Raw genomic sequence first — 57,671 nt, 5'->3', positions numbered from 1 at the left:
AACGGCAGGCGATCGCCAAGCGGGACGCGGAACGGGACATGCGCCGGGCGTTGAGCGGACGCGGATAAAAATGTTATAATGCTTGCTACGGGGATGACAGGCTTCGACGGAAGAGGCTGGTCCCGGATGGCAGGCCGAGAGGCGCCGACCTCGAAAAATCAGCGCAACCCTTCAAGTGCCAACCGCACTTACTCTGCTCTTCCTGTTGCGGCTTAACCCGCTACATAGAGCCTGACCCCTAGCGGGGTCACGTTCGCCCCTCCCTACCTCCGGCTGGGAGGGAAGCGGGCGTGAGAAAGCCGGAGTGCCGTTTGCGAATCCGCGGCGCAAGCGAAAGAGGGCTTTCGGGTCCGAGTGGATGGTCGATCGGTTTTCCTTGCCGGGCAGGCAGCCGGTCGACGAGAAAAAATGTCCGGCTAAGCCTGTAGAGGTCCGGTGCCGAGTCTTCTCGGACGCGGGTTCGATTCCCGCCATCTCCACTGATCGTTCGTCGGGAAACGGGAAACCGTTTCCCGTTTGGTTTTTGCCAATAGAGGAAGGACATCCCATGGCAATGCGTTATTGGTTTGGCTCCGTCCTGGTATTGCTTGGAGGCGGGCTGTTCCTCGACCGCCAGTTTCCAGAGTTGGCGTTGGGATCGTGGATCGCACGCTTGTGGCCGTTGGCCATCATTCTGCTGGGAGCGGTTATTCTCCTTACCCGGAGCTCCACTAGGATCGGTGGAATGATTATCGTTTTGGCCGGGGTCCTTCTGCAAATTCTCATGCTTGGTATCCTCGGAGGTGAAGCCTGGGGTTTGGCGGGGCCAATCCTTCTGATCCTGCTGGGCGCGCTGGTGCTGTTGCGCCCGAGGCTTCCCGGTGGCTCCGCTGGAAAAAGCCATGCGCCGTTCCAGCATTTTATAGTCTTCGGCGGTATGGATATCCGCCACCCGTCCGCGGAATTCGACGGCGGTTCGGCGACGGTCCTTTTCGGAGGAATCGATCTAGATTTACGCTCGGCTGTACTGGCGCCGGAAGGAGGGTATTTGGAATTGACAGCGGCGTTCGGCGGAATCGACGTCATCGTTCCGAAAGATTGGCGTTTGGACATCGACGGATTGCCCGTCTTCGGCGGTTGGTCAAACAACACAAATCCCGCTCCCGTTGCGGAAGGACCGGTCCTTACGGTCCGATGTCTGGCAATGTTCGGCGGCGTGGAAATAAAAAATTAATTGGCCCTGCTCAGGCTGTCTACTTTCGTTAATAATTACAAAAAAACGTTGCTTGCGTTTTTGGTTTTATTCGTCATCCCGGCGCCGGCCCTCGCGGAGCGGTGATGCTCGGAGCCGGGATCCAGTGATTTTTGACATTCAATGGCTGCCAGCTAGAATGACCCCGGCATGACAATTACCGGCGGATCAGCTACGCTTTCTCGGCCGGACTCATGTTTTGGCAAGCGGATTGCATCCCAGCAAGTAGATCCAGTAGTCCACATTAGGGCACCCGGCAGACGAGACCTTTAAGATATCGCCCCTCCGGAAAGGTCAATCGCACCGGATGGTCCGAAGGTTGTCCGCAACGGCCGATGATTTGCGCATCCCTCCCGGCGTCGATCGCCGCCGAAAAAACGATTTTCTGAAAAAGATCCTCACTGACAAGCCCGGAACATGAAAATGTCAATAAAATCCCGTTTTTCCTCAATATTCGCATAGCTAACCAATTGATATCCTTATAAGCCCTGGATGCTCTGCGAATATCTTTTTGATTTACTGCGAATTTGGGAGGATCCAAAATGACGAGATCGAAAAGGCGCTTTTCATCTCGGAGTTGTCTCAAAACCTCGAACGCATTGCCTTCCAGAATAGAGTCCTTCCCTGCCGGCATGCCGTTCAGCGCTAATTGGCCAGATGCGATGGACAGCATGGCCGGGGAGGAATCGACGTTAATTACACGCCCGGCCCCTCCGGAATACGCCGCCACGGCGAAAGCTCCGGTATAAGAAAAAACATTTAAAATTTCTCCTCCGCGGGCGAATTGCGAAACCAGGTCGCGGACGAGCATGCGATTATCCCTTTGATCCAGATAGAACCCCGTTTTGTGCCCTTGCCGCAAGTCTACTATGAATTTCCAATTCCCTTCCCGAATGTTTACCGTTTGCGGCGGTTCCGATCCCCACAAGACGCCGGTCGCGGGCGGAAGTCCTTCCTTGCTCCGAACGTCGGCATCGGACCTTTCAAAAATCCCTTGGGTTTTTTCGAACCGTGAAAGAATATTGGTAACCGCGGGTTTGTGTTTTTCAGCCGGCGCGGATAAGAACTGGACGGTGAAGTATCCCCCATACCGGTCGATGACCAGGCCGGGCAGTCCGTCGTTCTCCGCGTTGACCAGGCGGTATCCGTCTGTGTAAGCCTCCAGCGGCCGCCGGAAAGAATCCGCCTCCCGCAGTGCGGCTTCAAAGAAGCTTTCGTCAATGGCGTGATCCCGGTCCCATGTCCAAATCCGTGCTCTGATCTGGGATTCCGGGCTGTATCCGGCTTTGGCAAGCCATGATCCGCCTTGGCTGAGTACGTCGACCGTATCCCCCCTGCCCGGTCCGCCTACGATACGGTCTATCGCTCCGGAAAAAATCCACGGATGCCTCTGGCGTACGGATTTTTCCCGTCCGGCTTTCAAAACCAACCCCGCTTCCGTCAAGCCTGTCTCTCCTTCGAAGAGATCATTTTTTCCAAGGTTTCCTCGTCGAGCGTGGGGATATTCAACTTTTGAGCTTTTTGCAGTTTTGAGCCCGGCGCGTCTCCGACGACCACATAACCGGTTTTCTTTGTTACGCTTTCGGAAACCTTGCCGCCGTGAGATTCGATCCGGCGTTTGGCTTCTTCGCGGGAATACCTGCTGAGAGTTCCGGTGATGACAAACGTTTTACCGGCCAGTGTCTGCGGTGCTGCGGGCGCAGACTCCGGGCGAAACGACGGCCAAATTTCCTTTTTCCGAAATCGCTCCAATAGCCGGCGGTTCGGCTTGCGCGAGAACCAATCCAAAATTTCCTCGGCGAGGTTCGGCCCGACGCCGTCGATTTGCTGAAGCCGATCCGAGGAAGCGTTTCCCAGCGCGGAGACATCCCCGAACTCCCTCGCCAGGTCTCCGGCCAAAACTTCGCCCACGCCCGGAATGCCCAATCCGACGAGCAGGCGGTTCAGCGGGCGTTTTTTTGATGCCGCGATCGACGCCACCAAGTTATCCGCTTTTTTTTCCGCAAATCCTTCGAGCGAAAGCAGGTCCTCGGCGGTTAGATCGTACAATCCCGCCAAATCCTTCACCAAGCCGGATTGGACGAGTTGTTCGACGATTTTTATTCCCAGCCCTTCGATATCCATCGCGGTCCGCGAGGCAAAATGCTCCAGATGGCGGACCAATTGGTCGGGACAGGCGGAATTGATGCAATAATAGGCCACCTCCCCTTCCTCTTTGCGGACTTCTTCCTGGCAGGACGGGCACCGTTTGGGGGGCAAGTAAACCCGCTCCGATCCCGTGCGCGCATCGGGTATGGGGCCGATGACGTAAGGAATCACCTCCCCCGCCCGCTTGATCATCACCCGGTCCCCGATGCGGATGTCGCGCTCACGAATGAAATCGAAGTTGTGAAGGGTGGCCCGGCTGACGGTCACCCCGCCAACAGCGACCGGTTCGAGGACGGCATACGGGGTGAGGACGCCGGTCCGGCCGACGTTTACGCCGATATCCTGGAGCCGGGTGCTGACCTCACGGGCGGCGAACTTATAGGCGATGGCGCCCCGGGGATCCTTGCCGACATACCCTAGCCGGTCGGCCAACGCCAGATCGTCGAGTTTCACCACCAATCCGTCGGTTTCGAATTTAAAGGAATTCCTACGCTCCTCGAAGGATCCGCAAATGCGGATCGCTTCCTCAATGGTCGCCGCCCGCTCTGCCATGGCGGGTACGGGAAAGCCCAATTCCTTCAGCACAGCCAGGGTTTGGATTTGGGTCGCGGGCCGGTTCGCCCCCTCCCACACGAGAACGGAATAACACAACACGTCGATCGGCCGCCGCGCCGTCAGGCTGGAATCCAATTGGCGCAAAGCCCCGGCCGCCGCATTGCGTGGATTGACATACACCTTTTCCCCCTCGCGGGCCAATCTTTCGTTCAAGGCCTCGAATTCGGCGACCGGTATGAACGCTTCCCCCCGAACCACCAACCGCCGCGGCGGGATGCGGCGTACGTGCGGATCCGCGGGGATTCGCAGCGGCAAGGACCGGATGGTCCGCAGGTTCGGGGTGATGTCCTCCCCCTCCAGGCCGTCGCCCCGGGTCGCCCCCAACCGGAACACGCCCTCGTTGTAGTGAAGGATCACGGTCAGCCCGTCGATTTTCGGTTCGATCACAAAGCCGGCGCGGGCTACATCGGGTGACAGCTTCATGATCCGGTCGAACCAGCCGCGAAGATCATCGGGGTGGAACGCGTTTCCGAGACTCAATACCGGATGGGGATGGGCGGTGCGGTTGAATTTTTCCGAGACGGATCCGCCAACTCGTTGGGTCGGCGAATCGGGGGTTTTTAATTCAGGGTATCGCGCCTCGAGGGCGGTTAATTCGCGCATCATCGCGTCGTATTCGGCGTCGCTGATAACGGGAGAATCCATCACATGATACTGGTAGGAATGATATTGGATGCGCCGCTTCAACTCTTCCAGCCGCTGGGACGCGTTGGTGGGGTCCATGCCGGGTTATCCTGACGCCTCCTGATACACGGAAAACGGGGGGAATACGGTATAATTCTACTCCAGTCCTTGGACAAACCAGGATTCCTCAAGGGAGATAATCCGGAGTGAGGAAAACGGCAATCCACCCCCTTTTTTCGGAGTAACATAAGAAAACGGCTCTTCGAACTGCGTTTTTTCACCTTCCTCCGTAAAGGAGAGGCGTTGAAGCTATCCGTCCAGTCTTTGTCGAAAATCTTTGAACACAGCCACCGTGAATCCACCCTTGCGCTGGAGGATCTTACCTTTGACGTGAAGGCCGGGGAGTTCTTATGCCTGCTGGGTCCTTCCGGCTGCGGAAAAACGACGCTGTTGCACATCATCGCCGGGTTGGAACAGGCGGATTCCGGCAGTGTCCTGCTGGACGGCAAGCTCATCACCGGCCCCGGCCGCGACCGAGTGGTTATTTTTCAGGAGCCGGCGCTATTTCCCTGGCTTAACGTGATGGACAACGTCTCCTTCGGGTTGGATTGCGCGGGTATACCGAAAAAGGACCAACCGAAGAAGGCTTTGGAATATCTGCGCTTGGTGGGGCTGAACAGTTTCCGCAAAGCCTACACCCATGAACTCTCCGGAGGCATGAAGCAAAGGGTGGCGCTGGCCAGGGCGCTGGCCTTGGAGCCGGACGTCCTCCTGATGGATGAGCCGTTCGCGGCCCTCGACGCCCAGACCCGGGACATGTTGCATACGGAACTGCAGGAAATCTGGCAGAAAACGGGAACCACCATCCTTTTCGTCACCCACAACGTACGCGAAGCCTTCGTCCTTGGGGACCGCGTGTTGTTGCTTTCGGCGCGGCCTGGACGGTTGAAAAAGGTCTTTAAATGCGAGCTGCCCCGTCCGCGACATATCGAAGATTTCGCGCTGGTGGAGGCGGTGCGGGAGGTGCTTTCCGATCTGCGGGAAGAAGTCCTTGCGGCCAAGCAAAAGGAACAGGACCATGAAAACCTGGTTGGTTAGGATCCTGTTTTTCGGACTGCTGATCGTTGTCTGGGAAGCCGTGGTTCGGCTGGGCATTTGGCCCAAGTACATCATTCCGTCTTTCTACGATGTTCTCCGTTCCATCTGGACCGGCTTTGTGGACGGAACCTTTCCCAGGGCTATTCTCTACAGCCTATGGAGGCTGGCCGCGGGCTACGGGATTTCCCTTCTTGTTGGAATAACGCTTGGGATGTTGATCGGACGGATTCCGATCATCCAGCAGACCGTCGGGTCGGTCATCCTGGGATTGCAGGCGCTGCCCAGCGTGTGTTGGCTGCCCCTGGCTTTGTTATGGTTCGGCTTGTCGGAAAGGGCGATCATCTTCGTGGTCATCATGGGAGCCCTGCTGTCCATCTCCCTCTCGACCGCCGACGGGATTCGCAACACCCCCCCGCTGTTCCTTCAGGCGGCGAAAACCATGGGAGCCGCCGGCATCAGGCTGTATTCGCAGGTGATCCTGCCGGCGGCGTTCCCATCGATCATCTCGGGCATGAAATTGGGGTGGTCGTTTGCCTGGCGCTCCCTGATGGCGGGCGAACTGCTGTACTACGGCGGGAAGGCCAGCCTCGGCCATCTGCTTACGATGGGCCGCGAATTGAACGACATGGCGCAGGTGATCTCGGTCATGATCATCATCGTCGCCATCGGATTGTTGGTCGACTTTCTCGTGTTTGCGCCCTTCGAGCGGCGCATCCGCGAACGGTGGGGCCTGCGGTCGATCCGCTGATCCCCCGTCCGGACGGCTTCGTCAGCGGATCTCGGGTTCCAGGATCCCGTAGGCCCCGTCCCTTCTCCGGTATACCACGTTGATTCCCCCGCTGCGCACGTTCTGGAAGAGGAAAAATTCCTCGTGTCCCAGCATGTGCATTTGCTCGATCGCCTCCGTTTCGCTCATCGGCTCGAGCGCGAAGCGCTTCCGGCGGACGACGACTTGGTCTTTGTCCGGCTCGTCCTCGACGTGGTCGGCGATTCCGGTTTTCACAGGGCCACCCTCTCCGCGGACGCGCATCCGCCGGCCTTTGTATTTTTCCATCTGACGGTGGAGTTTGTCGAGGGCCGCATCCACGGACGCGTAAATGTCGTTGCTCCGCTCCTCGGCCCGCAACAGTAAGTCCCTTCCCCGGATGGTCAGCTGGGCGACGTGCTTGTCGTTCTCGCTGCGCACGCCCCGGTCGTATTTCAATTCCGCCCTGGCCTCGTCGATATTGTCCAGAAAGCGGCTCAGCTTATTAATCTTCTTCTCCACGTACTCCTGAAGGTGCGGGGTCATTTCCATTTCGGTGGTGTTGACAAGGATTTGGATGGTCATTGTCTTCCTCCAATTGAGAATGGTTTCAGGATTCCCTCCCTGCGGCGGGCAGGACGGCGCGTGCCAAAGTCAGCGCTGCCACTGCGGCGGCGCCTGCCTTGCGCAATGCCGCCGCGCAGCTATCCAGGGTCGCCCCCGTGGTGCAGACGTCGTCGACCAGGAGAATCCTCCGCCCCGCCACTTCGGCGGCGCGGAAGGCCTCGGCCACGTTCTCCCGGCGCTCTCCGAGCGACAATCCCACTTGGCTTTGTGTCTCGCGGACTCGGACAAGGTTTTTTTCGCCCAGCGGAATGACCGACCGTCGCGCGATCGCCCCGGCCAGCAAAAGCGACTGGTTGTATCCGCGCTGGATTTGACGGCGTTTCCCCAGCGGCACAGGAAGGATCAGATCGAATTCCCAGGACGGCGGAGACCAATGGGGGTAGGCGAGTTTGACCAACTCCGCAGCCAGGGAGCGGTCCGCATCATATTTCAAGGCATGCAGCGCTTTCCGCAGCGGTCCCGAGAAGGCTGCCGCCGACCGGACGAAGTCAAGCCGGGTTCGGTCGATGCAGCGGTGCGTCGGCGGGATCGGCTCAGGAAGGCCGCACCATGGGCAACGGCGCGAATCGATCCAGTCGATCCCGGCGGCGCAGGCGGCGCAAATTCGGGGGCCGAGCGATCGGCAATATACGCATTGGGGGGGGAAAAAAAGGTCAAGCAGGAAGGATTGTAGCGAGCGGTCGTTTTCCTCGAGCCTCGGGAACCTTCTCCGCATGATCCGGGCGCCCATTAGCCTCCACCGAAGAACATCTTCCCGACCGGCGACGTGAACAGGATCAATCCCGCAGGACCCAGGAGCACGATCAGGATCGACGGGAAGATCAGGAACACGAGCGGAATCATCATCTTCACGGGGGCTTGACGGGCCTTCTCTTCGGCGCGCTGCCTTCGGCGCATGCGCATTTGGTCGGCTTGGATCCGTAATACCCGCGACATGCTGACGCCCAACTGTTCGGATTGGATCACGGCCGCGACGAAGCTCGTCATTTCGGAGATGCCGATCCGTTCGGCCATGTCCCGCAAGGCGTCGCGGCGGAGTTTTCCCAGGCGGATTTCCTGAATCACCCGGCCTAATGCCATGCTCAACTCGTTCTCCCATTCCTCGGTCACCTTCGACATGGCGGAATCGAATCCCAGGCCGGCTTCGACGCAGATGGTCAGCAGGTCCAAGGCGTCCGGCATCGCCTTGCGGACATTCTCCTGGCGGCGCGCGATTCGGCTGTCCAGATACAGCCGCGGGAAGAAGTATCCGAACACCAAGCCGAAGATCACCAAGCCGATCGCGATGAACCACTGCGGCCGCCAGGTGCCGAACAGGAACAGGAAGGACAAGACCCCCCCAAACAGGACTGCGAAGACGATCTGCATCGACCAGTAGACCGGAGCTTCGACTCCCCACGGATTGCCGGCCAAATCGAGTTTTTTCTGGATGGTCTGGATGTTGGCGGCCGGCGTAAACCGGACGATGAGATCGCTGATCCCTTTGAGGATGGGCAGGATCACCCGCTCGTGAAACGGCTGCTGCAGCTCGATTTCTTCCAGGCTGATCGGCACTTCCCGTCCGGCGTATTCCGACAACCGGGCGTCCAGCGGGGTTTGGTCCTTGGGCATCTTGACCGCCGCATACACCAGCGCGGCGGCCCCGATGACAACAATCCCGATGAAAACGGCGATAAGCATGATGGCCTGTTAAATCTCGATCGACACGATTTTCCGGACGGCGACGAACCCTCCAACGATCAGAAGTCCGCCGCAGATCACCATCGGGATCCCGCAGGCGCGGGATTCCGGCGCAAAAAATTTTCCGATGTAGGATGGATTGTAGAGGTAGAGGAATCCTCCCAAACCGAACGGAAGGAACCCGATCAGATACCCCGTAATCGACTGCTGGGCTGTCAACACGCGGATTTCGCCTTTGATCCGGACCCGTTCGCGGATGGTGTGCGAGATCGTGTCTAGAATTTCCGCCAGGTTGCCGCCGACCTCGCGCTGGATGTTGATCGCCGTGATGATCAGCTTCAGGTCGGGGCTGTTCATCCGGCGCAGGAGGTTTTCCAGCGCCACGTCCAGGGTAAGGCCGATCTGGACTTCCTGGACGACGCGGCGGATCTCCACTGACATGGGGGACGGCATCTCCTTGGCGACGGATTCCAGCGCCTGGATCACGGAATAGCCGGCCCTGAGGCTGTTGACGCTGAGGTTCAGCATGTCCGCCATTTGGGCTTCGAATTGATGCAGCCGCCCGCTTTGTTTTTGCTTGATGTAGAAACCGGGAAGGAAGAATCCGATCACCGCGCCGACGGGGGCCAACAGGATGCTCTTAAAGAGGAGGAATGCGATCGCCCCCATCCCGATGGTGGCGATGACGATCAGGGCGATGTATTCCGTCGGCCTCAGTTTCAGATCCGCCCGGGCGATGTCCTTGGAGATGCCTTCAAACCAATCTGAATGTGAAAAGTTCTTTTCCAGGTAATCCGCCACCGGACTGCTTCGTTGTTTATCTTCTTTGGTGGGCTCATTTTCCTCAACCGGTACGGTGAATTCCGTATAGCGGCTCAGCCGTTCTTCCACCGAGGTGTCGCCGGAACCCAGGAAGGCAAACACCAGCAGGATGACGGCGACGGCGACAAAGATGATGGAAATCAACGCTGGGGACATGAGATGACTCCGGGGGAGATCAATAGCGCATGCGTTCCCCGATGCCGAAGACCGACGCGGGCAGGTGAATCCCTGAGGCTTCGATCCGGTCCATGAACTTCGGACGCAGCCCCGTCGGCCGCAGGCGCCCAACCACCCTGCCCGATTCAATCCCGGTCTGCTCGAAGACGAACAGGTCCGTCATGGTGATGACGTCGCCTTCCATTCCCTGCACCTCCGTGATGTAGGTCACGTGGCGGGAACCGTCGCGAAGGCGCTCCTGGTGCACGACCATGTTGATGGCCGAGGCGATTTGCTCGCGGATGGCGCGGGACGGCAGATCCATACCCGCCATCATGACCATCGTCTCCAAGCGCGAGAGCGTGTCGCGCGGGCTGTTAGAGTGCAGGGTGGTCATCGAGCCGTCGTGGCCGGTGTTCATCGCCTGGAGCATGTCAAGGGCCGCGTCGTCGCGGACCTCCCCGACGACGATCCGCTCGGGACGCATCCGCAACGCGTTGATCACCAGGTCGCGGATGGTCACTTCGCCGCGCCCTTCAATGTTCGGCGGGCGGGATTCCAGCGAGACGACGTGTTCCTGGCGCAGTTGAAGCTCGGCCGCGTTCTCAATGGTGATGATCCGCTCGTCGGAGGGGATGAACTGGGAAATGATGTTGAGCAATGTGGTCTTCCCCGAACCGGTGCCTCCGGAGATGACGATGTTCATCCGGGCGATAACGCAAGCCTTCAGGAACTCCACCGCTTCGGCGGTGATGGTTCCGAAGCTGATCAGGTTCTCGATGGTGATCGGGATCTTGGCGAATTTCCGGATGGTGAGGATCGGGCCGACCAGCGAAATGGGCGGAATGACCGCGTTGACGCGGGAACCGTCGGGCAGACGGGCGTCTACGTACGGGCTGGATTCGTCGATCCGGCGGCCGAGCGGGGAGACAATCCGGTCGATGATCCGCATCACGTGGTCGTCGCTCTCGAAGCTCACCGGGACCCGTTCGATTTTCCCTTTGCGCTCGACGAACACGTTCTTGGATCCGTTCACCATGATTTCGGTCACGGCCTCTTCGGCCAACAGCGGTTCCAGCGGGCCGAAACCGAGGATTTCCGCCACGATCGCCTCAAACAGCCGTTTTTTTTCCGCGCGGGAGAGGGCAATGCTCTCCTCCGCAAGGATGTTTTCGAATAGCTCCTCAATCGTCCGGCGCACTTCGGCCGTCCGGTTGACGTCCATGGAGGGATCCAATTCCCCCAGGAGTTTGTTCTGCACCCGGGTTTTCAGGTCGAAATACGCGTCGCGAGTGCCCGTTTGTGCGGCCGCCTGGGTGGTGGGACGGCGCGACCGCAATTCCGCCAAGCGCGAAGCGCTAAGGTCCTCTTGCTGCGGAGTCTGCGCTTGCCCTTGTTCGATTCTGCGAAGCAGCGACACGGTGCCACTTCCTTTCTACAGGAATACCCCCGGCACGGCTTACCGGACTTTGCCGACCGCCGCCGGTTTCCTTTCTTCCACGCCGGCCTGGGCGATCTCCGCCAGCCGGGTTTTCACCGCCTGGGCCATTTCCAGCACGGCGCGGGCGATGGGCTTGGTGCGGTCCGCCAGGATGAACGGCTCGCCGTTGTTTGTGGACAGGGGGACGACTCTGTCGTCCAGGGGGATTTGGGCGACTATCGGCTGCTTTAATAGATCCGCAACCTTCTCCGCCGAGATCCCGAAGCGTTTGTCCATGCGATTCATGATCAGGACCATCTTCTGCGGCGTCAGGTTTAGCGCCTCGCCCAGATCGAAGAACATCCTCAGGTTCTTGATGGTGGGAAGGTCGGGGGCGCCGATGAGAACCACCACGTCGCTGGCGTCGATCGCCCCGATCGTAGCCTCGTTGAGTGCCGAAGCAGTGTCGACCACGACGTACTGAAACACGTTCGCGAGAAAGCGGATCACCTTGCTGATCTGGGCTCCCTGGACGCCTTCCGCCTGTTCGGGGCGGGCCGGCGCCGCGATCACCTTCATCCCGGAGGGATGATGGATGGCGATGCGTTCCACCAGGTCGTTGTCCAGATCCCCCGCCTGCTCCACCAGGTCGATCAGGCTGTTGCGGGTTTGCAGGTTTAGGCAGGCGGCCACGTCTCCGAACTGCAGAGCGGCGTCGACGACCACCGTCGGAGTGTCCGCGGTGTTCAGCGCCAGCGCCAGGTTGGTGGACACCATCGTCCGCCCCACCCCGCCCCGCGGGCTGTACACGACGACCACCTTGCCGTGCAGGCCGTGCGGGGAGGCGATGTTGACCGGCGCTCCGGGCGTGGCCGCCACAGGCGATATGCTCGGCTGGGCCAGCGCTCGCTGGCCCACCTTGCGGATCGTGCTGACCAATTCGTCGGCGGACGGGGGTTTGGGGAGAAAATCCCGCGCTCCGGCCAGCATCGCCCGGCGCATGTAGTCCGGCTCGTTTTGGACGGAGAGGATGACGATCTGAGTGTTGGGGAGATCCTTCAGCAGCGCCTCGGTCGCCGAGATGCCGTCCATGTCGGGCATGTTGATGTCCATGATGACGACATGCGGCGTGGTATCGCGCGCCAGGGTGAGGGCTTCTTTGCCGGTGCGGGCTCCGCCCACAACCTCCATATCCCGCTCGAACTGCAACAAGCGGCGGATATTCTCCCGGGTTTCGGCGATATCATCGACGATGAGAACGCGGATTTTATCGGCCACTCGCAGTTACCTTGCTTCCACGTCGTTGCCCAGCAGATAGCTGAACGGATTTTCGATCCGCGGGACCGTCCCGTACGAAAGTGTGTTCGGAAGCTCGATTTTGAAATCCGTCATCAAGCGTTCCAAATCCATCGATTCGACGCTGATTACGGAGGTGTCGCCCGCGGAACGCAGGGCGTAGGTCAGGTCCGCATAGAGCCGCATCACGAAATTAACCGCCAGCGCCTCGTCCGGCGTGACCTCGATCACCAGGATGTCTGGCGTGCTCGAAGGAACCGCGGCCGCGGCGCCTCCTCCCGCAGCGGGAGTTGCGGCGGCGACAGGCCGACTCACCGTTCCGACGCTCAGCACCCGGGCATCCGAAACGATTACTGCGCTGACCAAGCGCGGACGCTGGGGTTCGATGGGCGTGTAATACGTCGCCAGAAGAATGTCGCTGAGAGGTGATTCCTTGAAAATCTTGCCGCTTTGAATCTGGGTGAAGGTGATCTTTCCTTCCGAGTCGATCCCCACCAGCAGAACGTTGTTCGGCATTTCAGTCTGGAATTCCTTATCCAGGCTGATAAACCGCATCGAGGCGATGATCATGATGTGGTCGCCGTTGCCGATGGCGTAGGCGACCCCGGTCAGACGGTTCATCGGGACGGCGATCGCCACCTTCCCGGGGGTGATCTTCAAAGCCGTCGCGGATGCGGTGTCGGACACGGCCGCGCCGCTCTCCACCACCTGAGAGGAGAAGATCGGTTCGCCGCGGCGGAGGTCGATCCGCGCCCGCTTGCCGACCACGGCGGACATATCCGTGACCAAGCCCGGCAACGGCATATCCCGCGGCCATGGCCCTTCCACCAAGCTGTCGGCGGTTATCGTAGAGCCCGCCGGTATGTCTTGGGCGACGAAGATGATCGTGTAGGGACTCAGTTCGGGCGTCGGCGTGGGTTTTTGTGTTCCGGGAAATCCCTGTAAAAGGATATAGACCACCCCGGCGACGACAAAAATAACCAGGGCAAGGATCAACAACATCCTTCGTCTCATTTGGACCTCCAGGTGGATAGGCGCCGAATGTTTGCTATCATACTAATAATATGACAAAAGTCAAGGAGAGGCGTAAAAAAACAGTATATTTTTTGATTGCGGATAATATTACTCCGAAATAAATTGAGCCCCGAAAAACGGGGCTCAATTTTCCGGTCTGCTATCGGTCGCTAGATCGCGCTGATGATCTGGCTGAAGACGTTGCCGATGGCGGGACCGAGGACCGAAAGGATAATAATAATCACGATGGCAACCAACACCAAAATCAATGCATACTCGACCAAACCTTGCCCTTTCTTCTGCAATTTCTTTAGCATGGCTTTCACCTCCTTTCCTAGAAAATGGATCTGGTTTTTTCCATTATACCTTCCCCGGTTTGGAAGGTAAATTGCGGAATACTTGCCGAGGGCGCTATTCGGCGGCTTGTGGCGGAGAATACTCTTTCTCTGCGAGAAAGACTTTAGTACTAGATGAACGAAAGCATCCCTCGGGAAAGTCGCAATTCCCGAAACAAACGTCGGAAGTATGCCGAGATCGATTTCTTGATTTTCCGGAATTGTCGATACCGGCCGGCAAAGCCAGCGGTATTAATAACAACCGGTCGAAATATTTCCGGTGTTTTAGATCGCAAAACCACTGGGGCGCGCGCCTTCTTGCCCGCCGCGGCGGGATGTTTATTCTCCCGCGGGAAGTTCGATCGCGGTGTATGTGCCCTGCCCCGCCTGGGATGCGTAATCGAACGACCCACCCAGCATTTCCACCCTCTCCCGCAACGACTTTAAACCATGCGGATCTTCCTCTCCGCTGCTTTTTTCTTCCAGGATTTTCCCGTCGTTTTCCAAAACCGTCTTCACCCGCACGTCGTCCAGATCCACCGAGACTTTGATTTTTCCCGCCTCGGCCTCATCGCGGGCCAGGGCTACCAATTCCTGGATCGCCCGGAACGTAACCACTTCAATGTGGCTCGGCATCCGGCGTTCGGTTCCCGTGAACACGAAGGTTATCTCCTGTTGTCCCTGTTCTTTGATGCTGTCCAGATACTTTCTCAACGTCGGGACAAGCCCTAGATCGTCGAGCATCATTGGACGCAGTTCGAAAATGTAATTGCGGACCCTCTGGAAGGCGGAGTTGGCGGTGGCTTTCAGGTTGTTCAGTTCCTCTTTGGCGCGGACCGGATCCATTTCGAACAGCCGCGCGGCAATTTCCGCCTGGAGGATGAAGTTGGATAGGACTTGCGCCGGTCCGTCGTGCATCTGCCGCGAAAGCCGCTTGCGCTCCTCCTCCTGGGCTTCCACCACCCGGACGACGACCGATTTCGGCGCCGGGCCGGCGGCCGCATCCGGCTGGCTGATCCGCAGGGTTTCGTGGATTTTTTCAAGGAAGGAAGCGAATTGGTCGAGGACCCCTTGCTGGGCTTGCAGGCGCTCCAGTTGTCCGCTCATGGCGAACAGGCGTTGTTGGGTGTCCATCGAGGATTCATACGCCTTGCGGATGTCCTCCCGGGGCACGGAATCGAAGGAGGATTGGATCTGCTTCAGCCGCATGGCCTCGGAAGCCTGCCGCATCTTCATTTTTTCTACTTCGCTGCGGCTTTGACTTATCAGCGACCGGATTTCTTTCGACTGGGTTTTTATCTCGTCCAATTGCGATCCGATCAAGGGGACGAGATCGTCTACGGACAGGGTTTCTTTTTCCAGATCCGCGGGCTCCGGGGTTTTGGACTCTTTCGTCATGGGCGGCCCTGATCATTCCTCTTTGGAGAACGGTAGGGAGGATGGTTCCGATGTTTCGTTTCCTTCCGGGAGGCGGATCCACCCGTGCTTTAGCGCGTAGACCACGGCTTGGGTCCGGTCGCTGGCGCCGATCTTCCGCAGCAGCGAAGTGAGGTGGTTTTTAACCGTTTGCTCGCTGATTCCCAGCAGGTATCCGATTTGTTTGTTGGTCAATCCGCGTGCCACCAGGTTGAGGATCTCGGATTCCCGTTGGGTCAAGGGGGCGAAAAGATCCTCGGAACCGGTTTCCGTCTTGAGCCCGGCCATCTGATCGTCCAACCAGGCCTGCTTTTCCTTGGCGTCCATGATCCGGCCCTCGTACACCCATTTTCCCGAGGCGACGATCCGGATGATTTCCGCCAGCTGTTCATGTTCGATGTCCTTGGAGCAATACGCCCGGGCGCCCGCTCGAAAGGCGTGCAGCGGCTGCTCGCAATCCGTGTAGCCCGTCAGGAGGACGATTTTTATGTCGGGCATCTCGGATCCCGCCCGCCGGGCGATCTGCAGGCCGTTTTCATCCGGGAGATTGACGTCGAGGATCGCAACGTCCGGACGGGTGTTGCGGAGCAAGTCCAGCCCGTCGTGTCCGTTTCCGGCTTCGCCCACGATGGTCAAATCCGAAAAAGACGTGATGGCTTTCTTCACGCCCTCGCGGTAAAGCGGATGATCGTCGATGAGTACGATTCTAATATCGGTCATGGAACTCCCGCACGAAAGTATAGCATTACCCCTGTGGCTTGGCAAACATGCGGGCGAATCCGCGGCCCCTCCGCTCTGCGCCTCACCATGCGCAAGCCTCCCGCCAGAGGTAAATCCGAGTGCGCCGGCTTGATTCCGCCGCGGGAATTCCGCCGGAAAACCCCTCCAACGGCGTGCAGGAGTCCAATTCACCGGGGTAAAAATCCGGCATGGTCATCAGCAGATCGGCCTCCCCCCGTTCCAGGTATTCGCGGAGGCTGATCTTCCCCGCCAGAAGGTTCACGGCGCCCAGGTCGGTCACCCCCCCCAAGTCCAGGATTCTCCTGCCGCCGAAGAATCCCAGCGCGCCGATATCGTGGGCGGCCACCACCGTTTCCGGCGGCATGTGGTCGCGGATCCAGACCGATGCCGCGACCATTTCGGATTCGATCAGGCGGACGTCTTCCGCGAATTGTCCGGCGCCGATCCATAAGAAGGCGGCCGCCAGTCCCGCCGCGCTGATCGACAGCGTGCGAACGGCAATCCGTCCGGCTCCCGCGGAGGAGTGTTTTTTCCATAAGCGGTGGCCTCCAACTGTGCCGTACGCGATCAGGACCGGAAGGACGGGGATGAAATAGCGCCCGTGCTGGTAGGTCGCCGGAAGCTGCACGGCATACAGGGCGAGATGGGCAACCGCCCAGAGCAAAGGCAACCCCCACACCGCCCCGCGCCCGCGGAGCACTCCCAGCGCCCCGCTCGGCAGGAAGAATGCCAGGACGGCGATCGGCCCCGCGAGCAGCGGGATCCACGGCTGCAGCAAACGGATCAGGATCGTGGTCGAGGTCAAAGATGTATATTCCACGGTTTTTACGAAATAGGTGTTCGGCAGCATGCGTCCGTTCAGGGAATACTCCAAGGCCGCGTATAGAAAAATCGGCATCGCCGCGCCCGCCAGGTAACCCGCCGCCTTCCCGGCCGAAACCGGCCGCCATTGGATCGCCGCGGCGAGCCCTGCCAGTCCGGTAAGCAGAAGCGCCTCCGGCCGAATCCATACGCCCATGCCCGAAAGCGCACCCATCGCCGCAGCCGCCAGCGGGAATTGGGATTGTCCGCCCCGGTCATCATGCACCGGAAAGAAAAGGAAAAGGATTGCGGAAATCCAGGTGCAAAACAGGACGGTTTCCATTCCGGACAGCGCCGCCCATACCAGGTGCCATTCCGCCAAGCAGAAAAAAAACGCCAAACGGGAGGCTCCGCGGTCGATTCGTCGGATCCACAGCCCGATCAGTCCGGCGTTGGCGGCCAGCAGAACGATGCCCAACACACTGCTCCAGACTTTGGGCGGCAGGGAAAACCAAAATGCGGGAACCTGCAAAAGAGTCCACAAAGGCGAAGTGGATCCTGCGGACTGCGGCCCGCCGGCGTAGGACCACCCCAAGCCTCCGGCCAGGGAACGGGCATAGGTTTGGTGAATCCACGCGTCATCCAGCGGAAATCCGGATACCCCGCCGGCTTGTTCCCGAACTAGGAACAAGGCCGGCCCGGCCAACCAGAGGCATCCCCAAGCCGCGACGCGCAAAAGGCGCTTCATGAATCCGTTCCCGGAGCGGCGGGGATCACTTCAAACCACACATACTCCATGCCGTCGTACTCCAAGCTGAAAATCCGCCTCAGCCGCGGATGCGAGTCCGTACCCCGGTACAGGGACTGCAGTCCTTCCGGAGCGTTTCCGTCCAACACGACAAAACGGACTCCATATCGGTCGGCGGCTTCGAGAAGCATTGTGGAATCCCCTGCCGGCACCGGTAGGCCCGGATACCCCGTCCGAACATAGAAGCACGGCGGATTGTTGACCATGAACCGGATGGTTCCGGGCGGCACCGGTTCCAAGCGGGAGACACCCATTACGTATTGGACGTTCAATCCATCCCAAGCGGACCCTCCGGACGCCGAGCCGACCACGCGGCTGTAATAGATGAATGCGCTGGCAGAAAGCGCCAAACCGGCCATGCCGGCTCCCAGGAAAGCGCGTGCGGAAACCGCTTCCCATTTCCTCCAGCGAATCAGCCGTTCGACAACGTCCTCCAAACCCAACGCCGCCGCCGCCGCCGCCGCCGGAATCAGCGCCGCAGATGAATGGAGAAAACCGCCGCGCGACCCTTGGAACGGATATACCGCGGTCATCAGGAAAAAAAGAATCAGCAGATAACCGGCAGCGGTCCGGATTTCGGATTTGCGCCTGAGGAGATACGCACCCCAGGCCATTAGCGGGAACAAAAAAACCAAGCCGAGTACGAAAACCGTCGTGGTCAGGTTGGCCTGAAACGCCTCCCAGCGCGCGGCCAGCATATCCTCCAAGCCGGCGGAGAGGAATCGCTCCAGGGTGAGATCGGCGGAGGGGTATCGGAAAAGGTCGTTGTATTCGTTGAGGAAAAACGCCTTTCCCGTGCCGGGAGGAAACGGGCTTCCCCATACCCGCAGGTTGCGGAGATACCAGATTCCGCTGGTGAGGAAATACCCGGCCGCTAGAAGACAGGTCCGGCCGGCGCGGGCCGGGTAGGAAAAGCAACCGTCTGCCAGGATTAGGATGGCGGCCACTCCCAACAAGAGGATGCCGTCCGCTCGGGCAAGATGCGCCAATCCGCACAGTGCGCCGATCAGAAAAACACGCCGGCGGGTTTGCGATCGGCCTGACCGGGCGGCCAGCAGGAGGGTCAAACCTCCAATCCACGCATAAATCAGAAAACTCTCGGTATTCAACCAGTAGACGGTGTAGAAACCCGAACCGATCGCGAAAAAACCGGCGAGGATGCCGACCCGGAAAGAACCGGTCAACTGCTTGCCCGTGAGGAAGGCCAGCCAGGGGAAGGATACGGCGAGAAGCAACAACGGCGCCTGGGCTTGCCGGAAGCCCTCCCCCAACAATCCCATCCCCGCCGCCGCGACGAATGAAGCGAGCGGCATCCAGTATTGGTAGGCGGGGTAAGGAATCTCAGCCTCCTCATCCAAGTAGTTCCATAAAAAAAACTCCTGCCAACCCGTTCCGCGGACGAGGTTCACGCCGCCGCTGTAGTAGTAGCAGGCATCCATCGTTCCGGGCCGGCGGATGAAGAAGGCTTCCATCCACGCCGCCGCCGAAGCCGTCAGCAGAAGCAGGAGCAAGAGGAACCCGCGCCACGCGGAGGCCGATCGGGTTTGGGGGGTCATGGCCGGGGAGGTTCAGCCTCCGGGCAAGACGAGGATGACGGCTTTATCGTCCTGATACAAAACCGTCCATCCCTCAGAAAGTAGAACCTGCCGGATCGGGGCGGTGACTTCGACAAACACTACTTCAATCCGCCATTGTTCCATGATCTCGCGCCAGCCTTCCCGCGCATGAATGACCGTGAGGTATTGACTCAGGATTTCGTCATCGTAGAGGTCCGTCCTGCCGTCCACAAACACCGGGATTCCGGGCAGATACCACAACAGATAAGAACCGAAGTTGTAGGAATTGAACATCCTGCCTTGCACCGGATTTTCCGCCAAATAGGAGACGGCGTCAACCGGCACCTGCCGGCGGATGGCCGTTTGGATGGATTCCGGTGAAAGCGATGCGGCTCCGAGAAACAGAACCGCGACGGTCAGGCAGGCGGCCGCCGCGATGTGGACGGCGGACTGCAGTTTCGATACGGCATGGTCCGGATCCCAGCCTGGGAAAAGACGGTCCACGATGGGCTGGGCGTATTTCATGATGACGGCCGGAGCGACGATGGAAAGCAAATTGGTGTTCCGCCAGGCCAGAAAACCCATATAGCCGATAAACGCGAGGAAACAAAAATCGCGGACATCCATCTTCTCGGGGGAGAAAACGACCGCGGCCCACGCCGCAAAAAAGAGGATCAGGAACAGCTGGGCTTCCAGGTAATGGAAATCGGGCGACTGCCATTCCTGGATGAATCTCTGTAGGAATTGGATCGATACGGTCTTAAACGGGTAGGCGAGGATGGTTATTCCATGCGGATTGACGGCGGCCGCAGCCAGGCACGCCGCAAGCGTTCCGACCAGCCAGGCCAGCTTCCGGCCCGTCTCGGGAGGCCGGGAGGCGCCTTGCGCCAGGAAATGCAACCCCTGCCCGAAAACCGCAACAAGCAAAAGAATGAACCCAACTGCAAACCCGGCGTGGATATTGACCCACAGGACCATGATCAGGGGCAGAACCCATAGTGCGTTCCGTCTGCCCCAAAGATACCGCCGCAGGCAAAGGTAAAAGCAGGCGGTGAACAGAAATGTGAACAGTTGCGGACGCGCATTCCAATAAATTTCGGATGCGCCCGCGGCCAGGATAAAAACCGCGCCGCGCAGGAAGGGATTCCCTTCCATGGTGAGATGGATGACGAGAAAAGCCAAAACCAGTACGCCGCCGAACAGGAGATTCAACCCCGCCAAGCCGCCCAGCGCGTGCACCTTGGCCATGAGTATTTCCGCCAGCCAGCCCGGGTAGTACCACGGTTCGCCGTCCCGTGAAAAGGAGAACCGATCCACTTGCGGCAGAGCCCGGTTTTCCAGGATCCATTGCCCGGTCCGCAGGTGCCACCAGGTGTCCGTGTCGATCATCGGCCGGGCGGCCATATACAGCAGACCTAGAAAAACGACGGTAATCACCAGGCGGCGTATGTTCACGGCTACCTCAATTCGATATCGAGCGGGGGCGAAATCGGAGAATTGGCGGGCGGCGGAGCGCAATCAGCAATTCAGCGCGGCTACATCCGGCGCAAGGCTTCCGCATAAGCCCGGTAGGCGTCTTGCAGGCGGCCGGCGCGGCTGCAAGCATCTCCCAGAAGGTTCCAGAGCTGGGGCGACGCCGGATCCTGCTCCAGATAGGTCGTCAGGTCTCCCGCGACGATCTCTGCGCGTTCGGGATCCTCGATCACTTGCTGATACGCCTCGGATGCTTTCTGCAAATCGGTTTCCAGATAGATGCGGGCTTCGCGGATGATCGCTTCCGCTTCCACGGCGGTAATTTTCCGAGCCTTCTTTCGGGAGGATTTCTTTGCGGCTTTTTCGGGTTTGGCGGCCGCAGGCGCCGGTTCGGGTGCAGTCGGAGCTGTTGCCGCCTGCGGGGCCAACGGAACCCAAGCGCCGGGTCTGGCGACGGCGGCGGGCTCCGATTCTTCGGCCGGAACGGTCTTGCGAGTCACTTCGGCGGGTGGCGGGGAAACCGCGGCAACGGATTTCTCCGGCGGCGCCGCGGGGCGGGACATGCTCTTCGGAGTGGACGCGGAAACCGGGGATACGGTCCCGGGTTTGAGGTTGCCGGTTTGTTTCTTTGGAATGGGCGGCACGTCCGCCACGGCGCTTCCCAAGGCTTTCTGCAGCCATTCCGGCGGCGGAACGAATTCCCCCTCATCATCTTCGCCGGCGGCCGTGCCGGCCGTAGACACAGTCGCCTCGGCCTGGGCCGGTTTGGGAATTCTCGGTTCCGCCGGCGGTTTCGGCGGAACCGGCGCAGGGAATGGAACAGCGGCGGCCGGTTGCGCCTGGACCGGCGTGCTTTCGACAGGTGACCTCTTTGAGGTGACGGTATCCTCCGACCCGGATACCGGCGCCGGTGCTTCGCTTTTGGCCGGCGTCTCCGCAGACGGAGGGAGGGATTCCCCTCTCGCAATGGCTGCAGCTTTAGAGACGGATGAAAAGGTCGCGGTTGGTGTCTTCCTCAGCGACCCGGTCTCCCGCTTGTCCATCCAACGGACGACGGTGTCGGAGGCGCCCGGTTTTTGGGCATCCAGCCAAGTCGGCAGCTGTGTTCCGGTGCCGGTCCGGCCCGGCGGCGGTGCTGTGGAAGGCTTCACACCGCTTTTCAATACCGCTTCATCCAAAGAACTCAACGTGGAGGTTTTCAACCGCCGGTCCAGCCATCGGGCCACCGTATCGCTTCCAGTCGGTTTGGATTTATCCAGCCATCCGGGGACTTGCGCCGCCCCGCCCGCGGGTTTTTCCTCCGCTGGTTTTGCCGGCCTCGTCGCATCGACCGGCGCCGCAGGCAACGGCTGGCTGGCGGCTTTTTCCCAGTCCACGACGGGAGCCGCCGCTCCGGAATTCGCCGGCCTCAACCAATCGGGCAACGGCGCCTCGGCTTTCGCCGCGGCGGGAGCGGCTTCCGCGGCATTCGGTTTTCCCTGCAGTTGGGTGACCAGCCAATCCGGCAGGTCTATTCCGTCTTTGGCCGTCGGCGTTGCATGGGCTGGACCCGGTTCCTCGGCCGCTTGTCCCGGCAGGGTTTGTGGCGGTTTGGGAGGAGCGGATTTTTGCGAAATGAAAGGAGTCTCAGGGGCCTCCGCAGAGGCAACAGCCTCTGACGGGGGTGAGGAAGGTGTTACCACGGGTGTTGCCGCAACGGCTCCCGAAGCCGGTACGGACGAAGCATCTCTGAGCCAATCCGGCAGTTCCACCTCCGGTTCGGCTCCTGCCGGGACTTCGGCGGGCGCTTTCGGCTGGCCCGATTCCGCGGCGGCTGCTGAGGGCCCGCCCTTCAACCAATCCGGGATTTCCACAGCAGGAGCCGTTTGAACCGGAGCTTCGACGGACGGTTTTGCTTCCACGGGGGCCGGCGGCCGTGCCGGGACCGCTTTCAACCAGTCGGGCATATCGACATCCGGAACGGGTTCCGCCGGAGGGCGTTCCTCTGCGGCCGCCGGAGATTCCGCGCCTTCCACCGGCATCGCGGCGGGTTGGATCCCCGATGGGGCGGCGCCTTTCAACCAATCTGGAATTTCCTCCGCGGGTGCCGCCTCGGGTTCGGCCTCCCGCGGTTTTTCGGCGGCGGGCTCCGGGGATGAAGCGGCTTTCATCCAATCCGGCAAGTCTACTTCCGGAGCGGATGCCGCTGGCGTTGGGGCGGAAGGCGGCGCCGAAGGCGCCTCTGCCGGCGGTTCGGTTTTTGCACCGAAGATCGGTTTCGACGGCGGGAGAACCGGCACCTCGGACGGTTCCGGTTTCATCCATTCTGGAATATCTTCTTCCGGCGGAGGCATTTTGCCGGCCGATTTTTTGGGCGGGCTGGCGGCGGGTGCCGAGGCTTCGCCGCGCATCCATTCGGGAACCAGTTCCACCGGTTTCGCGGCCGGGGCTGTCGTCTCCCGCAGCCAATCCGGAACGTCTTCGCCGGAGGGTTGGACGGAGGCCTGAGGTTCGGCCGGGGATACTCCCTTCATCCATTCCGGCATGGCGTCGGAGGGCGGTTTGGGTGCCTCTTTCATCCATTCCTGTTCCGGCGCGACCCCGGAGCTGGTGGGTTGCGATGAACTCAGCCAATCGGGGATATTTCCGGATTCGATTTCCAACGGGCCGGTTTTCGTTTCCGGCCTGGACCACTCCGGCAAAGATGTGGGCGGCAGAGCATCCACCGCGGGTGGAGGCGGAGTAGATAGCCAATCCGGAATATCGGAAATTTTTTCCTTCGGCGGCTCCGACGTCAGGGAGGACGTTTTGATCCAATCCGGTAAAGCGTTGCCGGTGGCCTGTTCCGCCGTTCCTGCGGGCGCCTTGGGTTCGACCGGCTGGTCCGCCATCGGCGCCGCCGCGGCGGCGGCCAGCCAATCCGGAAGCGCATCACCGGTTGCCGTTGCGGAAACGGGGGAGGCCGTTTCAGGCGGCGCAGCCGCCGCCGACAACCAATCCGGAAGCGGGCTGGACGTCCTCTCCGGCGGCGTTTCGGCTGGAATCGCCTGCTTCTGAATCCAATCCGGAAGTTCGCCCGTCGCAGTTCGGGCGATCGGGATGGGCGGCTCCGCCGGAGTGCCAATCGAAGGACCCGACGGAACGGGAGGCGTGACAGCAGCCGAGGCTTGCTCCAGCCAGGAGGGAATCGCTGCCGCGGATTCCGCCGAAGACTCGGCGGGTTTGGGAGTGGACGGGGATGCGGCTGAAGACTGGGAGGCCGCCGCCAGCCAATCCGGAATGGCTTGTTTTTGCTGCGGTTCTTCGATCTTCAATCCCAAAGACGACGCCCAAGACGGCTGCTGCTTTGTGCGGACGGTCTTTTCCTGCCCCTCATACTCCAGACGGGAGAGAGAGACCATTTGCCCGGGATGCTCAGCAATCCGCTTGTCTTTTTTCAAGATCTCGATATCGATATGGGGATCCAGCGATTCTATCCGCTGGAATAATTTTTCCGCGTCCTCCGCTTTGTCCGTCGCCAGCAGGACCAAGCCCAGTATCCGGTTGGCCTCCAGGCAATAGGGGAGCTTCTGCAAAAGGGTGTTGCAGAGGTCGGCGGCCTCCTGGATTGCACCGGAATCGTATAGTGCGGATGCCAGCAGGACCTGCAAATCCGGCCGGTCCGGATCCTCTGACAGAGCGCCGCGGATCTCCGCGATCGCCTGCCCGTACAACCCCCCTTTGATGTACATCCGCGCCAGCGCCGAACGGGTAAGGCGGAGTTTCGGCGGTTCCACCCCGTCCCGCCGGCCGCGCAGCCTGCGCACCTCCTGCTGAACCGTCGGATTGGACGGATTCACCTCGTAGGCGCGCTCCATATGCCAGATCGCCATATCGAGGTTGCTTTCGTCCTCCCGGACGATGGCCATCGCCACGTGCGAAAGCCAGTCTTCGGGTATGGCGGAAAGCACCCGCTGGAACACGTCCGCAGCATCGCCGTGGCGGCCTTGTTCCAAGAACGCCTTTCCCAAGAGCCGGTAGGTTTCGATATGGCGTGGGAAGGATTCCAAGACGTGCTGGCAATGCGCGATCGCCTCATCGAAATGGCCGTGATCGATAAGGTCCTTGATCTCCTGGTTATACGCGCGGAGTGCGATTTCCGTCATCCGTCATCCTTCGCATTAAGTATGCATCATCTTATGAGAAATCGCAACCCAAAGGGCATCTCCTCCGGTTTCCATGCGCCCTTTCAGACATCAATACCGTCGGCGGACCGCGGCGGCGCGGACGATCCGCCGAATTGCCCGCTCAGTAACTCCAATACACATCCATGACGGGAACCCCCTCCCGCTCCAAACGGTAGGCCGGCTGCCGGCCGGAGGCCCATTCCAGCAGCTCGGTCTCGGAATTGTCCGGTTGGTAAAGGCCGGATTGGCGGTATTGGAGGATCACGAATGTCGCTTCGTCGAAGGCGACCGCGGGCTTAAGGGAGGTGACTCCGCCGCCGAAGATCGATTCCGTTCCGAAGCCTTCCGGAACGGCGATGACGACATCCTGCCGCAGGACGCCGTGCAACTGGTAGTACACCAATACTTCGTAGCTCGAGGATTCGACCCACACCGAATCCCCGGGTTTGGCGTTGGCGTTGATGAAATCGATCGCCTCGCGGTAACTTTCACACCAATACGTGGTCTCCAATCCCATTTTCGCCGCTCCGGGCAATCCGCCCACGGCTTCGGAATAATACGAAAGCAGGTGCGGAAAGTAGGAGGTGATGCCGTGCACGGCCGGGGCAAGCACGATCAGGGCCGCCGCGGCGGACAGCGCGGTTCCCAGAACGGGAACCCGGACGCGTTGGAACATCGACCGCAGCATGCGCGCCAGCCAGGAGAATCCGGCGCCGGCCAGTGCGGCCAGAAACGGAAAGGCGGGCATGATCAACCGTTCGTTGTCGTAAACCATGGTCCGTCCGGCGGCCACCACGAGCATCGGCACCAACGCGTTTAGGAGCAACAGACTGCAGAACGCCCGGTCCCGCCGTCGGAATATTCCGCGCAGGATTCCGAGGCCGGCCAGGATCAGCGTACCCAAGGGAACGACGGCCAAGGTCATCACGAAGGGGAAATGCCACGGGGGCGGCATGAACAGCCGGCCGAGATAATACTGCGGTATCTTCCAGTGGCTTACCGTCTGGAAAGCCACAAAATCCTTAATTCGCTCAAAGGTGTCGTAATACAGCCACGGCCATAACCCGACGAAGACGGGCGCGGCGAGGATACCGGCCAGCACCAAACGCAGGATCAGGTAGGGTTTCCGCCGGAAAACCAACGTCCACAGGAAAAGGGTCGGCAGCACGAAGGCTGTGTTGATTTTGGTGGAGAGGGCCAAGCCCCACACCGCGCCCAGCAGGACCGTATAGCGCCAACGGGCGCTTTCCTTCGTGCGCCAGAATACGTAGGTGACGACCACGATCATCCCGGCGGCGGGAACGTCGAGCGCCGCCAAGTGGGCGTGGAAGAAGAGCCTCGGCAAGGTCATGAGGGCGGCCACGGACCCGATCGCCGCCGCTTCCCCCAACTCGTCCGCGATCATGTGATACAAAAGCGCGGCCATCAGCCCGAACAACAGCATGTTGGCCAACCGGTGCGCCAGCAGATCGTCGACGAGGGTGTGCGTCACCCCCCACACCAGCCCGGAGAAAACCTTGTTAAGGGGCGGATGCTCGGAGTTCGCCGTCCAATGACCGTCGATGACCTTCCGGTTCAATACGCCGTGCGGACCGAACACCAGCCGGTGGAACCAGCCTGTGTAGGATTCCGAGGCCGTGATGTAGGCCGGCTCATCCCAGGTGAGTCCGATGGCGTCGGCGGTGAGGATCAGGAGCGCTGCGGCGATCAGGCCGACGATGACGGCCCGCTTGCCGGAGGTCCAAAGGCCGGTTGTCCGATCCATAATGCCCTTCCCATGATCAGGATAAGAACACCATCCATTATAAGAAAATCGTTGGGGGGATTCAAGAAACGCAGCCCGGTGCCGCCGGATTCCTCCGTTCGATTCCGCGCCCGCCCGGGCGGAAAAAAGCCGGCGGTGGGCAATTCCGCCGGCGTCGTTCGGAGGATGGGGCCGGGAGAAGCCGGCATTCCGGTTAGAGCTCGACGAAGTAAGATTGCGCGGCCCGGTCGATCAGGTCCTTGGTCATGGTGGGTTCCGTGCCCATATAGCGGCCGATGTCGAGGATCTGATCGCACAAATCGCGCGGATGCGAAGCCCGCGGTTTGCGGTTGGTCTTGATATAGTATTCCTGGATCAGGTACGCCAGCGCCTGTTCGTTGTAAGCCACGCCCTTCGATTCCGCAACCCGTTTGAAGATTTCGCGGTACTCGTCAAAGGTCGGATCCACCACTTCGATCTTGTGGCGCAGGCGGCGCAGGAAGGCTTCATCCACCAGATCCTTCGGCGGAAGGTTGGTCGAGAACACCACCATCACGTCGAAGGGGATTTCGATTTTTTGTCCGGTGTGGAGGGTCAGATAGTCGATCCGATTTTCGAGGGGCACGATCCAGCGGTTCAACAGATCCCGCGGACGCACCTGCTGGCGGCCGAAGTCGTCGATCAGCAGGATGCCGCCGTTGGCCTTCACCTGAAACGGCGCCTCGTAGTATTTCTGCACGTCGTTGAACACCAGATCCAATCCGGCCAGGGTTAATTCGCCTCCGACCATGATGAACGGCCGCCGGATCCGCACCCAGCGCGGATCCCGTTTGCTGGCGCTGCGCTGGATGGTGCTGGTGGCCTGGCTGGAGGAAGGATCGTCTTCGGGAACCAATTGGTGGTTCACGGAATCGTATAACTTGACGACATGTCCTTCCACGTCCAGGGCGTAGGGAATGTACATTTCTTCTTGAAGAATCAGGTCGCCGATCGCCCGGGCCATAGTGGTTTTTCCGTTTCCGGGAGGTCCGTACAGGAAGATCGACGTTCCGGAGTTCACCGCCGGACCGATCCGGGAAAATGTCGTCTCCGAAAGCGTCAGGGCGTGCAGGCATTGATGCATCACGCGGGCGTTGACGGCCGGGCGCGCCCGGGCTTGTTTGCGAATCGCCGCATTGTAGTCGGTGAGCGGAACGGGCGCCGCTCCCGCATACTGGCTGCGATCCAGCGCCTCCCGCGCGCGAATCATCCCCTGACCGGTAATGGCGTACTGGTAGGCGCCGTCGCCGATCCCGGTTTGGGATTTCACCTCGATCAGTTTTTCCCGCTTCAGGGTTTCGACGATCTGGTCCACGATCCCGGTAAAGGGCAGCGCCATGAGGTCGGCCACCCGGAAGCCGGTGAGGTATCCGCGGAAGTAGAAAATTTTTAAAGCCAGGTCCTGCAGCCACAGCGAAGAGAGGCCGGTATCTTCCACGCGGGTGATGACGGGCGGTGTGAAACGGGGGCCCGATTCGGCGGCGCGGGGGATCGATGCAGGAGTGGGCAAAGGACACCTCCAGATGCAGAAGACCGGGGGGCTGGATCCTGATTCCAACGAATTATAGCACGAGCTCGCGGGTTGCCCAACACCGTCAGTCCCGGTATACTTTCCCTCGATGAAATTAAGCGTGGTGATCCCCGTCTTCAACGAGAAGGAAACGGCGGCCGAGATCGTCCGCAGGGTAAAGGCCACCGGCTTGGCATCCGAGATACTGTTGGTCGACGACGGCTCGACCGACGGAACCCGCGAGATCCTCCGTTCGCTCGACTCTCCCCCCGAGGTCGTCGCCGTATTCCATGATTGCAATCAGGGAAAGGGCGCGGCGCTGCGGACGGGATTCCGCAAAGCCTCCGGCGACGTGATCCTGGTCCAGGATGCCGACCTTGAATACAACCCGGCGGAATACCCCGCCCTGCTGGAGCCGATCGAATGTGGAGTGGCGGACGTGGTGTACGGATCCCGCTTCCTCGGAGCCAAACGCCGGGTGACGATGTTCTGGCACATGGTGGCCAACCACTTGCTGACCCTGGCGACCAATGTTCTCTACAACAGCATCCTCTCGGATATGGAAACCGGATACAAGGTGTTTAAAGCCGATCTGCTGAAAAGCATTCCATTACGCGCTAACCGGTTCGACTTCGAACCCGAAATCACCGCCAAGGTCCTGAAGCGCAAGGCGCGGCTTTTTGAAATTCCGATCTCCTTCAATCCGCGGGAGTACAACGAAGGGAAAAAGATCGGGCTGGCCGACGCCTTCGCGGCCGTTTGGGCGCTGGTAAAGTACCGTTTTGTGGATTAACCGTCTTCTCGGCCTGGGTGATAGAAAACCAAGTCGCAAATACACGCAGAGAGATGAATCGGCATAGTTGTCCCTGACATTCCTTCGCTCGGCGGGCTTTTTTCTTAATAACCACTAAGGCGCGATGAAGCTAAGAACGGTTTTTTTACCTATCTCAGCCTCCCCCCATCCGCCTTTCCCTCGCTTCACTCGTAATATCCGCTCGGGACTTTTTTTGTATGTTGATAAGGGTAGTCGAGCCTCGCCCCGCTACTCGGAGCAAGGCCGGGGTAGGCCGCTGTTTATTCAGGCGCATCCCTGGCCCAGCCCGGCCAGGGCGGACGAGACCCTAGCAATTTTCAATAATTTCGTTGCGCTCTGAAAATGCACTGGGGCTTCTCAACCGCCATGTTTTTTTCAACACCCTGCCAAGTGTGGTGTCTCGAAAAATCCTTTTGCAGGGTGAGGAAAAATTCCTTTTTTCATTTTCATAATCGATGGAGAATGGTCAGCGGAGAGGGCGCTGGTGTCAGGCTATCCTTTAATATCGATCACCCGCATCTGCAACCGCCTGCCGTAATAGGTATCCTCTTCGAGCGAGAAGGCGACATCCACGGTCCGCGGCAGGACGCTTTCCATGGAACCGAAGCCGAAGGCAATGGCGCCGATGGAAGCATCCCCCTCGGCCAGGGTCAGTTTCAAATGCGAAGAATCCTTGCCCACGCAACGTTTTTGCAGCACGCGCAATCCGCGGCTGAAGAATGCCGGCGCCGGATTCCCCTGCCCGCACGGTTCCAGGCGGGCGATCCACCGGTGCAAGTCCCACGAAATTTCGTTAAGCCGGACTTCCGAATCCAACGCCAAGACCGGATGAAGCGCCTTCCCGCGGAGGGCGTCCGCGGCGAGTTTTTCCAGCCTGCTCCGTAAATCGGGGAGGCGATCCCGCGCGACGGTAAAGCCCGCGGCCGCGGAATGTCCCCCGAAGCGGTCGAGGATTTCGCGGCAGGCTTCCAGCGCTTCAGTGATGTGGAAACCCGGTATGCTGCGGATCGAGCCCCGCGCTTTCTCCCCTTCGACCGCGACCACCGCCACCGGGCGGAAGTAGTCCTCCATCAGGCGGGATGCCGCCAGCCCGATCACTCCGGGATTGAATCCTTCGTGTTCCACCATGATGAAGAACGGGGGAGAATCCGGATCCCAATCCGCGGCCTGCGAGGCTAGGGTCCGCGCCTGGGCGACGGCGGCTTTGGTCAGCGACTGGCGTTCCCGGTTTTGGGCGTTCAGCCGCGAAGCATATTCCCGGGCTTGCTGCGCGTCGCGGGAGAGGAGCAGGCGCACAGCCGAGTCCGCGGTATCCAGCCGGCCCGAGGCGTTCAGCCGGGGGCCGAGGATGAAACCGATCCCCTGGGCGGAGACGTCACCGCACTTCAGCCCCGCCGCCTGCATCAATTGCTCCAGCCCGGGCCGCATGTGGAGCCGCACCGGAGCGTTGAGGATTTCCAGACCTTCGCGGACCAGGCGGCGGTTTTCCCCCAACAGGGGCACCATGTCGGCCACCGTACCGACGGCGACGAGGTCGAGATACCCTTCGGGTGCGGGGCAGGCGCCCGCTCCGATCCGGCGGGAGATCGCCTGTACCAAGCGGTAAGCCACTCCCACTCCCGCGAGGTTTTTCTCGGGGTACGCGGAACCGGACCGTTTGGGATCGAGGAACGCCAAGGCGGCAGGCTCTTCTTTCCCCGGGGGATGATGATCGGTGATGATCAGATCCAGGTTGCGCTTGGCCGCAAACTCGGCTTCGGCCGCCGACCGGGCGCCGCAATCTACCGTCACCACGATCCGCGCGCCCTCGGCGGCCAAACCCTCCAGCGCAGGGCGGTTCAATCCATAGCCTTCTGCGAACCGGCTGGGGATGTAATGGGAGGCGCGCGCGCCGATCGATTCCAGGAAATCCACCAGCATGGCGGTGGCCGTCACGCCGTCGGTGTCGTAATCGCCGTAGACGACGATCGGCTCCCCGGACCGGATCCCGCGCAGGATCCTCTCCACCGCCTCGGACATGCCCTCCAGCAGGAATGGATCCGCCGCAGGCTCGAGGTCGGATTGGAAAAAGGCGCGCGCCGCATCCTCCTCGGCGATGCCGCGGTGGAACAAGGCGCGTACGATGGGCTTGGGGATGAAATGCAGTTCCCGGAAGACCGGCTCCCCGGGCTCCGGAGCGATTTCCCATCGTTTGGCGGGCTTCATCGGAAAATCCTCCCCCTTCCCGCGGCCGAACGCCAGCGGAGTCCGCCGCTCGGGACGGTCATGTTTCTCCGAAGGCGCGCCGGACTTCCCGGTCGTTGTAGAAGATCAGCGAAGCGATGCCGGCAATCAGCGCGAAGACGTTTCCAAAAAGGGCGCCGAGGATTTCCAGCACGGCAATGTGATATGCGGGCCGGACCTTCGGAGAAATCGGATTCCGCAGCAGCTTCGCGGCGTAGAGGATCTCCAGCGATCCGAGGATCAGCGGACAGAAGCCCAAAGGGATGCAAATGCATCCGAAGGGGAAGGTGAGAATTCCGAATGCGGAAAGGACGAGGAACAACGGGAGGCTCCAGAACAGATTGAGCAGGCCGCTGATCAAGGTCATCACCGCTATGGCGGTGAGGCGGGCGGGCTTCCGTAACGGACGGACAGAATCCATAACCTGCGCTCCGACGGTGCGTCCGGACCGGCACGGGGACCGGCTTCGGCGCCGGCACGTAAAGTCTCCTATGCAGGGCGGATCTGTGGGATGGGTTTATCGTGGGACCCCCTAGCAACATTTCTAAAGAGGAAGGCAAGATAAAAACCCGCGTTCGGCGGGCTTTTATCTTGTCTTCCTTCAAGGAATTCGGGAGGCGCTTACGCCCAACCCTGGTCTTTGCAGAACTTGGTGATGACGGGGATTTCGACGTATTTCCCGCCGTAGGCCTGGAATCCCCAATAGACGCCTACCGCCCAGATAAGGATCGACGGAAGACCGAAGCAGAAGAAGAGCAGTCCGCTGATGATGGTACCGCCGACGAGGTTGAAGAGGCCCCAAATCAGCGCCTGCGCGTTATGCGCCTTGATAAACGGCCGACTCTTTTTATCTTCCAATAGAAGGAGAATGATCGGCACGAGAGGGGAAAACACGTACGCCAAGAGTGCCCACAGTTTGTCGTCGCTTGTTGCATCCGGTGCTGCCTGTCCTGCCATTGTTCCTCCTTAAGAAGGTGCTGCTCAGGGTTGGTGGAAAATGCAAATCGGATGCCAGGATTATAAAGGCAAGTCGCCGGGAATGCAACTCGCGGCTCGGAACCCGCCACCACGCGATGATAGAATTGGGTTCATGCGCTCCGTTTTCATGGGGTCTCCCGAATACGCCCTGCCGGCGCTCGAGGCGTTGGCCGAAATGAGCGAGGTGGCGGGAGTTGTGACCCAACCGGACCGCCCGGCTGGCCGCGGCCGCAGCCTATCGCCTCCGCCGGTGAAGGCGTTGGCGCAGGACCTCGGCCTCGAGATCATCCAGCCGGAGGTCCTCCGCTCCGCGGAAGCGATGGACCGCCTGCGGAAATGGAGTCCGGAAGTGATTGTGGTGGCCGCCTTTGGAAAAATCCTCCGCCCGGAGCTTCTCACTCTTCCCCGGCTTGGCTGTATCAACCTGCACGCTTCGCTTCTTCCGCGGCACCGCGGAGCCGCCCCGATCCCGGCCGCCATCCTGGCCGGCGACGCGGAAACCGGCGTCAGCCTGATGCGGATGGATGAGGGCGTGGATACCGGACCGGTCCTGGCGCAAAAAAGCACCCCGATCAGCCCGGAGGACACAGCGGACAGCCTGACCGGGAAACTCGCCCGCCTGGCGGGGGAAATCCTGCGTGAGTTTTTTCCCGTATATATACGTGAGGGTTTGACGGCCGCGCCGCAGGATGCTTCACGCGCATCCTATGCGCCCCAATTGAAAAAAGAGGATGGAAAGTTGGATTTCCGGCAGACGTCCGAAGGATTGCACCGCAAGGTGCGGGCGTATCACCCCTGGCCCGGCGCGTACTTCCCGTGGAAAGGCCGTCCGCTGAAAATCATCGAGGTCCAACCGGCGCCGTTTGCCGGGAACATCCCTCCGGGCACCGTTGTGGAGCACGCGCGGTTCCCCGCCGTGCGAACCGCCGATGGGATCCTCCTCTTAAGGAAGGTCCAGCCGGCCGGGAAAAAGCCCATGCCGGGCGACGAATTCCTCCGCGGCGCCAGGGATTTTCTCGGCCGGGAGTTGTCCTGAGGAAAGGAGAAATCCGCGGTGGAGAAGAAAACCTTCCATGGGAGAATCGCCCCCGCCGACATTGCCCGCGCGTTGCTTGCCGAATTCGATCATGGAAACCTGCAGGCGCAGATAGTCGGGAGCGGAGATCGAATCGTGGTTCAGATTGCCAGCCGGGCGTTCCGCGAATCCGGCGGCCAGACGGCGTTGGCGGTCGTCCTGGAAAAAGTCGAGGACGGCGTGATGGTGCAACTGGGCGACCAGCAATGGTTCGGGGTGGCCGCCAGCATGGGCCAGACGGCGCTTTCGGCGTTGTCGGCGTTGCGGAATCCGCTTGCCCTGCTGGGGCGATTGGACGACCTGGCCCAGGATATTTCTTCTATCCAGCTGGCGGAAACCGTTTGGAGAACAATCCAGCGGACCGTCGAAGCCGCCGGTGCCAGCCATCAGATTTCGGAACGGCTGCGGCGGACGGAGTGCGCCTATTGCGGCGCGGCCGTGCCGGTCGGTGAAGCCACCTGTCCGGCCTGCGGCGGTCCGATGGGGACCGCCCAGCCGAAAGCTTGCTTGAAATGCGGGTTCGTGCCGCCCTCCGGCTCCCGCAACTGCCCGAAGTGCGGCGCCAAGATGCCGTAGGCATCCACCAAGGGATAAACCCTTCTCCTCGTGCACTGATTCCCGGCCTGCGGCCACCGATCCCCTTTTTATTCCTCGTGTTGTCTTGCCGACTCCCAGTCTCAGGATGACTTCCGTCGGGGAATCATAGGATTTACCCCAGCCTGCCCTTCTCCGCCCCGCTGCTCATTTGACATTTGTACGGAACGAAAATCCCCAATGCTTTACACCTCACCCGGATCCGCCCTGCAATTCACACTTCCTCCGATCCTGGCTTTTCGCCGTCCGACCGCCGGGCGCGGTATAATGCTTATTGCGAATAATCGCAATAAGTGCAGAGGGCATCCATGACCCACGATTTGCTGAATTATCACCATCGGTTGCGCAGCTCCGGGCACCGAGTCACCCCGCAACGCAAGGCCATTCTGGATGCGATCTGCGAAGCGGGCGGCGGAATGACCACCGAAGACATCCTCCTCCGTTTGCGGAAAAAAAATCCCCGCTTGAATCGAGCGACAGTTTACCGAAATTTGAGCTTCCTCCAGAACATGCACCTGGTGGAATCCTCCGGCAGCGGAAAGTCTAGAACCTTTGAGATCTCCAGTCTGAATCCTCGTCATCGCCAGCGTTGCCGGGTTTGCGGCGAAGAAATCGATTTGGATTGCAAATATGTCCGGCGCCTCAAACAATCCATCTTCAAAGACCTCCGTTTTGAAATCGACGATCATCATCTATCGTTTTTGGGAATATGCCGCCGCTGTCAATCCGAAAACCGGAAATCCCTGCCAGCGGCGGAAATCTTGAAGTAGGGCATCCGCCCGGGAGGAACCATGCAGAAACAGAAGGTTTTTTCCGATGCCATCCGCCGCCGGCCTTTGCGCTTCGCCTGCGGCCTGGGGCTGGCATGGCTGGTCACCACCGCCATGCACATTCCTGACGGTTTTCTTTCCTTGGCCGTAGCGGTCTTGTTTTGGGTGTTGGCAGTCGTGGTTATTGGGTATGCGCTTTCCCGGATTCGCAGCCGGTTGCCGGAACGCCAGGTTCCGCTGATGGGCATTCTGGCTGCCGTCATTTTCGCAGGCCAGATGCTGAATTTTGCGGTGGCCGGCGGCACTTCCGGACATCTCTTGGGCGCGGCGTTGGCGGCGATCCTGCTCGGACCGTGGGCCGCCGTGCTGGTCATGACCTGCGTGGTTTCCGTCCAGGCGCTGATATTCCAGGACGGCGGACTGCTGGCGCTCGGCGCCAACCTCTTCAACATGGCTTTTGTCGGCGTATTCGCCGCCTGGGGTGTCTTTCAATTGATTCGCAGAATCACGCCGCGCGCCCGCTGGAGCCTGCTGTTGGCCGGATTCCTGGCCGCCTGGGCGTCGATCGAGATCGCCTCATTGGTCGCCGCAATTCAACTCGCCCTATCCGGTACCTCGCCCGCCAATGTGTCCGTTCCGGCGATGGGCGGAATCCATGCCCTGATCGGAATCGGTGAAGGCCTGATCACCCTGGGAGCCTTGGCATTCCTCCTGGTGGTTCGTCCGGGTTTGCTGGAGGAGGGTACCGGTGCGCGGGAGGCTAAACCGCTGTGGATCGGCGGATTGGCGGTCGCGGCTTTGCTAGCCGTCTTTTCGCCGTTGGCTTCCGCGCATCCGGACGGTTTGGAATGGGTTGCGGAGCAGACCGGCTTTCTCGACACCGCACAAGGGCCGGTGTACGAGATCGTTCCGGATTATGTCGTTCCCGGCATTTCCAATGAGGCACTGGCAACCATTTTGGCTGGATTGCTCGGGGTTGCCATCGTCGCAGCTGCGGGATTCGCAGTGTCGCGCATCCGCAAGGGCAACCCTTCTTCGTAAAGGGATATTAAGAACTCTACCGAAAAAAGTGAGTTTTATTATTCTTCCCCTCATCTTTCGATCCTCTTCCAGCTTTCCCCCCGCTTCGCAGAGTCTGGCGCCGGGAGAGGGAGATAAAAGTGAGGGGTTTTGTTTTTTTTTCGGATCCCGTGGATGGTGCATCCTTCTTAAGAATGTGTCTCTTCAGCCTCCCCCTCATTCGCCCTTCGGGCACACTCTCCCAGCCTAACATTTACGGAAGAGATGAATTTGTCTGAAGCCATCAAACTTTGGAGATGGACTGGGAGGGTTTCTCCCGTCACTGTCCCGCATGTAGCCCGGGACAGTGACGGGAGAATGGTATAAGTGGAGAAATATTGGTGCGTGTTGTTCGTCGATTCTTCGGATCCTTGAATTGGGTTGAGAAGATACCCAAAAATTAGGTCTTTCAAAACGGGTTAAACCGTCATTTTCCAACATTGAGACAATTGTATTTTCCACCTGTCAAGGTAAAATAGCCGTCCGATGCATGCGCATGTGTTCGATCCGTATGTCGATGCGAATAGTCCGGTCCATTCCCTGGATCCAAGGATTAAATTAGCGTTGGCCGTGGTTTTCATTATCGGCGTCGCCCTGGTTCCCATCGGATCTTGGGCGGCATTGGTTTTATTCCTCGCCACCATCCTTGGCGCCATAATCCTCTCATTAATTCATCCGGCAAAGATCTTACGCCGCAGCGTTATCGCGCTTCCCTTTGTGCTGGCGGCCGTACCGCTGTTGTTTTCAGGATCAGGCAATCCTTTATTTTCTATCCCAATCGGCGAATTAAATATAAATATCTTTTCCGGTGGAATGATTCGTTTTCTTACTATTGTTGTTAAATCGTGGATATCTATAATGGCGGCTCTTTTACTTTCGGGAACAACTAATTTTCAAGAACTTCTTGTGGCTATGCGCAGTTTCAGAATAAACCGTCTCCTGGTAGCCGTCATCGGATTGATGTGGCGCTATTTGTTTATTTTGGCGGATGAGGCCATCCGCTTAATGCGCGCCCGGGATGCCCGCAGCGGCGCAGAACTCGGAAAACGAGCCGGCGGGACCGTGTTTTGGAGAGCGAAGGTGACCGGCGGTATGGCCGGCTCCTTGTTTATCCGCGGATTTGATCGGGCGGACAGGGTGTATTCGGCAATGCTGGCCCGCGGCTACGACGGGGAAACCCGATCGCTTCCGGCACCGCCCATCCCCCGGGTCCAGTATGCTGTCCTGATCGCGGGAATTATCTGGATAAGCATTCCTATACTCATCAGTTATTTGATCCGCTAGAGATCCCATCATGCATAACACTTTGGAAATCGAACACCTTCATTCGCGTTATCCCGACGGTCCGATCGTGCTGTACGACGTTACCCTGCACATCCGCGCCCGCGAACGCGTGGCGCTGGTAGGCCCCAACGGCGCCGGGAAATCCACGTTGATGCTCCATCTTAACGGCATCTTGCGCGCGGAATCCGGCATAATCCGGGTGTGCGGGACGCCCCTTGAAGATTCCACCCTGCGGGCCGTCCGCCGCGCGGTGGGGCTGGTCTTTCAGAATCCCGACGACCAGCTCTTTTCCCCGACCGTGTTCGATGATGTGGCTTTCGGTCCGATGTACCAGGGATGCGCGCCGGAGGAAATCCGCCGACGAGTCCACAGCGCGTTGGCGGCCGTGCACATGGAATCCTACATCCATCGGGTTTCGCATCACTTGAGCGTCGGCGAGAAAAAGCGGATCGCCATTGCCACGGTCCTTTCCATGGACCCGGAGATCCTGGTCTTGGATGAACCGACCGCCGGCTTGGACCCCCAAGCCCGCCGGAATTTCATCCGCCTTCTGGCGGAACTGCCGCAGACGATGCTGGTGGCGGCGCACGATCTGTCGTTCGTCCGGGAGATCTGCCAGCGTACGGTGATTCTGGATTCAGGCCGGATTGTCGCCGATGGTCCGACGCGGAAGATCCTTGCCGACCGCAAATTGCTCGCGGCGCACGGTTTGCAGGCCTGAAAACCCCTCCCCTGCGGTATAATCCTCCCTCGACGGCCATCCGTCCAGCTGTTTTTTTACCCAATTCCTCGGAGGTTAAGATGTCCGCAAGCCCGCAACAAATCGTTCAGAAATATTACGGCGAGGCCGTTGCCGTCGGCAAGGACGGTTCGCTTGCCGTGCGCGATTCCGCCAAGGTCGCCGCTCAAGCCGAGACCCTCGCCCGCGCTTCCGCGTTCGGATCCACGACCGAGCGCAACCAAGCCCGCTGGCTGATCTGGGAAACCGCCCGAACGCTGGGGATCGTTCCAGCTTCGATCAACGAACTGTACCTCGCCCGGGGTAAAGGCCTGGTCGAAAAACCCTTCACCGTTCCCGCGATGAACCTGCGCGTGATGGGCTTCGATTCTGCCCGGGCAGCCCTGCGCGCCGCGAAGGCCCGCAAGGTCGGCGCGTTGATTTTCGAGATTGCGCGCTCCGAAATGAACTACACCGACCAGCGGCCCAGCGAATACGTGTCCTCAATCCTGGCCGCCGCGATCGCCGAGGGCTGGAACGGCCCGGTCTTCATCCAGGGCGACCATTTCCAGGTCTCGGCCAAGAAGTACGCCGCCAATCCGGAACCCGAAATAAAAGCCATCCAGGATCTGATCCGGGAAGCGTCCGCCGCGGGATTCTACAACATCGATATCGACACTTCGACCTTGGTCGACCTCAGCCAACCGACGGTCCGCGAACAGCAAAAAATCAACAGCAAGCTGTGCGCCGATTTCACCGCCTTCATCCGGGCCAACCAGCCCGCCGGCGTGCAGATTTCGATCGGCGGCGAGATCGGGGAAGTGGGCGGTCACAACAGCACGGAAGAGGAACTGCGCGCCTATCTGGAACTGTACCGGGAGGAATTGCAGCGGGTGGATCCCAATGCCGCCGGCTTGAGCAAGATCAGCCTGCAGACCGGCACCTCGCACGGCGGCGTGGTGCTTCCGGACGGCAGCATCGCCAAGGTTGCCGTGGATTTCGACACGCTGAAAAAACTCTCCCTTATCTCGCGCAAGGACTACGGCCTGGGCGGCGCGGTCCAACACGGCGCTTCAACCCTGCCGGAGAGCGCGTTCAGCAAGTTCCCCGAGTACGAAACCTGCGAAGTGCATTTGGCCACCAGCTTCCAGAACATCGCCTTCGAAAAGATCCCGCCCGCCCTGCACGAGGAAGTAAACACCTGGGTCAAGGACCATTGCGCGGAAGAACGCAAGGAGAAGGACACCGAGGAGCAATTCCTCTACAAAACCCGGAAGAAGGCCGTCGGCCCGTTCAAGAAGGCCTTCTGGGATATGCCGGAGGCCAACCGCAAGGCTCTGACCGAGGCCTGGGAGAAGCAATTCGGCTTCCTCTTCGAGCAATTGGCGGTGAACGACACCCGGGACGTGGTGGCGAAATTCGTCAAGCCGGTTCCCATCCGCAAGACTCTCGCCGATTTCGGCGAGGCCGGCGCAGGCGAGGATGCCAGCGCGGTGAAGGATTTGGCGGATTAGGAAAACCTTTCATACCGACAGAGACGCCTTGAGGGAAAAGGCGTCTCTTTTTTTTCTCGGTAGAATCCCGGGGATCGTTCCCTGGCAGGTTCACCGTCCGGCCTGTTCCCCCCGCTTCTCAAAAAACCACAACAGCGTACTGCCGTACCGGCGCCGGTCGAATTCGACGAGGCGCGTGAGCGCAACGCCGCGCTCCTCCTTCGGATCGATCTGGACGACGACCATCCCGTCCGGGGCCAGCCAGCCGGGCTGACGGTCGATCGCATCCAGGGCGTGGAGCCACAATCCTTTATATTGCGGGGGAGCGACGTAGATGATGTCGAAGGCTTCGGGCTGAGTCCGGTCCAGGAAGCGGAACGAATCCGAACGGATCGCCTCTCCCCGGTCGGCCAGACGGGTGGCTTGCAGGTTTGCCCGGACCGTATGGATGGATTTCGGCTCGACATCCACGAACACCGCCCGCCGTGCGCCGCGCGAGAGGGCTTCGATCCCCACGCCGCCGGTCCCGGCAAACAGATCCAAAAAGACGGATCCCTCCAGCTCTCCGGAAAGAATATCGAACAAGGCGACCTTGGCCCTGTCCGTGATCGGCCGGGTCGAATCTCCCGGAACGGATTTGAGTTTTTTCCCTTTGGCGGTTCCTGAGATCACCCGCATGTCGGACCGACGATTCCGGGGGCGCCCTACGTTTCCGCGGGCATCGGTCTCCAGGCGGGGTCGGTCTCATCAGCCGGATCGGTGGTGAGCCGGCGGGGTTGCTGGGCTCCTACAATGGGGATCAGGTAAATATCGCGGTTGTTTTTCTCTTTGTCTTTCATGTCGTAGAGAACCCACTTCCCGTCCGGCGAGAAACGGGCGACGGTTGTGCTCCGGTATTCTTCGGTCAGCGGGTTTTTCGGACAGACGTGGCGGGTGGCATCCTGGCAAATCAACACTTGGCCGCGGCCGGTAACATAGAGGATGAAATTATCCACCGACCAATCCGGACTCATCGTGGAATACGGCACATCGGAAAAATCCTTGGGCGGATTTTTTTGCGGATCGATGCCCCCCAGGAAAACAATCGGCTGGCTGCCGGCCATGGAAACGAACACGATCCGCTCTCCGTCCGGCGCCCAGCGCGCTTGGGAATCGGTCGCCCCCGATTTAATACTGATATCCACGCGGTTGTCGCCGTTCGCATCCATCACATAGATATGCTGCCGGTTGTTCTGCAGCGATGTCACAAGTATTTTCTTTCCGTCCGGGGACCAGGCGGGATCGTAGTCTCCGCCGGGGACCTTGGTCAGCGAGGTCCTTCCCGATCCGTCTGCATTGATCGTAAAGACGGCGGTTTTTACATATTTGGTTTCGGTCGGATCCTTGCAGGGAGAAATAAAGACCAACTGGGATCCGTCCGGGGACCAATCCGGCTGGCAAGCCCCTTCCGGTTCGTCGGTGATTTGGCGGAGGTTTTCGCCCTCCAGGTCCATCGTGAAAATTTGGGGAATTCCATCCACCCGGGTGGAAACAAACGCGATGGCCTGCGCCCTGCCGGCCGGTGTCGGAATGGGGGATTCTGTCGCCGTCGGCTCGGGGGTGTCGGTGGGGGTTGCCGTCACCGGCGACGTTTCTTCGGTCACGGTCACCGTGAACAAGGGCGCCAGGGAGGTTTGGCTTTCGGCCAAGGCGGCGGCCGAAGGCGCACCCTCCGCAATGGCGCGGACCAACGAGAGAATCTCGTCCCCGCGAAAGGCAAAGAGAACCCCGCCGGCGATCACCAGGGTGACCGCGAAGAAACCGCTTAGGGCGCAGCCCCATGGGAATCCCTTGTTCGGTTTTGCAGGTTGGGGTGGCGGCGTTTTCTTCGGCAATCCAGCCGTTCCCCGGGCCGTGGGTTTTACCGGCGGCTCTGCGGCCGATCCGGGCAGGGGTTTTAAGCGGGCGGTTACAGCCAGCGGCCTGGATCCCGCTGCTGCCGGCGCGGGAAGGGGTCCGGTCGGTAGGGCTTGATGGAGCGCTTTCTGAAATTCGGAGATGGTCTGGTAGCGGTTCTCGGGCAGAACTTCCAGCGCCCGTTCGATCGCGGACGCAACGGCGGAAGAGATTTTCGGATTCCGGGTTCGAATCGGCGTGAGAGTCCTTTGCCCCAGCGCCCGCTCCAATCCGTCCTCGGGCATCGATCCGGTGAGCAGGGTGTACATGGTTGCGGCCAGCGCGTATATGTCGGTCCGTGAATCGGTCCGGCTGGCTCCGTACTGTTCCGGCGGAGAGTATCCCGGGGTCATAGCCTTGGCGCCGGTGGTCGTCGTCGGTCCTTCCATTAACCGGGCCAAACCAAAATCCACCAGAACGGCTCGGCCTTCGGAAGTGATGCGGATATTTCCGGGTTTGATGTCGCGGTGGACGACCGGGGGCTGACGGTTGTGCAGGTAGTGAAGCGCGTCGCATATCTGCCGCGCCCAATCGACGGTCAGCTTTTCGCTGGGCAAATTTCCTTTTTCAATTCGCGATCGAAGGTCGTCGCCGTCGATGAAGTCCATCACCAGGTATTGACCCTGGCCGGCGATCACAAAGTGATCCGTTACCCGCGGCAGGTTGGCATGGCGCAGTCCGGCTAGGATTGTCGCCTCCCGGCGGAACTGGCGGGCATATTCCTCGGTCGTGAAGAGGTTTTCCTTGACCGCCACCTGTATGCCGAGGTTTTCGTCGAGGGCCTTGTAAACGGATCCCATTCCGCCGCGGCCCAGCACCAATTCAATTCGATACCTGCCGTAAAGCAAATACCCTTTTTCCAGCGCCATGTTCTCCTCGACAACCCGTCCGGTCCTGCGGCGGCTCTCCTGAGAGGAACCTGCCGCCGCGCTTGATTCTGGCCGCCGCGTAAAATTATATCAAACCCGGCGTTCCAATACACGCGTTCCGGCGGCACTCCCTGCGAAACACCCCTTTGACAACACCCACCGCCTATGCCATACTTAATCCCGTCACGTCCGGACGGAATGCTTCGATGAGCGACTCCAACCTGCCCCACCACGACGCCTTGACCTCAGCCACCCAGATGGTTAAGAACGGCCGCCTGGACAAAGCCAGAGAAATCCTGATGGCGTATCTGGTGAAAAACCCCTCTTCAGAGCAGGCCTGGCTGCTCATGAGTTATGTGCTTTCCGATCCCGCGAAGCAAAAAGACTGTTTGGAACGCGTCCTGAAAATCAACCCGAACAACACGGTGGCCCAGTCTAAATTGGCGCACTTGCTGGGAAGACGGACAGAGGAGTTGTTCAGGAAAAAAGCGGAACCAGCGCCGGCGCCGGAACCTGAACCCTCCGAACCGGAACCGCCTGCGGTGGCTGTGCCGCCACCCGCCGCGCCGAAGGCCATGCCCCCCGCTCCGCCGCCGGCCCAGCCGGTGAAACAGCCGATCGCCCCTCTTTCTCCCGTTCCGGAAATCGAATCCGCCCCGAGCCAGGATTCGGCCGCCGCGCCCGCCGCGGAGAAAAAAAAACCATTCTCCGGCGATCTTTTCCGCATTATTACCATCGTCTTGATCGCGCTGATCGTGATCATCGCCGCGGTGATTCTGTATTTCGGCGTCATTAGCCCGCTGATTAACTCGTGGTTGGCCACGCCTACGCCGACCCAGCAACCGCTGCTGATCCCCACCTTTACCTTTCCGCCCGAATGGACAAAGGAATTCACTCCGACACCGACGCTGGTCCCCAGCCTAACCTTCACCCCGCTCCCGGCAATATCCTAGCCTAGCATCACAGGATTATTCCTGGCGTAAAAAGCGCCCGAAAATTCCCAGGGCGATTTTTCCAACTCCTGCGAACTTCCGTATCGGTCGGCGCAATGCCTGCACTGCTGCTGTCTGTTCGGAAAAAATTATTCTTCAGCACAGGGCGATGATTAAGGCAGTACTAAAGTACCAAAGGGTCGAGAAGAGAACGACAATCCATTCCAGGATGGGCTTTATCCAAAATCTTGGCCGCTCACGTCCAAGCTTCTCCGTTTGAAAGAAGTCGGCAATGTCTGCGCCCGATGCCGGACGGGGCACGCTTTTAAGAAACGCCGCATAGCACAGGATGACCACCACCCCGGTCCAGCCCGCTTCCCGCGGAAGAAACATCGATCCGTCCGGTTGGGCGAATATTTCGATAGTAAAAAAAATAATGGTGACCATCCCGGCGTTGAAGAAGGAAAGCGCCGCATTAACGTGCTGCTCCAGATCATTCATCGGAAAGACGCCGATCAGGAGGATGGAGACGGCGGTCCATATTCCGGCGAACATCCCTAGTTTCGCCCATATTCCCTGCAGGGACACCCCAAGCCCGATCGCAAAGGGAAAAAAAAACGCTCCCGCCGTCACCATGCACCCGTTGAATATCCGCGCCGCCCTCGACACCCCGACCTCCCCCAATTCCGAAACGAAATGATTCCAGGGGGAGTACCGTTCGCCCATTTTTCCGCGGTACAAGAAAGCGGGGATCGTCAACCCGCACATGACCAAGACACAGGATAGAATTCCCAGCCATTCGAAATTCCGCAAGAAAACGGAAACAGCGTTTGGGGTATCCATGAAATCCTTTTGGATTGGATTATACCTTCCGGGGCGTCCAATCCGATGTCTTCTCGGATGCCTCGATCGGCCTCAGCTTGCGCTTCTCCCAAGAGGGCGTTCGTCGGCTCCTCCCGGTGTTCGGGAAAGGTCCAAGCGCTGGTACAATTTCCTTCCGCCGCGGGATCAGCGGTATGGGTCATCCGTTGGAGGCAACCGGCCTTGGCGGCCGCCGTGCTTTCTCCTGAAGAAAAAACCGCAATCCTTTCCCGGAGTGACGATGCCCGGGTCCCGAGACGAAATCCGTTGGGGGAATCTGCTCCGCGGCCTCTACGACGACCGGGAGACCGCCTGGCTCATGCGCCGCCTCGACGCACTGGTGGAGGATCGGCGCCGGTCTGCGCCCGGTGCAAATCGCCGCAAAGCGGAACTCACCCAAAGAGACGTCATGCTCATCGTCTATCCGGATCAAATCGTCCAAGCCGGATCGGCTCCGTTGTCGGTTCTGGCCGATTTTTGCCTCAACCGCCTCGCCGGCGTCGTTTCCTTGGTGCATATTCTGCCGTTTTTCCCCTCGTCGTCGGACGACGGCTTTGCCGTCACGGATTACCGCCGGGTGGATCCCGCCCTGGGAAGTTGGGACGACATCCACCGCTTGGCGCACAAATTCCAACTGATGATCGATGCGGTCGTCAACCACGCTTCCGCTCGCGGCGAATGGTTTCAAGCCTTCCTGCGTGACGAAGCACCGTACCGCGGCTTTTTCTTGGAACAGCCGGACAGGCCGGAGCTGGCCCGGGTCGTTCGTCCGCGCACCACGCCCCTGCTGCACTCGTTTCCGGGAAGCGCTTCGTCAAAAATCGTGTGGACCACGTTCAGCGCCGATCAGGTGGATTTGAATTACCGCAACCCCCGGCTTTTGCTGAAGATGGTGGAGTTGCTGCTCGAGTATTCGGCGCACGGCGCATCGTTCCTGCGCCTGGACGCCGTCGCCTACCTGTGGAAGGAAGTCGGCACCGCGTGCATCCATCTTCCTCAGACTCACCGGATTGTCCGTCTGTTCCGCTCCGTGCTCGAGTCGGCGGCGCCGGGAGTAAAACTCGTCACCGAGACCAACGTGCCTCAGGCGGAAAACCTCTCCTATTTCGGCGACGGGAACAACGAGGCGCATTTGGTTTACAATTTCCCGCTTCCGCCGCTTGTGCTGCACACCCTGCACAGCGGAAGTCCCCGCGCCCTCAGCCGTTGGATCGACGGGCTTCCGCATCCCGGCGGGCGTTCCACCTTCTTGAATTTTCTCGCCTCCCACGACGGCATCGGCTTGAATGCGGTCCGGGACCTGCTTCCGCCCGAGGATCTGGACCATCTGATCCGAAAAACCCTGGAGCACGGCGGAAGGATCTCCGACAAACGCAATTCCGACGGCACGGTTCAGCCGTACGAACTAAACATCAATTACCTGGACGCGGTGTCCGCTCCGGACGGGGGAGAACCTCTCGACCTTGCGGTCGGCCGGTTCCTTGCCGCGCACGGGATTTTGCTCGCATTAGCGGGAATTCCTGCGATATACTTCCATAGCCTGTTCGGATCCCGCGGCTGGCCGGACGGCGTCGAACAGACCGGACGCAACCGAACGATCAACCGCCAAAAGTTGGAGCGCGCGGAACTCGAGCGCGGGCTTTCGGACAAAGCGGGATTGCGGCACCGGGTTTTTACCGGCCTCCAACGGCTGATCCGGGCCCGGATGCTTTCGCCGGCTTTTGATCCGTACGGCCGCCAACAGACGGTGGATGTCGGAAGCGCCGTCTTCGCCCTGCAGCGGACCCAGCCAGGAAGCGGGCGGCGCGCGCTTTGCCTCCAGGAAGTGTCGGGAGAGCCGCAGACGGTTAATCTGGATCTGGAAGACTGCTTCGGGGCTTCCGGTCCGGCGTTTGCCGTCGTTGATCTTGTGACCGGGAAGCGATTCTCCGCCCGCCGCGACGCGGCCTTTCCCCTGGGTCCGTATCAAACCTGCTGGCTTGTCCCTCTCGGCGGCGGAATGCCGCCCAATTTGGAAAGGGCTTCCTCGGCATGACCAGTCCGTTCTCCGTCCCCTCGCACATCGGCTTCATCTCCACAAGGTTTGCCGGAACCGACGGCGTCTCCCTCGAGACCGCCAAATGGGCGGACGTGCTGGAACAACTCGGCCACACCTGCTTCTACTTTTGCGGCATGTCCGATCGGCCCGCGGAACGCAGCCGGATCGTCCCCGAGGCTTTCTACCGCCACCCGGTCATCGACGCCATGAACCGGACCGCCTATGCCGGGGATTGGAATGCGACGGCCCAAGCCCGCGCCGCGCATCCGGAGATCGCTTCCCTGTACCGGGATTATTTTTCCATCTACGTCCGTCCGCCGCAGATGAGCCTGCAGATCCAGGGCTTGAAGGACATGTTCAAGGAACAGCTGTACGCCTTCGCCAAGGATTTCTCCATCAACGTACTGGTCGTCGAAAACGCACTGACGATTCCCCTGAACCTGCCCCTCGGCCTGGCGATCACCGAGTTCATCGCCGAAACCGGCTTCCCGGCCATCGCCCACCACCACGATTTCCATTGGGAGCGCCGGCGCTTCATGGTGAATTGCGTGCGGGATTACATCGCCGCCGCCTTCCCCCCTAACCTGCCCTCGATCCGCCACGTTGTCATCAATTCCATCGCCGCCTCACGGCTGGCCTCGCGGACCGGGCTCTCGGCGATGGTCATTCCCAACGTGATGGATTTCGAACAGCCCCCCAAGCCGCCGGACGCCTATGCCCTGAACGCACGCTCCGGCTTGGGAATCGCCGACGGCCAAAAGCTGTTCCTTCAGCCGACGCGCATCATCCAGCGCAAAGGGATCGAACACGCAATCGAACTCACCCGCCGGGTGGGGATCCCCGCCAAGCTGGTCATCACCCATGCGTCGGGCGACGAGGGCACCGAATACGAACGCCGGGTCCGCGAATTCGCCAAACTGCTCGAGGTGGACGTGGGATTTGAATCGAGCGTCGTTCAGGACACGCGCGGACTGACTTCCGACGGGCGGAACATCTTCACCCTGGCGGACGTGTATCCGCAGGCCGACTTGGTCACCTATCCTTCGAGCGTGGAAGGATTTGGAAACGCATTTCTGGAAGCGGTGTATTACCGCCGTCCGATCGTGGTCAACAATTATTCCATCTACGAAGTCGACATCAAACCGAAGGGTTTTTCGGTCGTCGAATTCAACGGGTTCATCGACGACGCCACCCTCGAGACCGTCCGGCACTGCCTGACCCATCCGGAGGAAATGGAGGGCTGGGCGGATAAAAACTACCTTCTGGCGCGGCGCTATTTCTCCTACAGCGTCCTGCGGCGCCGGCTGAGGCTGTTGATCTCCGACTGCCTCGGGGAAGCGAGGTAGGGGAAAGGCCCGGCAACATGACTCGGAATCCGCTGCGGATCGTCCTGTTGCACCATTCCGCGCCGCCCGTCATCGGCGGGGTGGAGAGCGTGCTGGGCCACCACGCCAGGCTGATGTCCGCGGCGGGGCATTCCGTCCGCATCGTCGCCGCCCGCGGCGCCTCCGCAAATCCCGATATCGAATTCCTGCGCCTCCCGCTGGTCGATTCCCTCGATCCGGAAATCCTCGCCGCCAAGCGGGAGTTGGATGCGGGGCGCGTCCCTCCCGGCTTCGCCTCCCTCTCGGACCGCCTGTCCGGCCTGCTGCGGTCCGCCGCATCCGGATTTGATTTGCTGATCGCGCACAACGTCTGCTCGCTGAATAAGAACCTGGTGCTGACCGACGCGCTGTACCGCATCTACCGTACGGCGGATTTCCCCCGGCTGATCCTGTGGCATCACGACCTGGCCTGGGCGACTCCCCGCTACCGGTCCGAATTGCATCCCGGCCGGCCGTGGGATCTCCTGCGCGATCCCTGGCCCGGCGCCGTCCACGCCTGCGTGTCCGCCCTGCGGCGGCGCGAACTCTCCCACCTCAACGGCATTCCTCCCGAACGGATCCGCGTCGTTCCCAACGGCATCCCGGTCGAGGCGTTCCTCAACCTGGGCGAACGCACGATCGGGATCGTTCGCGGGTTGAACCTCTTCCAGGCGGATCCGCTGTTGCTTCTGCCGGTGCGCATTACGCCGAGGAAAAACCTGGAATTCGCGGTCCGGACTCTTGCCGCCCTGCGCGCCTCCCAACCGGCGGCCGTGATGGTGGTGACCGGGCCGCTCGGAGCCCACAACCCCAACAACCGCGACTATCTGCGGCGGCTGATTGCTTTGCGCCAATCGCTCGGCCTGGAAGACGCATTCCACTTCCTGGCGGAAACGGAGGCGAGGGAACTCCCGGATTCCGTCATCGCCGATTTGTACCGCTTGGCCGATGCGCTCTTTCTGCCGAGCCGCGAGGAAGGCTTTGGAATCCCCATCTTGGAAGCGGGGATCAGCCGCCGCCCCGTCTTTTGCTCCGATCTGCCCACGCTCCGGGAACTGGGGTCCGGCTCGGCGACGTTTTTTCCGCCGGACGACGATCCGGAACGCGTCGCTTCCCTCATCCGCGGCCGCTTGCAGGACGACCCGGTCCACCGTCTGTCCGCGTCCGTCCGTACCGGTTTCCGCTGGGAGCAGATCTTCGAGGAAAGCATCGCGCCGCTGTTGAGGCAGACCGCCGGCCGGGCGCCGGAGTCGGGAAGCGGATGACGGCGAAACAAAAGTTTTCCTCTTTCCGCACCATCCTCGTTCCGGTCGTATACGGATGCCGCGGCCGATCGGCCTTGAAGGCCGCGACGGCGCTGGACTCCGACATCCTCCTGATCGGATTGGTCAGGGTTCCGACGCATAAATCCCTAAGCCTGGGCGCCGCGATGGCGCGCATCGTCCGCCGGCGGATGCTGAAATTATCCGTCTTCGGGAATGTCCGCGCCCGGTCCCTCGTCCGCGTCTCCCACGATCCGTGGCTCGACCTGCGGAAAATGATCGAAAGGAACGAGCCGGACCTCCTGCTGTTGGAATGGAACGAGCACTTCGACGCCTTGGGAATCCCCCCCGAGGACGCCCTGCTCCGGCCGCCGTGCAACGTCGGCGTCATCCGCGGTCCGTTCCCAGACGGACCGTTGCGGATTCTGATCCCCTTGCGCGGCGGTCCGCATGCCGAGCTGGCCCTGCGGACCGGTCTGAGCATGAAGGACCGGCAGATCGCAACCCTGCATCTGCGCGCGGCGGGGAAAACCGAAGCCCAATCCGACGCGCCGTTCCGGGGCTTGAGGCGCGTCCTGTCTCAGCTTCCGGAAGTGGAGAAGCGCTCCCGGATAACGGACAATCCCGCGGAGTCGATTCTCGCCGAATCCCTCGACCGCAACCTGATCATCATGGGCACCACGATCCAGCCGATGCGGAGCGCCGTCTCGCTGGGCTCCGTGGCGGACCGCGTTTTCCAGGAAGCTTCCGCCGCGGTGCTGGCGGTGAAGAACCGACGCCCGACCCCGGTCGCCATTCAGGACGAAGCCGCGGGCGCGCAGGCGATCTCTATTCTGGTGGATAAATGGTTTGCCGAGAACACCTATCACGCGGACGAGTTCGCCGACCTCAAACAACTGCTGGCGCTGAAAGAGCGGCGGGGATGGACGGTCAGCCTGGCGCTTCCCGCCCTGAACGAGGAGGAAACCGTCGGGCCGGTGATCCGCGCCCTGAAGAAAAAGCTGATGCAGGAGGCGCCCCTGTTGGATGAGATTGTGCTGATGGATTCGAATTCCTCCGACCGCACCCGCGAGATCGCCCGCGCGGAGGGAATTCCGGTCTACATTCACCAGGAGCTGCTGCCGGAACTGCCTCCGCGCTCCGGAAAAGGCGAAGCCTTGTGGAAGAGTCTGTTGGTCACCCGGGGCGACATTTTGTTGTGGATCGACACCGACATCATCAACATCCACCCGAGGTTCGTGTTCGGCATCTTGGGGCCGTTGCTGCATAATCCGCAGATCCAATTCGTCAAGGGCTTCTACCGCCGGCCGCTGAAGGTGGGGACAAAGCGCCAGGCCGGCGGCGGCGGCCGGGTTACCGAGTTGATTGCTCGCCCGTTGATCAACCTCTTCTACCCGGAACTTTCCGGAATCATCCAGCCGCTTTCGGGCGAATACGGCGCCCGGCGGTCCTTCCTCGAACACGTCGGCTTCTTTTCCAGCTACGGGGTCGAAACGGGATTGTTGATCGACGCTTACGAAAGGTACGGACTTTCCGCCATCGCCCAGGTGGATCTGCTGGAACGCATTCACCACAATCAGCCGCTGGAGGCGCTCAGCAAGATGTCCTTCATCATTCTGCAGGCCTTCCTCCGCAAACTGGAAAGGCGCTACGGCCTGCAGTTGGTTGAGGACGTGAACAAATCGATGAAATTGATCCGCGAGACGGCGGGCATCTATTCCTTGGACATCGAGGAAATCATCGAATTCGAACGTCCGCCGATGGCGGAGCTGCCGGCCTACCAAGCCGCCCGGAGTCGCCTCGCCGCCCCGCCGACGAGAAAGAACCAGCATCCATAAACCCTCGGATGAGAACCTAAACCGCGGCCCGGCACGGCCGAACGACCGGTGCGCGCGGCGGTTATGCGGTTGCGGGCCGGTGACATCTGCGAGGGTGCCGCCATTCGACTGCCCGCAATGAACATCCGCGCGGCATCACGGAGCGCAACCCCCAAGACCTGCACGCCTTCCCCCGCTTCGCGAGGGCAGGCGCGGGGTATACATTTACCGCAAGAGCGGATAAAGAAAGCCCGTCAAAAAGCGCGGGGCCGCAATTTCCGGCCCCGCGCTTCACAGACGTATGCCGCCGTCCGAAAGCCTCCCGCGGCGGCAATCAGCGGGTCATCCTCCGAAAGTCACATCTGCGGGCATCCCCGGCTTCAGTTCGCCGATGCCGTCGATCATCACGAGCCGGACGGCGTAGACCGTGGATTTTCTTCCTTCCACGGTTTGAACGTTGCGCGGCGTGAATTCGGCGTAATCGGCGATGTGGGTGACGGTCGCGCGGAAGATTACGTCCGGGTAGGAATCCACGGTGATCGTCGCCGGCATGCCCAGCGCCACTTCGCCGATGCGGTCTTCGGGGACATACACCGTAATGGTCAGCCGGTCCAGCTGGCCGATGGTGAAAACCGCCGCGCCTGCGCTGACCACGACCCCGGGCTCCACCGCCCGCGTAAGCACTTTCCCGTCGGCGGGCGCCGTGACGACCGCCTTGGCGATCTGTGCCTCCAGTAATGCCAGGTTCGCGGCGGCGCCCTCCACGGCCGCGGCCGCTTGGTCTGAGGCCGCCCGGGCCTGATCCAACACGTTTTGGGCGGCGGCCACCTGGGGCGAGAGAATTCCGGTCTGCAACATGCGGATTTGGTCGAGGATCGTATCCACGCGCTCGCGGGCCACTTCCACCCGGGCGCGGGCTTCGAGCACGTTCTGTGCGCCCTCGGTCCGCAGGGTGCGGTTATATTCCTCCTGGGCCGCCTGCAATTCCGCCTCCGCCTGGTCGTACAGCCGTTGGGCCTCGTCTTCAAGCTCCCGGGAGCCGGCGGATTGGATTGCCTTCTGAAGCACTTGCGCGGCGATGTTCAACGCCTCGACCGCCCGGGCAAGCCGCTGTTCCGCGTCCAGGAATTCCCGGCTGGCGGATTGCCCTTCCACTTCCCGCAGATCGGCTTCGGCCTGCTCCAGATCGGCCTGGGCTTCCAGCAATTCGGCGTTCAAGGCGGCCAGCCGTTCTACGGAGTTGAAATACCACATCGGCAGGGAATAGCCTTCGGGCGAGCCTTGCCCCCAATCCGCCGTGCGCCATGCCCGTTCCTGTTCGCGGGCCTGGTCGAGCGCCGCCTGATAGGCGGTCTGGGCTGCGGCCAGGGCGGCCTCGGCCGCTGTGGCCGCGGCTTCCGCCTGCGCCACGCCCGCCTCGGCGACTCCGCGCTGGGCTTGCAGCAGAGAATCGTCGATGCGCAGCATCGCTTCTCCCCGCTTTACGGAATCGCCCTCTGCGGCCATGACGGAAACGACCTTGCCGGAAAGCTCGGGGGCGACATCGATCTTCACGGCTTCGACGAAACCCGAAGCCGTCAGCGCGCCGTCGTCCGCGTTTTGCTCCTGGAGGTAGGTTCCGAAGCCCCAGGCCGCCCCTCCCAGCACGGCGACCGCCAACAGGCCGAAGAGCACATTGCGAAGATTGAATGCGGTTTTCATTTTTTCACTCTCGCTTATCGAAGGCGGCGGTCGATTAGCGTTCTTTGCACATCGAGACCGCCGTCTCGAGATTGACATCCGGTCCGGATGCGGGATTCACTCTGCCCCGCCCGGCCGGATCCTTCCTAGATCCGCTTGCGGAACGCCAGCACGCTGGCGACGAAATACCCGATGCTGAGGACGATCAGCGGCAGGATGGCCGTTTGCCAAAGCGATTCGGCGCCGATCCCGCGCACCATGATTCCGCGGACAATCTCCAGATAGTGGGTCACGGGCAGCAGCATGCTGTAGAGGTAGGTGACCAGCGGCATGTTGTCGCGCGGGAACAGCAGTCCAGAAAGGATGATCGCCGGGATGAGGATCACGAACACGGAAAGATAAATCGCCTGCATCTGCGATTGGGCCAGATTGGAGATCAGCACGCCCAATCCGAGCGATCCGACGATGAACACAACGCTGAGCGCCGCCAGCATCCAGAAGCTGCCGGTTACGCTGACTCCGAACATGAAGTAACCCAGCACCAGCAGGACGAACAGGTTGAAGATTCCGACCGCCAGGTAGGGGATGATTTTTCCCAGCATCAGTTCCCACGGCTTGACCGGCGTGACGATCAACTGTTCCATCGTCCCCTGTTCGCGTTCGCGGACGATCGCCAGGGCGGTGAGGAGCAACGCCTGGACTTGCAGGATGATCGGAATCAATCCGGGAATCATGAACCAGCGCTGGTCGCTGTTGGGGTTGTAGAGCACGCGGGTGAAGGATTCGATCGGCATGCTCAGCCCCGCCGCCAGCGGGCTGCGGGAAAGTTCGGCCGTCAGCAAATCCTGGACCGCCATTTGGTGGATGGCGTTCAGTTTAAGCTGGATGGTCTGCACGTCGGTCGGATCGGACGAGCCGTTGAGGTAGAACTGAACCTGGGCGGTACGGCCCGAATCGAGCGCCTTCCCGAACTCGCGCGGGATGAGGATCGCGGCCTCGGCCTCGTTGCGGTCCAGCAGGGCGAGGATCTCTTCCTCGCTCATCGCCGAATAAGCCCAGAGGAAATCCGAGCTGGACAGGAATTTTTGCGCGTACGCACGGCTGGCATCCGTCCGCGAGAGATCGGCGATCACCAGGGGAATCCGGTTGCGCTCGCCGGAGATGCCGTACCCAAGCAGAATCAGGAGCATCGCCGGCAGAAGCAGAATCAACGCCAGGGTCCGCGGATCGCGCCATATGTGGTACACCTCTTTGCGCATGATGGTGATCAGATGATTCATGTCAGTTCTCCGCCGGCGAGCCTTGTCCGCCGCGCTGTTTTTCCACCAACCGGATGAACACGTCCTCCAGGGAAGGCAATGCCCGTTCCAGCCGACGGACGATCACGCCGGCGTTGGTTAATTCGGCCTCGATCCGCGGCCGGTCGCCGGCCGCCTGGGCGTTCACGTGAAGCAGGGCTCCGTGGACCGAAATTCCAAGCACCTCCGGCATCCGCCGGAGAATGGATTCCGCCGCCTCGGGTTTGGTGCAGTCCAGGACGTACAGTTCGCCGGGATGTTCCCGCCGCAGCCGGTCCGGACTGGACAGCGCAATCAGTTCCCCCTGGTACATCATCCCGATCCGGTTGCAGTATTCAGCCTCGTCCATGTAATGCGTGGTGGCCAGGACGCTTACCCCCTCGCCAGCCATGGCATAGATCAACTCCCAGAACTCCCGGCGCGAAACGGGATCCACGCCGGCGGTCGGTTCGTCGAGGAACAGCATCGGCGGACGGTGGACGATGGCGCAGGCCAGCGCCAGACGCTGGCGCCAACCGCCCGAAAGGCCGCGGGTCAGTTCGTGGCGGTGGCCGGACAATCCGGCCATCTCCAGCAGGCTTTCCACCCGGCGGGCGCGTTCGTCGGAGGGAACCGAGTAAATATCGGCATAGAAAGCAATGTTTTCCCGCGGGGTAAGGTCGTTGTAGAGCGCGAACCGCTGCGACATGTACCCAATCCGCTTTTTGATTTCTTCCGGCTCCCGATCCACGTCATACCCCAGGACGTGCGCGCCGCCCCCGGTCGGAAGCAGGATTCCGGACAGCATGCGGATCAGGGTCGTCTTGCCCGCGCCGTTCGGCCCGAGCAGGCCGAAAATTTCTCCGCGCGGTATCGAAAACGTCACCTCCCGCACGGCCGCAAAGGTTCCGAAGGATCGCGACAGCTTGGAGGCCGCGAGGGCGTTTTTCTGTGCGTTCACGGCGCTTTCCCCTGCCTTCCAACCATATGAACGAAGAGATCCTCCATCATCGGTTTGACTTCCTCCAAGATGTCCACCTGCAGGTTTTGCTCCCGGAATTGCCGCTCGAGGTTCCGCCGCAGGGATTCGGCTTGGGTTCCGTCGCCGGACGTTTCCACCCGCAGGCGGTCCCCGACCGGACGCCAGGAGAGAACGCCCGGGATCTGTGTGACGATCTGGCGCATAGCCTTGCGCGGGCTGGCCTTCACCTCGAGGAAGCGCGACGGCATTCCGCCCAGCAGCTCCTCGGGCGTTCCCAGGAGCAGGACCTTCCCCCGATACAGCATCCCGATCCGGTGGCAGCGTTCAGCTTCGTCCATGTAGGGGGTGCTGATCAGCGCCGCCACCCCGCGCCGGACGACGCCGGCCAGAATCCGCCACAACTCGCGGCGCGAAACGGGATCCACGCCGGTCGACGGCTCGTCGAGGATCAGCACCTGCGGATCGTGGACCAGGGCGCAGGCCAGCGCCAATTTTTTCTTCATTCCGCCGGAGAGGTCGCCGGCGCGGCGCTCGCGGAACGGGGCCAGGCCGGCGAATTCCAGCATTGAGCGCATCCGCGGCTCCCGCTCCCCGCCCGGAACCCCGTTCAACTCGGCGAAGAACAAAAGGTTCTCCCAGACCGAGAGGTCCGGGTAAAGGCTGAAGTTCTGCGGCATGTAGCCGATCCGCGAGCGTACGGCTTCGGGATCCGCGCGCACGTCGTACCCGACGACGGAAGCCGATCCGGAAAAAGAGTTGGAGACGGTCGCCAGGATCCTGAGGGCGGTCGTCTTCCCGGCGCCGTCCGGGCCGACCAGCGCGCAGAGCGTGCCCGCCGGAACGGCCAGGGAAAAATCCCGCAAAGCCGGTTCCGCCGCCCCTTGGAACTGTTTGATCACATTCTTTGCCTCGATCGCCAACGCCATCCGATCCTCCCGCCGCCGAAAATTCCCGCCGACGGCCTTCCGTACGAATTCGCCGGGGCTAACCCGCAAAGCATACGACCGAACCGGACCCGTCGGCAGATACGGCGGGTCATCGAGTCGGATGACATCCGTCATCCGGCGCATGACGCGCGTCACCCGCTTCGCCGGCAAGGGGAACGGGTCCGGGTTCTATGCTATGATGCCTTTATGGCACGGAAAACAAGGATCGAACCGGGGTTGTTGATCATCTTCCGGTATTTCCTGATCATCGCCATCGCTTATTTCGCTATTCTGGTAACCCTCTCCTCGATTCAAACCAACATCCTGCAGATCCCGTACCTGCGCTGGTCCTTCCTGAATTTCCTTTTGTATTTAATTCTCTACGCTTACTTGTCCATCCCGTGGTTGCGGGAGCGGAATCCGGATTGGTACCTGCCCTTGGCGTTGGCGATGGCGGCGGGGTTTCCGGTTCTGGCGAATGTGATGAGTTATCTGGAAACCTCCGACCGGACCCTATCGGTGCTGATCCAGGGCAGCTGGCTTTCCTTTCCCGTCCTTCTGGTTCCGCTGGTGATCCTGGCCTGGCAATACCCCTTTCGCTACGTCCTGCTCTTTACAGTTTTGGCCGCGGCCGCGGAGGAGATCCTGCTGATCCCGCTGCTTTGGCCGCCGCGGCCCGAACAGCTGACGGTCGTCGGCCAGCCGCTGATCCGCGCGTTTTCCTTCGGGATCGTCGGGCACATCGTCTGCCATCTGATGGAAACCCAGCGGGCCCAGCGCCGCCGTCTGATGCGGGCCAACCTTGAGCTCATCCGCAACGCCGATGCCCAGCAGCGCCTGGCGGTCAGCCACGAACGCAACCGGCTGGCCCGCGAACTGCACGACACGCTGGCGCATTCGCTGACCGCGCTTTCGGTGAGCTTGGAGGCGATGAAGACCGAGCTTGCTTCCGGCGGCGGGGAATGTCCGGCGATGCTCGAGCGCGCCCTGCGGATCGCCCGCGACGGCCTGACCGACACGCGGCGCGCGCTGAAATCCCTGCGGGCCGACGCGCTGGACGACCTCGGGCTCCCGCTGGCCGTCCGCAACCTGGCCGAGGCGGCGGCCGAGCGCTCCGGCCTCCGGTTGGACTGCCAGATCGAGGAATCCCTGCCCGCCCTGCCGGAGGCGGCCGAACACGCCCTTTACCGCATCGCCCAGGAGTCGCTGGACAACGCCGTCCATCACGCCGGCGCCGGCTCCTTGCGCGTGGAGCTGGCCGCCCGCGGCGGCGCGGTGGAATTCGCCGTGCGGGACGACGGCTCCGGGTTCGATCCGGAGCGGATCGACGAGCAGGACCATTACGGCATCCGGGGCATGCGCGAGCGGGCGCAGGCCTGCGGAGGCGCGCTCGAGATCGAAAGCCGCAAGGACGAGGGTACGGCGCTGCGCGTGAGGATACCTGTTGGCCATGATCCGCGTTCTGATTTGTGACGACCAGGAAATCATCTGCGAGGGATTGGAAAAAATCCTCGCCTCCGATCCCGAGATCCGCGTGACCGGGATCGCGCTCGACGGCCGCGAGGCGGTGGAGCGCGTCCGCCGGGATCCTCCGGACGTGGTGCTGATGGACTTGAAGATGCCCGTCACGAACGGGGTCCAGGCGACCCGCATGATCCGCCAGGCGCACCCCGGCGTGCGGGTGCTGGTGCTGACAACCTACGACGACGACGAATGGCTGTTCGACGCGATCCGCAGCGGGGCTTCGGGCTACCTGCTGAAGGATACGCCGCGCGAGGCGCTGATCGAGGCGGTCAAGGGAACCGCGGCCGGGAAATCATACGTGGACCCGGCGGTGACGGGGAAAATCCTTTCCCACGTGGAGCGCGTGACTCCGGCGGAGCCGGCCCCCTCGTCCATCCACCTCAGCCAGCGGGACCGCGATATTCTGCGTCTGCTGGCGCGCGGCCTGGCCAACGCCGACATCGCCCACCAGCTTTACCTTTCGGAGGGCACGGTGCGGAACTACACCAGCGCGCTGTTCGAGAAGCTCGGCGTTTCGGACCGCACCCAGGCGGCGCTGGTCGCGTTGAAGATGGGGTTGGTGGATTTGGAGGAATAGCGGGCGAGGCGGTTTTTCGCGAGGCGAGATCACCCGGACTGACCACCACGATAAAAGGACGCCAAGAGCACTCTATCCCTCGGCGTCTTTGGGTCATAGCAGTTATTTCTTTTTTTGTTACTCCTCAGCTGGCGATCGTCATGCCAGCGCCCGCCCTCGGCGCGTTTTTCGCCGGGGGTGAAATTAGCCGGCATCCAGTAAATCTTCGATAAATACTGGACCCCGGCTTCGAACCCCGCTTCCCCCGCTTTGCGGGGGCGGGCGCGGGGGGAGCCATGCCGGGGTGACGGGCAAAACCTATAACACCGCTGATGTTATGCTGAGATTATTCTGTCGAGATAAGCTGCCTGAGCAGTGACTTTTTTTTATTACACATCCAAATTTTTCACATCTTTGGCGTGGGTCTGGATGAAGCGCCGGCGCGGCGGAACGGCCGAGCCCATCAGCATGTCGAAGGTCCGGTCGGCCTCGGCCGCGTCGTCGATCGAGACCTGCAGCAGGGTCCGGGTCTGCGGGTCCATCGTCGTATCCCACAACTGCTGCGGGTTCATTTCGCCCAGGCCCTTGTAGCGCTG

48 protein-coding genes and 1 other RNA gene (1 of these 49 running past the window's edge) are annotated in these 57,671 nt (G+C 60.8%); 20 read left to right on the top strand and 29 right to left on the bottom strand.

The window, feature by feature from the left end:
- The 3 genes from smpB to JW929_09245 all read left to right on the top strand — a co-directional run.
- Positions 1-68, top strand: the end of a protein-coding gene (gene smpB, locus JW929_09255) for an SsrA-binding protein SmpB (protein MBN1439583.1). It extends 544 nt beyond the left edge of the window; 68 of the gene's 612 nt are visible here — the last part of the coding sequence; its start codon lies off the left edge, out of view; it ends in the stop codon at positions 66-68.
- A 21-nt stretch (positions 69-89) separates the two neighbouring features.
- Positions 90-482: a transfer-messenger RNA gene (gene ssrA, locus JW929_09250) on the top strand.
- Between the two features lie 65 nt (positions 483-547).
- Positions 548-1,213 (top strand): hypothetical protein, encoded by a 666-nt coding sequence (locus JW929_09245; protein ID MBN1439582.1) that lies wholly within the window; start codon positions 548-550, stop codon positions 1,211-1,213.
- Between the two features lie 262 nt (positions 1,214-1,475).
- Here JW929_09245 and JW929_09240 read toward each other — a convergent pair whose 3' ends face one another.
- Positions 1,476-2,675 (bottom strand): class I SAM-dependent methyltransferase, encoded by a 1,200-nt coding sequence (locus tag JW929_09240; GenBank protein MBN1439581.1) that lies wholly within the window; start codon positions 2,673-2,675, stop codon positions 1,476-1,478.
- A complete protein-coding gene (ligA, locus tag JW929_09235) occupies positions 2,672-4,717 on the bottom strand; it encodes an NAD-dependent DNA ligase LigA (GenBank protein MBN1439580.1) in 2,046 nt (681 codons plus the stop codon). The genes JW929_09240 and ligA overlap by 4 nt, the downstream gene beginning before the upstream one ends.
- Before the next feature lie 204 nt (positions 4,718-4,921).
- Between ligA and JW929_09230 the strand changes: the two genes are divergently transcribed.
- On the top strand, positions 4,922-5,716 hold the full coding sequence (locus JW929_09230; GenBank protein ID MBN1439579.1) for an ABC transporter ATP-binding protein: 795 nt from the start codon (positions 4,922-4,924) through the stop codon (positions 5,714-5,716).
- On the top strand, positions 5,697-6,464 hold the full coding sequence (locus tag JW929_09225) for an ABC transporter permease (protein ID MBN1439578.1): 768 nt from the start codon (positions 5,697-5,699) through the stop codon (positions 6,462-6,464). The genes JW929_09230 and JW929_09225 overlap by 20 nt, the downstream gene beginning before the upstream one ends.
- Positions 6,465-6,485: 21 nt before the next feature.
- On the opposite strand, the gene raiA is transcribed toward JW929_09225, so the two are convergent.
- The 16 genes from raiA to JW929_09145 all read right to left on the bottom strand — a co-directional run bounded on the left by raiA (position 6,486) and on the right by JW929_09145 (position 28,059).
- Positions 6,486-7,046, bottom strand: a complete 561-nt coding sequence (raiA, locus tag JW929_09220) for a ribosome-associated translation inhibitor RaiA (GenBank protein ID MBN1439577.1) — start codon at positions 7,044-7,046, stop codon at positions 6,486-6,488.
- Positions 7,047-7,071: 25 nt separating this feature from the next.
- Positions 7,072-7,818, bottom strand: coding sequence for a ComF family protein (locus tag JW929_09215; GenBank protein ID MBN1439576.1), 747 nt, complete (start codon positions 7,816-7,818; stop codon positions 7,072-7,074).
- Complete coding sequence (locus JW929_09210; GenBank protein ID MBN1439575.1) at positions 7,818-8,768, bottom strand: type II secretion system F family protein; 951 nt, start codon at positions 8,766-8,768, stop codon at positions 7,818-7,820. The genes JW929_09215 and JW929_09210 overlap by 1 nt, the downstream gene beginning before the upstream one ends.
- 9 nt (positions 8,769-8,777) lie before the next feature.
- Positions 8,778-9,746: a type II secretion system F family protein gene (locus tag JW929_09205; GenBank protein MBN1439574.1), complete on the bottom strand. Its 969-nt coding sequence runs from the start codon at positions 9,744-9,746 to the stop codon at positions 8,778-8,780.
- 19 nt (positions 9,747-9,765) lie between these two features.
- Positions 9,766-10,971: a CpaF family protein gene (locus tag JW929_09200; protein MBN1439573.1), complete on the bottom strand. Its 1,206-nt coding sequence runs from the start codon at positions 10,969-10,971 to the stop codon at positions 9,766-9,768.
- 234 nt (positions 10,972-11,205) lie between these two features.
- Positions 11,206-12,444, bottom strand: a complete 1,239-nt coding sequence (locus JW929_09195; GenBank protein MBN1439572.1) for a response regulator — start codon at positions 12,442-12,444, stop codon at positions 11,206-11,208.
- Positions 12,445-12,450: 6 nt separating this feature from the next.
- On the bottom strand, positions 12,451-13,476 hold the full coding sequence (locus JW929_09190) for a hypothetical protein (protein MBN1439571.1): 1,026 nt from the start codon (positions 13,474-13,476) through the stop codon (positions 12,451-12,453).
- 170 nt (positions 13,477-13,646) lie between these two features.
- Positions 13,647-13,793, bottom strand: coding sequence for a Flp family type IVb pilin (locus JW929_09185; GenBank protein ID MBN1439570.1), 147 nt, complete (start codon positions 13,791-13,793; stop codon positions 13,647-13,649).
- 357 nt (positions 13,794-14,150) lie between these two features.
- Positions 14,151-15,209 carry a hypothetical protein gene (locus tag JW929_09180; protein ID MBN1439569.1) on the bottom strand — a complete coding sequence of 353 codons (1,059 nt, stop codon included), beginning with the start codon at positions 15,207-15,209 and terminating at the stop codon, positions 14,151-14,153.
- Positions 15,210-15,221: 12 nt separating this feature from the next.
- On the bottom strand, positions 15,222-15,947 hold the full coding sequence (locus JW929_09175; protein ID MBN1439568.1) for a response regulator transcription factor: 726 nt from the start codon (positions 15,945-15,947) through the stop codon (positions 15,222-15,224).
- 82 nt (positions 15,948-16,029) lie between these two features.
- On the bottom strand, positions 16,030-17,517 hold the full coding sequence (locus tag JW929_09170; protein ID MBN1439567.1) for a hypothetical protein: 1,488 nt from the start codon (positions 17,515-17,517) through the stop codon (positions 16,030-16,032).
- Positions 17,514-19,133, bottom strand: a complete 1,620-nt coding sequence (locus JW929_09165; protein ID MBN1439566.1) for a hypothetical protein — start codon at positions 19,131-19,133, stop codon at positions 17,514-17,516. Before JW929_09165 ends, JW929_09170 begins: the two co-directional genes overlap by 4 nt.
- 12 nt (positions 19,134-19,145) lie before the next feature.
- On the bottom strand, positions 19,146-20,588 hold the full coding sequence (locus JW929_09160; protein MBN1439565.1) for a hypothetical protein: 1,443 nt from the start codon (positions 20,586-20,588) through the stop codon (positions 19,146-19,148).
- Between the two features lie 80 nt (positions 20,589-20,668).
- Positions 20,669-24,730, bottom strand: coding sequence for a tetratricopeptide repeat protein (locus tag JW929_09155; protein MBN1439564.1), 4,062 nt, complete (start codon positions 24,728-24,730; stop codon positions 20,669-20,671).
- Between the two features lie 142 nt (positions 24,731-24,872).
- A complete protein-coding gene (locus JW929_09150; protein MBN1439563.1) occupies positions 24,873-26,516 on the bottom strand; it encodes a glycosyltransferase family 39 protein in 1,644 nt (547 codons plus the stop codon).
- A gap of 193 nt (positions 26,517-26,709) precedes the next feature.
- A complete protein-coding gene (locus JW929_09145) occupies positions 26,710-28,059 on the bottom strand; it encodes an AAA family ATPase (GenBank protein MBN1439562.1) in 1,350 nt (449 codons plus the stop codon).
- A gap of 94 nt (positions 28,060-28,153) precedes the next feature.
- Here JW929_09145 and JW929_09140 point away from each other — a divergent pair, with 94 nt between their 5' ends.
- Complete coding sequence (locus JW929_09140; GenBank protein MBN1439561.1) at positions 28,154-28,837, top strand: glycosyltransferase family 2 protein; 684 nt, start codon at positions 28,154-28,156, stop codon at positions 28,835-28,837.
- Positions 28,838-29,350: 513 nt separating this feature from the next.
- Here the strand turns inward: JW929_09140 and recJ are convergent.
- The 3 genes from recJ to JW929_09125 all read right to left on the bottom strand — a co-directional run bounded on the left by recJ (position 29,351) and on the right by JW929_09125 (position 32,038).
- Complete coding sequence (recJ, locus tag JW929_09135) at positions 29,351-31,063, bottom strand: single-stranded-DNA-specific exonuclease RecJ (protein ID MBN1439560.1); 1,713 nt, start codon at positions 31,061-31,063, stop codon at positions 29,351-29,353.
- 58 nt (positions 31,064-31,121) lie between these two features.
- Complete coding sequence (locus tag JW929_09130) at positions 31,122-31,502, bottom strand: hypothetical protein (GenBank protein MBN1439559.1); 381 nt, start codon at positions 31,500-31,502, stop codon at positions 31,122-31,124.
- A 200-nt stretch (positions 31,503-31,702) separates the two neighbouring features.
- A complete protein-coding gene (locus tag JW929_09125; protein ID MBN1439558.1) occupies positions 31,703-32,038 on the bottom strand; it encodes a hypothetical protein in 336 nt (111 codons plus the stop codon).
- A gap of 133 nt (positions 32,039-32,171) precedes the next feature.
- Here JW929_09125 and JW929_09120 point away from each other — a divergent pair, with 133 nt between their 5' ends.
- The 7 genes from JW929_09120 to JW929_09090 all read left to right on the top strand — a co-directional run bounded on the left by JW929_09120 (position 32,172) and on the right by JW929_09090 (position 39,073).
- Entirely contained in the window at positions 32,172-33,095 is a 924-nt protein-coding gene (locus JW929_09120; protein ID MBN1439557.1) for a methionyl-tRNA formyltransferase, read from the top strand.
- Between the two features lie 18 nt (positions 33,096-33,113).
- Entirely contained in the window at positions 33,114-33,710 is a 597-nt protein-coding gene (locus tag JW929_09115) for a zinc ribbon domain-containing protein (protein MBN1439556.1), read from the top strand.
- 326 nt (positions 33,711-34,036) lie between these two features.
- On the top strand, positions 34,037-34,498 hold the full coding sequence (locus JW929_09110) for a transcriptional repressor (protein MBN1439555.1): 462 nt from the start codon (positions 34,037-34,039) through the stop codon (positions 34,496-34,498).
- A gap of 114 nt (positions 34,499-34,612) precedes the next feature.
- On the top strand, positions 34,613-35,539 hold the full coding sequence (locus JW929_09105) for a PDGLE domain-containing protein (GenBank protein ID MBN1439554.1): 927 nt from the start codon (positions 34,613-34,615) through the stop codon (positions 35,537-35,539).
- Between the two features lie 504 nt (positions 35,540-36,043).
- Positions 36,044-36,841, top strand: coding sequence for a cobalt ECF transporter T component CbiQ (gene cbiQ, locus JW929_09100; protein ID MBN1439553.1), 798 nt, complete (start codon positions 36,044-36,046; stop codon positions 36,839-36,841).
- 10 nt (positions 36,842-36,851) lie between these two features.
- Entirely contained in the window at positions 36,852-37,562 is a 711-nt protein-coding gene (locus JW929_09095) for an ABC transporter ATP-binding protein (GenBank protein ID MBN1439552.1), read from the top strand.
- Between the two features lie 80 nt (positions 37,563-37,642).
- Positions 37,643-39,073 carry a class II fructose-bisphosphate aldolase gene (locus JW929_09090; protein MBN1439551.1) on the top strand — a complete coding sequence of 477 codons (1,431 nt, stop codon included), beginning with the start codon at positions 37,643-37,645 and terminating at the stop codon, positions 39,071-39,073.
- Between the two features lie 90 nt (positions 39,074-39,163).
- Here JW929_09090 and rsmD read toward each other — a convergent pair whose 3' ends face one another.
- Together rsmD and JW929_09080 are read right to left on the bottom strand one after the other, a co-directional pair.
- Positions 39,164-39,730 carry a 16S rRNA (guanine(966)-N(2))-methyltransferase RsmD gene (rsmD, locus tag JW929_09085; protein MBN1439550.1) on the bottom strand — a complete coding sequence of 189 codons (567 nt, stop codon included), beginning with the start codon at positions 39,728-39,730 and terminating at the stop codon, positions 39,164-39,166.
- A 26-nt stretch (positions 39,731-39,756) separates the two neighbouring features.
- A complete protein-coding gene (locus JW929_09080) occupies positions 39,757-41,856 on the bottom strand; it encodes a protein kinase (protein ID MBN1439549.1) in 2,100 nt (699 codons plus the stop codon).
- Positions 41,857-42,062: 206 nt separating this feature from the next.
- On the opposite strand from JW929_09080, the gene JW929_09075 reads away from it, so the two are divergent.
- Positions 42,063-42,809, top strand: coding sequence for a hypothetical protein (locus JW929_09075; GenBank protein ID MBN1439548.1), 747 nt, complete (start codon positions 42,063-42,065; stop codon positions 42,807-42,809).
- Between the two features lie 135 nt (positions 42,810-42,944).
- Here the strand turns inward: JW929_09075 and JW929_09070 are convergent, their stop codons facing one another.
- Positions 42,945-43,631 (bottom strand): DUF998 domain-containing protein, encoded by a 687-nt coding sequence (locus tag JW929_09070; GenBank protein MBN1439547.1) that lies wholly within the window; start codon positions 43,629-43,631, stop codon positions 42,945-42,947.
- Positions 43,632-43,890: 259 nt separating this feature from the next.
- Between JW929_09070 and JW929_09065 the strand changes: the two genes are divergently transcribed.
- The 4 genes from JW929_09065 to JW929_09050 are packed head-to-tail and all read left to right on the top strand — an operon-like array spanning position 43,891 to position 50,151.
- Positions 43,891-45,684: a sugar phosphorylase gene (locus JW929_09065; GenBank protein MBN1439546.1), complete on the top strand. Its 1,794-nt coding sequence runs from the start codon at positions 43,891-43,893 to the stop codon at positions 45,682-45,684.
- Positions 45,681-47,033 (top strand): glycosyltransferase family 4 protein, encoded by a 1,353-nt coding sequence (locus JW929_09060; GenBank protein ID MBN1439545.1) that lies wholly within the window; start codon positions 45,681-45,683, stop codon positions 47,031-47,033. The genes JW929_09065 and JW929_09060 overlap by 4 nt, the downstream gene beginning before the upstream one ends.
- Before the next feature lie 17 nt (positions 47,034-47,050).
- Entirely contained in the window at positions 47,051-48,316 is a 1,266-nt protein-coding gene (locus JW929_09055; GenBank protein MBN1439544.1) for a glycosyltransferase family 4 protein, read from the top strand.
- Positions 48,313-50,151, top strand: coding sequence for a glucosyl-3-phosphoglycerate synthase (locus JW929_09050; protein ID MBN1439543.1), 1,839 nt, complete (start codon positions 48,313-48,315; stop codon positions 50,149-50,151). The genes JW929_09055 and JW929_09050 overlap by 4 nt, the downstream gene beginning before the upstream one ends.
- Before the next feature lie 321 nt (positions 50,152-50,472).
- Here the strand turns inward: JW929_09050 and JW929_09045 are convergent, their stop codons facing one another.
- The 4 genes from JW929_09045 to JW929_09030 form a co-directional block, all read right to left on the bottom strand.
- Positions 50,473-51,831, bottom strand: a complete 1,359-nt coding sequence (locus JW929_09045; GenBank protein MBN1439542.1) for an HlyD family efflux transporter periplasmic adaptor subunit — start codon at positions 51,829-51,831, stop codon at positions 50,473-50,475.
- Positions 51,832-51,956: 125 nt separating this feature from the next.
- Positions 51,957-53,090 carry an ABC transporter permease gene (locus JW929_09040; GenBank protein ID MBN1439541.1) on the bottom strand — a complete coding sequence of 378 codons (1,134 nt, stop codon included), beginning with the start codon at positions 53,088-53,090 and terminating at the stop codon, positions 51,957-51,959.
- Position 53,091: 1 nt separating this feature from the next.
- Complete coding sequence (locus tag JW929_09035) at positions 53,092-54,048, bottom strand: ABC transporter ATP-binding protein (protein ID MBN1439540.1); 957 nt, start codon at positions 54,046-54,048, stop codon at positions 53,092-53,094.
- Positions 54,045-55,151 carry an ABC transporter ATP-binding protein gene (locus JW929_09030; protein MBN1439539.1) on the bottom strand — a complete coding sequence of 369 codons (1,107 nt, stop codon included), beginning with the start codon at positions 55,149-55,151 and terminating at the stop codon, positions 54,045-54,047. Before JW929_09030 ends, JW929_09035 begins: the two co-directional genes overlap by 4 nt.
- 51 nt (positions 55,152-55,202) lie before the next feature.
- Between JW929_09030 and JW929_09025 the strand changes: the two genes are divergently transcribed.
- Entirely contained in the window at positions 55,203-56,468 is a 1,266-nt protein-coding gene (locus JW929_09025; GenBank protein MBN1439538.1) for a sensor histidine kinase, read from the top strand.
- The gene (locus JW929_09020) at positions 56,446-57,096 is read left to right on the top strand and encodes a response regulator transcription factor (GenBank protein MBN1439537.1); all 651 of its coding nucleotides are present in this window, start codon (positions 56,446-56,448) and stop codon (positions 57,094-57,096) included. The genes JW929_09025 and JW929_09020 overlap by 23 nt, the downstream gene beginning before the upstream one ends.
- A 368-nt stretch (positions 57,097-57,464) precedes the next feature.
- On the opposite strand, the gene JW929_09015 is transcribed toward JW929_09020, so the two are convergent.
- Positions 57,465-57,671, bottom strand: a 207-nt coding sequence (locus tag JW929_09015) for a DNA topoisomerase IV subunit B (GenBank protein ID MBN1439536.1), incomplete at its 5' end; no start/stop codon positions are given.

The organism is Anaerolineales bacterium (genome assembly GCA_016928575.1).
Lineage (GTDB): Bacteria > Chloroflexota > Anaerolineae > Anaerolineales > RBG-16-64-43 > JAFGKK01.
This window is presented reverse-complemented; position numbering and strand designations above follow the sequence as displayed.

Coding starts and splice junctions, on each gene's coding strand:
- JW929_09095 (MBN1439552.1), top strand. CDS start 36,852: ATGCATAACACTTTGGAAATCGAACACCTTCATTCGCGTTATCCCGAC.
- cbiQ (MBN1439553.1), top strand. CDS start 36,044: ATGCATGCGCATGTGTTCGATCCGTATGTCGATGCGAATAGTCCGGTC.
- JW929_09065 (MBN1439546.1), top strand. CDS start 43,891: ATGCCCGGGTCCCGAGACGAAATCCGTTGGGGGAATCTGCTCCGCGGC.
- JW929_09120 (MBN1439557.1), top strand. CDS start 32,172: ATGCGCTCCGTTTTCATGGGGTCTCCCGAATACGCCCTGCCGGCGCTC.
- JW929_09175 (MBN1439568.1), bottom strand. CDS start 15,947: ATGACCGATATTAGAATCGTACTCATCGACGATCATCCGCTTTACCGC.
- JW929_09045 (MBN1439542.1), bottom strand. CDS start 51,831: ATGAAAACCGCATTCAATCTTCGCAATGTGCTCTTCGGCCTGTTGGCG.
- JW929_09210 (MBN1439575.1), bottom strand. CDS start 8,768: ATGCTTATCGCCGTTTTCATCGGGATTGTTGTCATCGGGGCCGCCGCG.
- JW929_09190 (MBN1439571.1), bottom strand. CDS start 13,476: ATGAGACGAAGGATGTTGTTGATCCTTGCCCTGGTTATTTTTGTCGTC.
- JW929_09180 (MBN1439569.1), bottom strand. CDS start 15,209: ATGACGAAAGAGTCCAAAACCCCGGAGCCCGCGGATCTGGAAAAAGAA.
- JW929_09075 (MBN1439548.1), top strand. CDS start 42,063: ATGAGCGACTCCAACCTGCCCCACCACGACGCCTTGACCTCAGCCACC.
- JW929_09150 (MBN1439563.1), bottom strand. CDS start 26,516: ATGGATCGGACAACCGGCCTTTGGACCTCCGGCAAGCGGGCCGTCATC.
- JW929_09025 (MBN1439538.1), top strand. CDS start 55,203: ATGGCACGGAAAACAAGGATCGAACCGGGGTTGTTGATCATCTTCCGG.
- JW929_09060 (MBN1439545.1), top strand. CDS start 45,681: ATGACCAGTCCGTTCTCCGTCCCCTCGCACATCGGCTTCATCTCCACA.
- JW929_09245 (MBN1439582.1), top strand. CDS start 548: ATGGCAATGCGTTATTGGTTTGGCTCCGTCCTGGTATTGCTTGGAGGC.
- JW929_09225 (MBN1439578.1), top strand. CDS start 5,697: ATGAAAACCTGGTTGGTTAGGATCCTGTTTTTCGGACTGCTGATCGTT.
- JW929_09155 (MBN1439564.1), bottom strand. CDS start 24,730: ATGACGGAAATCGCACTCCGCGCGTATAACCAGGAGATCAAGGACCTT.
- ligA (MBN1439580.1), bottom strand. CDS start 4,717: ATGGACCCCACCAACGCGTCCCAGCGGCTGGAAGAGTTGAAGCGGCGC.
- rsmD (MBN1439550.1), bottom strand. CDS start 39,730: ATGCGGGTGATCTCAGGAACCGCCAAAGGGAAAAAACTCAAATCCGTT.
- JW929_09090 (MBN1439551.1), top strand. CDS start 37,643: ATGTCCGCAAGCCCGCAACAAATCGTTCAGAAATATTACGGCGAGGCC.
- JW929_09215 (MBN1439576.1), bottom strand. CDS start 7,818: ATGGGCGCCCGGATCATGCGGAGAAGGTTCCCGAGGCTCGAGGAAAAC.
- JW929_09130 (MBN1439559.1), bottom strand. CDS start 31,502: ATGGATTCTGTCCGTCCGTTACGGAAGCCCGCCCGCCTCACCGCCATA.
- JW929_09205 (MBN1439574.1), bottom strand. CDS start 9,746: ATGTCCCCAGCGTTGATTTCCATCATCTTTGTCGCCGTCGCCGTCATC.
- JW929_09050 (MBN1439543.1), top strand. CDS start 48,313: ATGACGGCGAAACAAAAGTTTTCCTCTTTCCGCACCATCCTCGTTCCG.
- JW929_09170 (MBN1439567.1), bottom strand. CDS start 17,517: ATGAAGCGCCTTTTGCGCGTCGCGGCTTGGGGATGCCTCTGGTTGGCC.
- JW929_09040 (MBN1439541.1), bottom strand. CDS start 53,090: ATGAATCATCTGATCACCATCATGCGCAAAGAGGTGTACCACATATGG.
- JW929_09080 (MBN1439549.1), bottom strand. CDS start 41,856: ATGGCGCTGGAAAAAGGGTATTTGCTTTACGGCAGGTATCGAATTGAA.
- JW929_09110 (MBN1439555.1), top strand. CDS start 34,037: ATGACCCACGATTTGCTGAATTATCACCATCGGTTGCGCAGCTCCGGG.
- JW929_09165 (MBN1439566.1), bottom strand. CDS start 19,133: ATGACCCCCCAAACCCGATCGGCCTCCGCGTGGCGCGGGTTCCTCTTG.
- JW929_09125 (MBN1439558.1), bottom strand. CDS start 32,038: ATGGCAGGACAGGCAGCACCGGATGCAACAAGCGACGACAAACTGTGG.
- recJ (MBN1439560.1), bottom strand. CDS start 31,063: ATGAAGCCCGCCAAACGATGGGAAATCGCTCCGGAGCCCGGGGAGCCG.
- JW929_09020 (MBN1439537.1), top strand. CDS start 56,446: ATGATCCGCGTTCTGATTTGTGACGACCAGGAAATCATCTGCGAGGGA.
- JW929_09185 (MBN1439570.1), bottom strand. CDS start 13,793: ATGCTAAAGAAATTGCAGAAGAAAGGGCAAGGTTTGGTCGAGTATGCA.
- JW929_09070 (MBN1439547.1), bottom strand. CDS start 43,631: ATGGATACCCCAAACGCTGTTTCCGTTTTCTTGCGGAATTTCGAATGG.
- JW929_09055 (MBN1439544.1), top strand. CDS start 47,051: ATGACTCGGAATCCGCTGCGGATCGTCCTGTTGCACCATTCCGCGCCG.
- JW929_09140 (MBN1439561.1), top strand. CDS start 28,154: ATGAAATTAAGCGTGGTGATCCCCGTCTTCAACGAGAAGGAAACGGCG.
- JW929_09200 (MBN1439573.1), bottom strand. CDS start 10,971: ATGGACGTCAACCGGACGGCCGAAGTGCGCCGGACGATTGAGGAGCTA.
- JW929_09105 (MBN1439554.1), top strand. CDS start 34,613: ATGCACATTCCTGACGGTTTTCTTTCCTTGGCCGTAGCGGTCTTGTTT.
- raiA (MBN1439577.1), bottom strand. CDS start 7,046: ATGACCATCCAAATCCTTGTCAACACCACCGAAATGGAAATGACCCCG.